Origin of the sequence: Pseudomonas sp. R43(2017) (assembly GCF_002112345.1) — a bacterium.
Taxonomy (GTDB): domain Bacteria; phylum Pseudomonadota; class Gammaproteobacteria; order Pseudomonadales; family Pseudomonadaceae; genus Aquipseudomonas; species Aquipseudomonas kribbensis.
In genome coordinates this window covers 224,623-280,802 of record NZ_NEHJ01000009.1, presented here as the reverse complement: position 1 = coordinate 280,802, position 56,180 = coordinate 224,623, and the positions used below count along the sequence as shown (strand labels likewise).

Annotated in this window: 52 protein-coding genes (2 of these 52 only partly in view); 21 read left to right on the top strand and 31 right to left on the bottom strand. The window is 62.1% G+C overall.

The annotated features are described in order from the left end of the window. Both CAG02_RS24700 and CAG02_RS24695 read left to right on the top strand, forming a co-directional pair. On the top strand, window positions 1-659 hold the 3' end of the coding sequence (locus CAG02_RS24700) for an MFS transporter (protein ID WP_085711522.1). Its footprint begins 997 nt before the window's first position; only the last 659 of its 1,656 coding nucleotides appear in the window; the start codon falls outside the window, past its left edge; its stop codon occupies window positions 657-659. Beyond that, window positions 656-1,798 (top strand): HlyD family secretion protein, encoded by a 1,143-nt coding sequence (locus CAG02_RS24695; RefSeq protein WP_085711521.1) that lies wholly within the window; start codon window positions 656-658, stop codon window positions 1,796-1,798. The genes CAG02_RS24700 and CAG02_RS24695 overlap by 4 nt, the downstream gene beginning before the upstream one ends. Before the next feature lie 2 nt (window positions 1,799-1,800). Here CAG02_RS24695 and copD read toward each other — a convergent pair whose 3' ends face one another. The 3 genes from copD to CAG02_RS24680 are packed head-to-tail and all read right to left on the bottom strand — an operon-like array spanning window position 1,801 to window position 3,506. Beyond that, window positions 1,801-2,658, bottom strand: coding sequence for a copper homeostasis membrane protein CopD (copD, locus tag CAG02_RS24690; RefSeq protein ID WP_085711520.1), 858 nt, complete (start codon window positions 2,656-2,658; stop codon window positions 1,801-1,803). 3 nt (window positions 2,659-2,661) lie between these two features. After that, a complete protein-coding gene (gene copC, locus CAG02_RS24685; protein WP_085711519.1) occupies window positions 2,662-3,024 on the bottom strand; it encodes a copper homeostasis periplasmic binding protein CopC in 363 nt (120 codons plus the stop codon). Between the two features lie 47 nt (window positions 3,025-3,071). Next, the gene (locus CAG02_RS24680; protein WP_085711518.1) at window positions 3,072-3,506 is read right to left on the bottom strand and encodes a GNAT family N-acetyltransferase; all 435 of its coding nucleotides are present in this window, start codon (window positions 3,504-3,506) and stop codon (window positions 3,072-3,074) included. 147 nt (window positions 3,507-3,653) lie between these two features. Between CAG02_RS24680 and CAG02_RS24675 the strand changes: the two genes are divergently transcribed. Then, window positions 3,654-4,274 (top strand): TetR/AcrR family transcriptional regulator, encoded by a 621-nt coding sequence (locus tag CAG02_RS24675; protein ID WP_007952885.1) that lies wholly within the window; start codon window positions 3,654-3,656, stop codon window positions 4,272-4,274. Between the two features lie 155 nt (window positions 4,275-4,429). On the opposite strand, the gene preA is transcribed toward CAG02_RS24675, so the two are convergent. The 4 genes from preA to CAG02_RS29680 all read right to left on the bottom strand — a co-directional run bounded on the left by preA (window position 4,430) and on the right by CAG02_RS29680 (window position 9,292). After that, a complete protein-coding gene (preA, locus tag CAG02_RS24670; RefSeq protein ID WP_085711517.1) occupies window positions 4,430-5,704 on the bottom strand; it encodes an NAD-dependent dihydropyrimidine dehydrogenase subunit PreA in 1,275 nt (424 codons plus the stop codon). Next, window positions 5,705-7,072, bottom strand: coding sequence for an NAD(P)-dependent oxidoreductase (locus CAG02_RS24665; RefSeq protein ID WP_085711516.1), 1,368 nt, complete (start codon window positions 7,070-7,072; stop codon window positions 5,705-5,707). It lies immediately after the preceding gene. A 159-nt stretch (window positions 7,073-7,231) separates the two neighbouring features. After that, entirely contained in the window at window positions 7,232-8,671 is a 1,440-nt protein-coding gene (gene hydA / locus CAG02_RS24660) for a dihydropyrimidinase (RefSeq protein ID WP_085711515.1), read from the bottom strand. A gap of 381 nt (window positions 8,672-9,052) precedes the next feature. Further along, the gene (locus CAG02_RS29680; protein WP_139831895.1) at window positions 9,053-9,292 is read right to left on the bottom strand and encodes a hypothetical protein; all 240 of its coding nucleotides are present in this window, start codon (window positions 9,290-9,292) and stop codon (window positions 9,053-9,055) included. Between CAG02_RS29680 and CAG02_RS24655 the strand changes: the two genes are divergently transcribed. From CAG02_RS24655 to CAG02_RS24645, 3 genes are all read left to right on the top strand, one after another. Continuing rightward, window positions 9,291-10,775: an NCS1 family nucleobase:cation symporter-1 gene (locus tag CAG02_RS24655; RefSeq protein WP_085711514.1), complete on the top strand. Its 1,485-nt coding sequence runs from the start codon at window positions 9,291-9,293 to the stop codon at window positions 10,773-10,775. The genes CAG02_RS29680 and CAG02_RS24655 overlap by 2 nt on opposite strands. A gap of 131 nt (window positions 10,776-10,906) precedes the next feature. Next, window positions 10,907-12,190: a Zn-dependent hydrolase gene (locus CAG02_RS24650; RefSeq protein WP_085711513.1), complete on the top strand. Its 1,284-nt coding sequence runs from the start codon at window positions 10,907-10,909 to the stop codon at window positions 12,188-12,190. 71 nt (window positions 12,191-12,261) lie between these two features. Then, a complete protein-coding gene (locus CAG02_RS24645; RefSeq protein WP_170931644.1) occupies window positions 12,262-13,182 on the top strand; it encodes a bifunctional oligoribonuclease/PAP phosphatase NrnA in 921 nt (306 codons plus the stop codon). 5 nt (window positions 13,183-13,187) lie between these two features. Here the strand turns inward: CAG02_RS24645 and CAG02_RS24640 are convergent, their stop codons facing one another. The 9 genes from CAG02_RS24640 to CAG02_RS24600 all read right to left on the bottom strand — a co-directional run bounded on the left by CAG02_RS24640 (window position 13,188) and on the right by CAG02_RS24600 (window position 22,807). Continuing rightward, the gene (locus tag CAG02_RS24640; RefSeq protein ID WP_085711511.1) at window positions 13,188-13,397 is read right to left on the bottom strand and encodes a hypothetical protein; all 210 of its coding nucleotides are present in this window, start codon (window positions 13,395-13,397) and stop codon (window positions 13,188-13,190) included. Between the two features lie 150 nt (window positions 13,398-13,547). Further along, a complete protein-coding gene (locus tag CAG02_RS24635; protein WP_085711510.1) occupies window positions 13,548-14,936 on the bottom strand; it encodes an amidohydrolase family protein in 1,389 nt (462 codons plus the stop codon). Between the two features lie 12 nt (window positions 14,937-14,948). Further along, entirely contained in the window at window positions 14,949-16,304 is a 1,356-nt protein-coding gene (locus CAG02_RS24630; RefSeq protein WP_085711509.1) for a nucleobase:cation symporter-2 family protein, read from the bottom strand. A 91-nt stretch (window positions 16,305-16,395) separates the two neighbouring features. Then, a complete protein-coding gene (locus CAG02_RS24625) occupies window positions 16,396-17,442 on the bottom strand; it encodes a GTP-binding protein (protein WP_085711508.1) in 1,047 nt (348 codons plus the stop codon). A gap of 87 nt (window positions 17,443-17,529) precedes the next feature. Next, window positions 17,530-18,144 carry a UbiX family flavin prenyltransferase gene (locus tag CAG02_RS24620; protein ID WP_170931643.1) on the bottom strand — a complete coding sequence of 205 codons (615 nt, stop codon included), beginning with the start codon at window positions 18,142-18,144 and terminating at the stop codon, window positions 17,530-17,532. An 11-nt stretch (window positions 18,145-18,155) separates the two neighbouring features. Beyond that, window positions 18,156-19,541: a UbiD family decarboxylase gene (locus CAG02_RS24615; RefSeq protein WP_085711506.1), complete on the bottom strand. Its 1,386-nt coding sequence runs from the start codon at window positions 19,539-19,541 to the stop codon at window positions 18,156-18,158. Window positions 19,542-19,664: 123 nt separating this feature from the next. Next, on the bottom strand, window positions 19,665-20,570 hold the full coding sequence (locus CAG02_RS24610; RefSeq protein ID WP_007952854.1) for an amidohydrolase family protein: 906 nt from the start codon (window positions 20,568-20,570) through the stop codon (window positions 19,665-19,667). A gap of 4 nt (window positions 20,571-20,574) precedes the next feature. After that, complete coding sequence (locus CAG02_RS24605) at window positions 20,575-21,504, bottom strand: amidohydrolase family protein (protein ID WP_007952852.1); 930 nt, start codon at window positions 21,502-21,504, stop codon at window positions 20,575-20,577. Window positions 21,505-21,883: 379 nt separating this feature from the next. Further along, entirely contained in the window at window positions 21,884-22,807 is a 924-nt protein-coding gene (locus CAG02_RS24600) for a LysR substrate-binding domain-containing protein (protein WP_085711505.1), read from the bottom strand. Window positions 22,808-22,925: 118 nt separating this feature from the next. On the opposite strand from CAG02_RS24600, the gene CAG02_RS24595 reads away from it, so the two are divergent. The 6 genes from CAG02_RS24595 (at window position 22,926) to CAG02_RS24570 (ending at window position 30,043) form a co-directional block, all read left to right on the top strand. Beyond that, on the top strand, window positions 22,926-23,390 hold the full coding sequence (locus CAG02_RS24595) for a (2Fe-2S)-binding protein (RefSeq protein WP_085711504.1): 465 nt from the start codon (window positions 22,926-22,928) through the stop codon (window positions 23,388-23,390). Next, the gene (locus CAG02_RS24590) at window positions 23,390-25,594 is read left to right on the top strand and encodes a xanthine dehydrogenase family protein molybdopterin-binding subunit (RefSeq protein ID WP_085711503.1); all 2,205 of its coding nucleotides are present in this window, start codon (window positions 23,390-23,392) and stop codon (window positions 25,592-25,594) included. The genes CAG02_RS24595 and CAG02_RS24590 overlap by 1 nt, the downstream gene beginning before the upstream one ends. A gap of 6 nt (window positions 25,595-25,600) precedes the next feature. Beyond that, entirely contained in the window at window positions 25,601-26,491 is an 891-nt protein-coding gene (locus CAG02_RS24585; protein WP_085711502.1) for a LysR family transcriptional regulator, read from the top strand. Between the two features lie 77 nt (window positions 26,492-26,568). Beyond that, entirely contained in the window at window positions 26,569-28,059 is a 1,491-nt protein-coding gene (locus CAG02_RS24580; RefSeq protein WP_085711501.1) for a helix-turn-helix transcriptional regulator, read from the top strand. Between the two features lie 180 nt (window positions 28,060-28,239). Beyond that, window positions 28,240-28,482, top strand: a complete 243-nt coding sequence (locus tag CAG02_RS24575) for a DUF1652 domain-containing protein (protein ID WP_085711500.1) — start codon at window positions 28,240-28,242, stop codon at window positions 28,480-28,482. A 964-nt stretch (window positions 28,483-29,446) separates the two neighbouring features. Next, window positions 29,447-30,043, top strand: a complete 597-nt coding sequence (locus CAG02_RS24570; RefSeq protein ID WP_256576917.1) for a trimeric intracellular cation channel family protein — start codon at window positions 29,447-29,449, stop codon at window positions 30,041-30,043. Window positions 30,044-30,088: 45 nt separating this feature from the next. Here CAG02_RS24570 and CAG02_RS24565 read toward each other — a convergent pair whose 3' ends face one another. Together CAG02_RS24565 and CAG02_RS24560 are read right to left on the bottom strand one after the other, a co-directional pair. Beyond that, a complete protein-coding gene (locus CAG02_RS24565; protein ID WP_085687598.1) occupies window positions 30,089-30,856 on the bottom strand; it encodes an SDR family oxidoreductase in 768 nt (255 codons plus the stop codon). A 38-nt stretch (window positions 30,857-30,894) separates the two neighbouring features. Beyond that, window positions 30,895-31,962, bottom strand: a complete 1,068-nt coding sequence (locus CAG02_RS24560; RefSeq protein ID WP_085711498.1) for a phosphotransferase family protein — start codon at window positions 31,960-31,962, stop codon at window positions 30,895-30,897. A 190-nt stretch (window positions 31,963-32,152) separates the two neighbouring features. Here CAG02_RS24560 and CAG02_RS24555 point away from each other — a divergent pair, with 190 nt between their 5' ends. Beyond that, window positions 32,153-32,548 (top strand): DUF4280 domain-containing protein, encoded by a 396-nt coding sequence (locus CAG02_RS24555; protein ID WP_085711497.1) that lies wholly within the window; start codon window positions 32,153-32,155, stop codon window positions 32,546-32,548. Between the two features lies 1 nt (window position 32,549). On the opposite strand, the gene CAG02_RS24550 is transcribed toward CAG02_RS24555, so the two are convergent. From CAG02_RS24550 to tssB, 11 genes are all read right to left on the bottom strand, one after another. Further along, a complete protein-coding gene (locus tag CAG02_RS24550) occupies window positions 32,550-33,092 on the bottom strand; it encodes a toxin-antitoxin system YwqK family antitoxin (protein ID WP_085711496.1) in 543 nt (180 codons plus the stop codon). 12 nt (window positions 33,093-33,104) lie between these two features. Beyond that, complete coding sequence (tssI, locus tag CAG02_RS24545; protein WP_085711495.1) at window positions 33,105-35,114, bottom strand: type VI secretion system tip protein VgrG; 2,010 nt, start codon at window positions 35,112-35,114, stop codon at window positions 33,105-33,107. Between the two features lie 32 nt (window positions 35,115-35,146). Then, window positions 35,147-35,728 carry a hypothetical protein gene (locus CAG02_RS24540; RefSeq protein ID WP_085711494.1) on the bottom strand — a complete coding sequence of 194 codons (582 nt, stop codon included), beginning with the start codon at window positions 35,726-35,728 and terminating at the stop codon, window positions 35,147-35,149. Window positions 35,729-35,825: 97 nt separating this feature from the next. After that, window positions 35,826-36,464: a YopT-type cysteine protease domain-containing protein gene (locus tag CAG02_RS24535; protein WP_085711493.1), complete on the bottom strand. Its 639-nt coding sequence runs from the start codon at window positions 36,462-36,464 to the stop codon at window positions 35,826-35,828. Between the two features lie 54 nt (window positions 36,465-36,518). Further along, window positions 36,519-39,059 carry a type VI secretion system ATPase TssH gene (tssH, locus tag CAG02_RS24530; RefSeq protein WP_085711492.1) on the bottom strand — a complete coding sequence of 847 codons (2,541 nt, stop codon included), beginning with the start codon at window positions 39,057-39,059 and terminating at the stop codon, window positions 36,519-36,521. A 1-nt stretch (window position 39,060) separates the two neighbouring features. Next, window positions 39,061-40,086 carry a type VI secretion system baseplate subunit TssG gene (tssG, locus tag CAG02_RS24525; RefSeq protein ID WP_085711491.1) on the bottom strand — a complete coding sequence of 342 codons (1,026 nt, stop codon included), beginning with the start codon at window positions 40,084-40,086 and terminating at the stop codon, window positions 39,061-39,063. Beyond that, entirely contained in the window at window positions 40,050-41,843 is a 1,794-nt protein-coding gene (tssF, locus tag CAG02_RS24520; RefSeq protein ID WP_085711490.1) for a type VI secretion system baseplate subunit TssF, read from the bottom strand. The genes tssG and tssF overlap by 37 nt, the downstream gene beginning before the upstream one ends. Continuing rightward, window positions 41,827-42,270 (bottom strand): type VI secretion system baseplate subunit TssE, encoded by a 444-nt coding sequence (gene tssE / locus CAG02_RS24515; protein ID WP_085711489.1) that lies wholly within the window; start codon window positions 42,268-42,270, stop codon window positions 41,827-41,829. The genes tssF and tssE overlap by 17 nt, the downstream gene beginning before the upstream one ends. A 15-nt stretch (window positions 42,271-42,285) precedes the next feature. Continuing rightward, window positions 42,286-42,783 (bottom strand): Hcp family type VI secretion system effector, encoded by a 498-nt coding sequence (locus tag CAG02_RS24510; RefSeq protein ID WP_085711488.1) that lies wholly within the window; start codon window positions 42,781-42,783, stop codon window positions 42,286-42,288. 77 nt (window positions 42,784-42,860) lie between these two features. Beyond that, window positions 42,861-44,345: a type VI secretion system contractile sheath large subunit gene (gene tssC, locus CAG02_RS24505; RefSeq protein WP_085711487.1), complete on the bottom strand. Its 1,485-nt coding sequence runs from the start codon at window positions 44,343-44,345 to the stop codon at window positions 42,861-42,863. A 29-nt stretch (window positions 44,346-44,374) separates the two neighbouring features. Continuing rightward, entirely contained in the window at window positions 44,375-44,917 is a 543-nt protein-coding gene (tssB, locus tag CAG02_RS24500; RefSeq protein ID WP_085711486.1) for a type VI secretion system contractile sheath small subunit, read from the bottom strand. 228 nt (window positions 44,918-45,145) lie between these two features. Here tssB and CAG02_RS24495 point away from each other — a divergent pair, with 228 nt between their 5' ends. Genes CAG02_RS24495 through tssA form a run of 5 tightly spaced genes read left to right on the top strand, consistent with a single transcriptional unit; the run spans window position 45,146 to window position 52,650 of the window. Continuing rightward, on the top strand, window positions 45,146-45,592 hold the full coding sequence (locus CAG02_RS24495; protein ID WP_085711614.1) for a type VI secretion protein: 447 nt from the start codon (window positions 45,146-45,148) through the stop codon (window positions 45,590-45,592). A 46-nt stretch (window positions 45,593-45,638) separates the two neighbouring features. Then, window positions 45,639-46,970, top strand: coding sequence for a type VI secretion system baseplate subunit TssK (gene tssK / locus CAG02_RS24490; RefSeq protein ID WP_085711485.1), 1,332 nt, complete (start codon window positions 45,639-45,641; stop codon window positions 46,968-46,970). 18 nt (window positions 46,971-46,988) lie between these two features. Then, window positions 46,989-47,753: a DotU/TssL family secretion system protein gene (locus tag CAG02_RS24485; protein WP_085711484.1), complete on the top strand. Its 765-nt coding sequence runs from the start codon at window positions 46,989-46,991 to the stop codon at window positions 47,751-47,753. After that, window positions 47,750-51,571, top strand: a complete 3,822-nt coding sequence (locus CAG02_RS24480) for a type VI secretion protein IcmF/TssM N-terminal domain-containing protein (protein WP_085711483.1) — start codon at window positions 47,750-47,752, stop codon at window positions 51,569-51,571. The genes CAG02_RS24485 and CAG02_RS24480 overlap by 4 nt, the downstream gene beginning before the upstream one ends. After that, a complete protein-coding gene (tssA, locus tag CAG02_RS24475) occupies window positions 51,568-52,650 on the top strand; it encodes a type VI secretion system protein TssA (RefSeq protein ID WP_085711482.1) in 1,083 nt (360 codons plus the stop codon). The genes CAG02_RS24480 and tssA overlap by 4 nt, the downstream gene beginning before the upstream one ends. Here the strand turns inward: tssA and CAG02_RS24470 are convergent. Beyond that, window positions 52,647-53,615 (bottom strand): 2-hydroxyacid dehydrogenase, encoded by a 969-nt coding sequence (locus tag CAG02_RS24470; protein ID WP_085711481.1) that lies wholly within the window; start codon window positions 53,613-53,615, stop codon window positions 52,647-52,649. The genes tssA and CAG02_RS24470 overlap by 4 nt on opposite strands. 207 nt (window positions 53,616-53,822) lie before the next feature. Next, entirely contained in the window at window positions 53,823-54,206 is a 384-nt protein-coding gene (locus CAG02_RS24465) for a tautomerase family protein (RefSeq protein ID WP_085711480.1), read from the bottom strand. Window positions 54,207-54,477: 271 nt separating this feature from the next. On the opposite strand from CAG02_RS24465, the gene CAG02_RS24460 reads away from it, so the two are divergent. From CAG02_RS24460 to CAG02_RS24455, 3 genes are all read left to right on the top strand, one after another. Then, on the top strand, window positions 54,478-54,738 hold the full coding sequence (locus CAG02_RS24460) for a hypothetical protein (RefSeq protein ID WP_371856515.1): 261 nt from the start codon (window positions 54,478-54,480) through the stop codon (window positions 54,736-54,738). After that, window positions 54,725-54,895 carry a hypothetical protein gene (locus CAG02_RS29870; protein ID WP_167748742.1) on the top strand — a complete coding sequence of 57 codons (171 nt, stop codon included), beginning with the start codon at window positions 54,725-54,727 and terminating at the stop codon, window positions 54,893-54,895. Before CAG02_RS24460 ends, CAG02_RS29870 begins: the two co-directional genes overlap by 14 nt. Before the next feature lie 254 nt (window positions 54,896-55,149). Continuing rightward, window positions 55,150-56,180: the 5' portion of an HAAAP family serine/threonine permease gene (locus CAG02_RS24455; protein WP_085711479.1), read on the top strand. The gene runs 250 nt beyond the window's last position; 1,031 of the gene's 1,281 nt are visible here — the first part of the coding sequence; the start codon lies at window positions 55,150-55,152; its stop codon lies off the right edge, out of view.

The following is a 56,180-nucleotide window of genomic DNA, read 5'->3' as shown; positions in this document are numbered from 1 at the left end:
TGATCGGCAGCGTCGCCGGGCTGCTGACCAGTGCGCTGACCATCGACCCGAAACACCTGCTGATGCCGCTGATCGTTTCGCTGGCGTTGATGGCCACCGGTTCGATCATCGACAGTTCCTCGAACAACCTGACCCGCCCCGAGAATCTGTATTTCAGCCAGTTCCTGCTGGCGTTCGGCAGCACCTTTTTCCTCGGTCCGACCATGGTCCTCGGCACGCGCAATGTGCTGACCAACCCGCGCAATCTGGTGAGCTTTTCCGTGCTGTTCGGGATCTGCAACAACCTCGGCGGCCTGATCGGCGCGGCGTTGCTGGGGACGTTTCAGATCGTGCGCGAGAAGTTTCATTCCAGCCATATCGTCGAGCAACTGGTGCTGTCCGACCCGTTGGTGGCCGCCCGGGTGCAGAGCGGCGGTTCGGCGGTCGGCTCCCTGATCGCTGACCCGAGCCTGCGCAACCTGCAAGGCATTCGTAGCCTGGCCAACGCCGCCACCCGTGAAGCCAACGTACTGGCCTATAACGATGTGTTCATGCTGATCGCGGTGATCGCGATCCTCACCATGATCTGGATTTCCATCCGTGCGCTATGGCTGATCAGCACCACCAAAGCCGTCGCCCCGACACCTTCCGTACCTTCCAGCGGTGCCACTTCTTCATGACCGAACCGACCACCACGACCACCAATGCCATTGCCGCCACGCCGGAGGGCGAGGCGCCGCCGTCATCGCCGAACACCGAGCCGCGCTCGTTGCGGGTGCGGATCATCTCGTCGCTGGGCTTTGCCGCGATTGCCATCGTCGGTGTGCTGATCGTGCTGTATGCCTGGCAGTTGCCGCCGTTCAGCAGTGCGGTCGAGACTACCGAAAACGCTTTGGTGCGCGGGCAGGTGACGATCATCGGTCCGCAGCTCAGCGGTTATGTCTATGAAGTGCCGGTGCAGGATTTTCAGTTCGTGAAGGCCGGGGATCTGCTGGTGCGTCTCGATGACCGGATTTATCAGCAGCGTCTGGATCAGTCGCTGGCGCAACTGGCGGTGCAGAAAGCCTCGTTGGCCAACGTCGTCCAGCAACGCAACAGCGCCGAAGCAACGATCAAGTTGCGGCAGGCGGTGGTGGCCGACAGCGAGGCGCAGTTGCGCAAAAGCGAGGCGGACCTGCGCCGCAACACCGCGCTGGTCAATGACGGCTCGGTGTCCAAACGCGAGATGGACGTGGCGCTGGCCGCCAACGCGCAAAGCATTGCATCGGTGGCCCAGGCCAAGGCCAATCTGGAAATCGCCCGGCAGGACCTGCAAACGGTGATCGTCAATCGCGGCTCGTTGGAAGCGGCGGTGGCCAGCGCCGAGGCGGCGGTGCAACTGGCGCGGATCGATCTGTCCAACACCCGCATCATCGCCCCACGTGACGGCCAGCTCGGGCAGATCGGCGTGCGCCTCGGTGCCTACGTCAATTCCGGGGCGCAGTTGATGGCGCTGGTGCCGGACCAGAAATGGGTGATCGCCAACATGAAAGAAACCCAGATGGACAACGTGCGGGTCGGGCAACCGGTGAGCTTCACCGTCGATGCGCTGAACCACCGCAAGTTCACCGGTCACGTTCAGCACATCTCGCCCGGCACTGGCTCGGAGTTCGCGTTATTGCAGGCCGACAACGCTACCGGCAACTTCGTGAAGATTGCTCAGCGGGTGCCGGTGCGGGTGACCATCGATCCGGACCAACAGGAAATCGAACGCTTGCGCCCGGGGATGTCGGTGGTGGTCAGTATCGATACGGCGAAGGGTGATACCCAGAAACACTGAGGTCAGGCCGCAATCATCGGCGGCAGGGTGCCGAGCACGGAAACCGCCGCCACGGCACCGATCCCCAGCAGCCACTCCAGCATCACACTGCGCTTGAGGGTATCGACGCGCTGTTCGCAATCACGGATGCGCAAGCGATTGAACAGCGCCAGCCCCAGCATCCCGAGCACCAGCAAGGCCTTGATCAGCAGGATCAGGGCGAACCCCGAGAACAGCGGCGTCGGCCACCATTGGCCGGTGAGGACGCGCACGTTGATCAGCCCGGTGATCAGCAGACCGGCAACCAGCACGTAGCCGACCCCGCTGAAGCGCTGCAACACGTAGCGCACCGTTTCGCCGGACTGGCGCAGGATCATCACCAGCATAAGCAAACCGCCGAGCCAGGCGCCGACGCAGGTCAGGTGAATGACCTGATTGAGGATCAGCATCTGGCCGCTGAATCCGTCGAGCATCGCCCCGTGGCCGACCGGCGCGAGGGTCATCAGCAGCAATGCGCTCAGGCCCAGCCGCAATGGCTGGCTCGAACGCCAGGGCGTAAACAGCAACACCAGCAACAGGGCATTGATCAGCAGATGCCAGCGCCATACCTGACCGAAAAACGTATGGCCCAGCACCAACTCGACGGTGTCCGGGTCGAAGGCCGCAGCGGTCGAACCGGCCATGCTCGCGGTGATCAGCAACGCCCAGGCGATGCCGCTGGCCAGCGCAATCGCCGTCAACCAGCGGGCCAGCCGCGCCAGCTGCCGATCCAGCGCCGGCGCTTCACCCTTGAGCAGCAGCGGCCGGAACAGCCAGGCCCCGAACAGCATCAACACCACGATGAAATGCAGGAACCGGCACAGCACCAGCGCGTCACTCATGAATTACTGGCCAACCTTGAACTGATAGGCGCCTTCGCTCTTGTGCGTATCGACCGATACCGCGTGCCATTCGACCTTGTATTGGCCAGCGGTCAACGGTGCTTCAGGGGTGACGATCAGGGTTTTCTTGTCGCCTTCGGTGGTCAGCGGCTTGATCTTCACCGGCGCGCCGTCATGGGTCACGGTGACTTTGGTGAAGCTGGCTTCGACGCCTTCGGAAAATACCAGGCGCAGATCCGCAGGGGCGGCGACGGTGCTGTCGGCGGCCGGGGTTTCGCTTTTCAGGTGCGCATGGGCGAACGCCTGGGAGGTGACGACCAGCGAAGCCAGCAGGGCGCCGGCGGTGAACAGTTTTTTCATCGACATGGGCAGTGTCCTTTCAGTGAAATGGCGGGCTGAGTATAGAGCGAGGATCACAGGCTTTTCAGGCGCATGTGCACAACCGGAAAGGGCCGGCCTTCACCGTCGAGTTCCGAGCGGCCGATGTCCTCGAAGCCGTAGTGCAGATAGAAGCCGTGGGCCTGGGGATTCTGTTCGTTGACGTCGACTTTCAGCAACGGGCGGCGGACATGGTCGAGCAAGCGTCGGCCGATGCCCTGGCCACGCCGGGCCGGGTCGATGAACAGCATCTGCACGGTGTCGTCGTCGGTGGCGATGAAGCCCGCCGGAGAGTTGTCGGGGTGCTCGAAGACCCAGACCTCCAGCGCGGGCAGGTAGGCGTCACGGACCAGCGGGAACAGCCGGTGAATGTCGTCTTCCGGAAGAAAGTCGTGGGTGGCGCGGACGGAACGTTCCCACAGGTCGGCAAGTTGCTGATCGTCCGCGGCAATACGTTTGCGAATGGTCATGGACAAGATCCTTCAGTGTCTGACAGGGAGAAGGGGGGCGATCCTAAACCAGAAAAAAGCCCAAGTGTGTGAAGAATCGTTCTCGCCTGTCGCCCCTTGCCCAGAGCGGATGCTAGTCTTCAACAACGTTGTCTTCAGGGAGCCCTCATGGGCAATCACAAGATCGAAATCCGCCGCACCAACGTCGACAAGATCCTGCTGGCGGCGGAAAAAGTCTTCGCCGAAAAAGGCTTCGGCGGTACCGCCATGGCCGACATCGCCGCCGAAGTGCAGCTGCCGCGCTCCAATCTGCATTACTACTTTTCAACCAAGAGCGAGCTGTACAGCGCCGTGCTGTTCGACCTGCTGGAAGTGTGGAAACAGGACGCGCTGTGCTTCGAGATGTTCGACGATCCGCGGGTGGTGCTCAGCAGCTACATCCGCGCCAAGATGAATCACTCGCGCAGCCGACCGTATGGTTCGAAAGTCTGGGCCAACGAAATCATCCACGGCGCGCCGACCCTGGGCGAGGCGCTGGATGTCAGCCTGTACGACTGGGCGAAGATGAAAGAGGCGAAGATCCGTCAGTGGGTGGAGGACAAACGGATTCTGCCGGTGGAACCGTCGAGCCTGCTGTACATGATCTGGGCGTCGACCCAGCACTATGCCGACTTTGATCATCAGGTGAATATTTTGAATGAGCACCAGCCGTTGTCGGACATGCAGTTCGAGCGGGCGGTGCAGACGGTGACCAGTGTGATCTTGCGGGGGATCGGGTTGGAGCCTTGAGCCATATGATGTGACTGCCGGCCCCTTCGTCGGATCGCCGCCCGGGGCAAGCCCGCTCCCACAGGACTTTGGGTTGTCCTCAAGTGTTACATACGCCAGAGAACCCTGTGGGAGCGGGCTTGCCCGCGAAGGCGTCAGCTCAGACGCCGCATGCCTCAAGGTGAGACATGGTAGGGATTGCGCGGATCATGATTCCAGTCCAGAAACGGCTTGCCCGTTTCCATCGGCACCATCTCGATACAGTCCGCCACCGGACAGGTGATCTGGCACAGATTGCACCCCACGCACTCATCATCGATCACTTCATATTTATGCGTGCCATCGGCCAGTTTCAGGCTGCTGATCGCCTGGTGTGAAGTGTCCTCGCAAGCAATGTGGCAACGCCCGCAACCGATGCACGCTTCCTGGTCGATCTTCGCAATCACCTGATAATTGATGTCCAGGTACTTCCAGTCCGTGGTGTTGCCCACCGCGCGCCCGGAAAACTCGGCGATGTTGGCGTAACCCTGACTGTCCATCCACCGCGACAAGCCGTCCTTCATCTCATCGACAATCCGGAAGCCATGCAGCATCGCCGCCGTGCACACCTGCACCGCGCCGCTGCCCAGGGCGATGAACTCCGCCGCGTCGCGCCAGCTGCCGATGCCGCCAATGCCGCAGATCGGCAGGTGCTGGGTCTGCGGGTCACGGGCGATCTCCGCGACCATGTTCAGCGCGATCGGCTTGACCGCCGAGCCGCAATAACCGCCGTGGGTGCTTTTGCTGCCGACGGTGGGCAGGGCGACCATGTGTTCGAGGTCGACGCTGGTGATCGAGTTGATGGTGTTGATCAGCGACACCGCATCGGCGCCACCCCGGTGCGCAGCGCGGGCGGCGACGCGGATGTCGGTGATGTTCGGCGTCAGCTTGACGATCACCGGTAGCGAGCAATAGGTCTTGCACCAGCGCGTCACCTGCTCGACGTACTCCGGCACCTGACCGACCGCCGCGCCCATGCCGCGTTCGGGCATGCCGTGGGGGCAGCCGAAATTCAACTCGATGCCGTCGGCGCCGGTGGCTTCCACCAGCGGCAGGATGTGTTTCCACGACTCCTCGACGCACGGCACCATCAGCGACACGATCAGCGCGCGGTCCGGCCAGTCCTTTTTCACCTGGGTGATTTCCCGCAGGTTGATCTCCAGCGAGCGGTCGGTGATCAGTTCGATGTTGTTGATGCCCAGCACTTCGCGGTTGTTGCCGTAATGCGCCGAGTAGCGTGAGGACACGTTGACCGCTGCCGGGTCTTCACCCAGGGTTTTCCAGACCACACCGCCCCAGCCGGCCTCGAAGGCGCGCACCACGTTGTAGGCCTTGTCGGTCGGTGGCGCGGAGGCCAGCCAGAACGGGTTTGGGGCTTTGATGCCGGCGAAGACAATCGAGAGATCGGCCATTTACGCAGCCTCCACGTTGAGCATCAGTTGAGCGTTGATCGCCTCGGCGGCGCGCTTGCCGTGTTGCACCGCTTGCACGGTCAGGTCCTGATCGAGGCTGGTGCAGTCGCCACCGGCATACACGCCGGGGATGCTGGTGCGCAGGTTTTCATCGACCTGAATCCGTTCGCCCTGACGCTTGAGTTCGCGGGCCAGCGGATCGGCGAGGGCGCTGCCATCGAAGGCCTGGCCGATGGCTTTGAAGATCGCATCGGCCGCCAGCTCGAAGGTCTCGCCCGTGGTTTGCAGGCGACCTTCCACCAGATGGGTGCGGGCGAAGCGCATCCCGCGCACCTTGCCTTGAGCGTCGAGCAGCACTTCGTCCGGTTGTGCCCAAGTCAGCAACCTCACTTGATTGGCCTTGGCGATGTCCTGCTCATGGCTGGTGGCGCCCATGTCCGCCGCGCCACGGCGATAGACCAGATTGACGTCGCGGGCGCCGAGGCGGGCCATTTGCACGGCCATGTCGATGGCGGTGTTGCCGGCGCCGAGGACGATGCAGTGCTCGGCCAGCGGCAGTTGCGACAGGTCATCGGCCTGGCGCAGTTCGCGGATGTAGTCGGTGGCGGCGAGCAGGCCGGGCGCGTTTTCGTGGGCCAGACCGAGTTGCTTGCTGGCGTTCAGTCCGAGGCCGAGGAACACCGCGTCGAACTGCTGATGCAGTTCGCTGAGGGTCAGATTCTCACCGAGTTTCTGGCCATGGCGAATTTCAATGCCGCCGATCTGCAGGAGGAAATCCAGCTCTTTCTGCGCGTAGTCATCCACCAGTTTGTACTTGGCGATCCCGTATTCGTTGAGCCCGCCAGCCTTCTCCCGCGCTTCGAAAATCACCACGTCATGCCCGTGCATGGCGCTGCGGTGGGCGCAGGACAGACCCGCCGGACCGGCACCGACCACGGCGATGCGTTTGCCGGTGGCGGCGGCGCGCTGGAACGGGTGCTCGGTGAAATGCGCGTTGTCCACGGCGTAGCGTTGCAGCAGGCCGATCAGCACTGGTGCGCATTCGTGGGCGTTGTTGCGCACGCAGGCTTGCTGGCAAAGGATTTCGGTCGGGCAGACCCGGGCGCAACTGCCGCCGAGGATGTTCGCCGAAAGGATTTTCTGCGCCGCACCGGGCACGTTGTCCTGATGGATATTGCGGATGAACGACGGGATGTCGATCTCGCTCGGGCACGCGTTCACGCACGGCGCGTCGTAGCAATACAGGCAGCGCGAGGCTTCCAGATGCGCCTGACGGTCGTTGAGTGGCGGCGCCAGATCGGTGAAATGGCCGGCGAGGGCGGCCGCACTTTCGTGCGGGTGCGGGAGATGGTTCAGGGTCTCGATCACGGTTTTTTGCCTCACGGTTATTTGAGGTTTTCTGCCTCTGTCGGGCAGTGGTTTTTTGTGTTGTCTGTTCGGCCCCTTCGCGAGCAAGCCCGCTCCCACACTTGGAATGCATTTCCCCTGTGGGAGCGGGCTTGCTCGCGAAGGCCGAAGGCCTGGATTTCAGCGTTTAACCGCAACCGGCCTGTGCAGCTCAGCCCGCTTGCTCAGCAAATCAAACACCGCCGGATACGCCGGCCGTTCGATATACCGGCCCGCCCCACGCTCGGCGCGCAGGTCGCCGTCGGCCCAGACCACTTTCCCCTGGCTGACGGTATGGCTCGGCACACCGCGCACGGTCTTGCCTTCGAAGATGTTGAAGTCCACCTGCTGATGGTGGGTCTTGGCGGAGATGGTGCGGGTGCCTTGCGGGTCCCACAGCACCAGATCGGCATCGGCACCGACGCGGATCGCGCCTTTGCGCGGATAGAGATTGAAGATCTTGGCGGTGTGGGTGGAGGTGAGGGCGACGAAGTCCTGCATCGACAACCGCCCGGTGTTGACCCCTTCATCCCACAGCACTGCCATGCGGTCTTCAATGCCGGCGGTGCCGTTGGGGATCTTGCTGAAGTCATCGCGCCCGGCGGCTTTCTGCTCGGCGCAGAAGCAGCAATGGTCAGTGGCGGTGGTGTGCAGATTGCCGCTCTGCAGACCATGCCACAGCGCCTCCTGATGCCCGCGCGGACGGAACGGCGGGCTCATCACGTAGCCGGCGGCGGTCTGCCAGTCAGGGTGCTGGTAGACGCTGTCGTCCAGCAGCAGATGCCCGGCCAGCACTTCGCCGTAGACCGGTTGGCCCTTGCTGCGGGCGTAGGTGATTTCGTCGAGGGCTTCCTTGGTCGAGACGTGCACCAGGTACAGCGGCGTGCCGATGGTTTCAGCGATACGGATCGCCCGGCTCGCGGCTTCGCCTTCGACCTGCGAGGGCCGCGACAGCGGATGCGCTTCCGGCCCGGTGATGCCCTGGGCCATCAACTTGCGTTGCAGGTGATAGACCAGTTCGCCGTTTTCTGCGTGCACGGTCGGTACCGCGCCGAGCTCCAGGCAGCGTTCGAAGCTCGCCACCAGCGTGTCGTCGGCGGCCATGATCGCGTTCTTGTAGGCCATGAAATGCTTGAAGCTGTTGATCCCGTGATGACTGACCAGTTCGGCCATTTCCTCGCGCACCTGCTCGCTCCACCAGGTGATCGCGACGTGGAAGCCATAGTCCGACGCCGACTTCTCCGCCCAGCCGCGCCACTGGTGAAACGCTTCGAGCAGCGACTGCTGCGGATTGGGAATCACGAAATCGATGATCGACGTGGTGCCGCCGGCCAGGCCTGCGGCGGTGCCGCTGTAGAAGTCTTCGCTGGCCACGGTGCCCATGAACGGGAGTTGCATGTGGGTGTGCGGATCGATGCCGCCGGGCATCAGGTATTGGCCGCTGCCGTCGAGCACTTCGGAGCCGGCGGGAACATCCAGGTTTTCACCAATGGCTTTGATCACGCCGTCAGCGCAATAGACATCGGCGCGGTAACTTTCATCATGGGTAACAACGGTGGCGCCACGGATCAACAGAGACATTCCGAGTTCCTCGCAGGCATGACCGACTTGTGCCGGTTCTAGTGTTTTATTGTTTGCAGCGCCAAATGCGTAATCTTGTCAGCACTGTCAGGAATAGACGCTAGTCGCAGTTCTGTAATTGATCAAGATTATTTTTTATAAGTATATGACTGTTTTAAATAACTGATAAATAACGATAAAAATCATAAATCACCAAAATGGTGAGGCACTTCACCATTTTGACGCACTTGACAGGTTGGAAATATGAGCAAGATTTCCTATGTGAAATCAGCCGCTTGAAGTTGAGCTGCGGCTGAGCGCCCACGATGAAAAAAGTGCAGTGCACCAGATTGAGTCCTGACAGTTCGGACAACTTGCCTGGCATTTAGCCTGAGTGTTCAGTCAAGTTTTCGCGGCCTCATAAGGTGAATAATTAAAACTGATAAACATCAGTTGGTTACGCAAAGTTGAAAGCACGGCCCGATGCGTAAGCGGGGCACCCGGCACGTTTATTGATGCCGCCGCTGACACCATGGCCGGTGCATGAAGGTTGTCAGTTCCTCCGGCCATCGTCCGGCTCGCACCTGCGTGTGCAGCCGCCTGATGAGCAAAAATAATCAGAAGAAACAGTGGAGCGGCCATGCAACAGAACAGATCGCAAGTGACCGAGCGCGACGGCTTGTTCGAACTCGAAGCCGGCAGCGACGTCCTCGACAGTCCCCGTTACAACCACGACATGGCACCGACCAAGGTGCGCGAACGAACCTGGAACAAATGGCACATCACCGCGCTGTGGGTCGGCATGTCGATCTGCGTGCCGACCTACACCCTGGGCGGCGTGCTCACTGCGTATTTCGGTTTGACTGTCGGCGAGGCGCTGCTGGCGATTCTGTTCGCCAACATCATCGTCCTCATCCCTCTGACGCTGAATGCGTTTCCCGGCACCAAATACGGCATTCCGTTTCCGGTGCTGCTGCGCTCGTCCTTCGGAATTCTCGGCTCCAACGTGCCGTGCCTGATCCGGGCGCTGGTGGCCTGCGGCTGGTTCGGCATCCAGACCATGTTCGGCGGGCTGGCGATTCACCTGTTTCTCGGCTCGATTTTCGAGGGCTGGAAATCCCTCGGCGGCACGGGGGAGGTGATCGGTTTCATGATTTTCTGGACGCTGAACCTGTGGGTGGTGATCCGTGGCGCCGAGTCGATCAAATGGCTGGAAACGCTCTCGGCGCCGCTGCTTGTGGCGGTCGGCATCGGGTTGTTGGTGTGGGCCATGCCGAATGTGTCGATGACCGAACTGCTGGCGATTCCGCCGAAGCGTCCCGAAGGCGCGAGCGTGGTCAGTTACTTCGCCGCCGGGCTGACGGCGATGGTCGGTTTCTGGGCCACGTTGTCGCTGAACATTCCCGACTTCAGCCGTTATGCCCGCAGCCAGAAGGATCAGATCCTCGGGCAGATTTTCGGCCTGCCGCTGACCATGTTCCTGTTCGCCGCGCTGGGCGTGGTGATGACCGCCGCGTCAGTGAAACTGGTGGGTGTCAGCGTTTCCGATCCGGTGACTTTGATCGGCCACATCCAGAGCCCGGTGTGGGTCGCAGTAGCCATGGCGCTGATCATCATTGCCACGCTGTCGACCAACACCGCCGCCAACATCGTTTCGCCGACCAACGACTTCCAGAACATCGCGCCCAAGGTCATCAACCGCACCAAGGCTGTGATCCTCACCGGGATCGTCGGCCTGGCATTGATGGGCCATGAGTTGCTGAAAAAGCTCGGATGGATCGTCTCCGACCTCAGCCTGGAAACCGTGTATTCGAACTGGCTGCTGGGTTATTCCAGCCTGCTCGGGCCGATTGCCGGGATCATGGTGGTGGACTATTTCCTGATCAAGAAACAGCAACTGGACCTGGCCGGCCTCTACCGCGATGACGTGTACCCGGCGTGGAACTGGTACGGATTCATCGCGTTCGGCGTGCCGGTGGTGCTGACTTTGCTGTCACTGGGCAGCAGCGCGTTCAGCTGGTTCTACAGCTACGGCTGGTTCACCGGCTCGGCGCTGGGCGGGTTGATCTATTACGGGTTGTGCGCGATGCGGGCACAGCCTTCTGTCGTGAAATCACCGGTGTGATAACTGGCCTCTTCGCGAGCAAGCTCGCTCCCACAGGAGGGTGCATTTCAAATGTGGGAGCGAGCTTGCTCGCGATGGCGGCCGGGCAGTCACCGCAGCAATATCCATAAGAACTGCCTGAGGAGATCCCCATGAACGCAGCCGTAGACGTTCTGCAATCGACCCATCAGCACATCAACCGCGACCGCTTGTGGGCGTCGCTCATGGAACTGGCCAAGCTCGGCGCCACGGTCAAGGGCGGGGTCTGCCGTCTGGCCCTGACCGACCTCGACCGCCAGGCCCGCGATGTTTTCGTGCAGTGGTGCAAGGACGCCGGTTGCAGCGTCTCGGTCGATGAGGTCGGCAACATCTTCGCCCGCCGCCCCGGCCGCAACCCGAACCTGCCGCCGGTAATGACCGGCAGCCACATCGACACCCAGCCCACCGGCGGCAAGTTCGACGGTTGCTTCGGCGTGCTGGCCGGGGTCGAAGTGCTGCGCACCCTCAACGACCTGGGCGTGGAAACCGAGGCGCCGCTGGAAGTGGTGGTCTGGACCAACGAAGAGGGCTCGCGCTTCGCCCCGTGCATGATGGGCTCCGGCGTGTTCGCCGAAAAATTCACCCTCGAAGAAACCCTGGCCAAGGTCGATGCCGACGGTGTAACGGTCGGCGAAGCGCTGAATGCCATCGGCTACGCCGGACCACGTAAGGTCAGCGGGCACAAGGTCGGCGCCTACTTCGAAGCACACATTGAACAGGGCCCGATCCTGGAGGACGAACAGAAAACCATCGGCGTAGTGCTCGGCGCACTGGGGCAAAAGTGGTTCGACCTGAAACTGCGCGGCGTCGAAGCCCACGCCGGCCCGACCCCGATGCACCTGCGCAAGGACGCCTTGGTCGGCGCCTCGGTGATCGTCGGCGCAGTCAACCGAGCCGCCCTCGGACACCAACCCCACGCCTGCGGTACGGTCGGTTGCCTGCAGGCCTATCCGGGTTCGCGCAACGTCATTCCCGGTGAGGTGCGCATGACCCTCGACTTCCGGCATCTGGAACCGGCACGTCTGGACTCGATGATTGCCGAGGTCAAACAGGTTATCGAAACCACCTGCGAAGAACACGGCCTGACCTACGAGCTGACCCCGACCGCCGACTTCCCGCCGCTGTACTTCGAAAAAGGCTGTGTCGAAGCCGTGCGCGGCGCCGCCAAAGGTCTGGGCCTGTCGCACATGGACATCGTCAGCGGCGCCGGTCACGACGCGATTTTCCTCGCCGAACTCGGCCCGGCCGGGATGATCTTCGTGCCGTGCGAGGGCGGCATCAGCCACAACGAAATCGAAAACGCCGCGCCGGACGATCTGGCGGCGGGTTGTGCGGTGTTGTTGCGGGCGATGCTGGCGGCTTCGGCAGCGGTGGCGGGTGGGCAACGCGCTGCCTGACTTCAAACTGTCATCTGTACGTGCGACGTTGCCGCCCCGGAAAAGGAAGTCAGGGACGCGCAATGTCGCCCATCAAAGTCATCACCTCAGGCTCGGCGTATCTGGACATCGACGCCTGTGCCTGCTGCATCGCCTACGCAGAGCTGCTCAACCTGCAAGGCATTCCCACCCGCGCCGTCAGCAGTGCAAAACCCAATGCCAGCGTCTCGAACACCGTGCTGGGCTGGGGCGCCGTTCTGGACGATTACCGCCCGACCTCCAACGATGAGTTCGTGCTGGTCGATGTCTCCGATTACCACCACTTCGATCCAATGGTCGCACTCGACCGGGTGGTGGAAGTCATCGACCATCATCCGGGGTTCGAAAGTCACTGGGTGCAGAAGCTCGGATCTGCTGCCGATATCCGCCCGATCGGCGCGGCGGCGACTCAGGTTTTCCAGCGCTGGAAAGCCGCAGGTTTACTGCCGAGGATCAGCGAGCAAAGCGCCGCTCTGCTGGCCACGGCGATTCTGGACAACACGCTGAATTTCACCGGGCAGATGACCACGGCGGCGGACATCGAGGCCTATGCCGAACTCGCGCCACACGGGAAACTCACGGCGGACTGGCCCGAGCAGTACTTCCTCGAATGTCAGGCGGCCATCGAATCAGACCTGTCTGCTGCATTGGCCGCCGATCTCAAACGCATGAAACCCGAGAGCCGGTTGCCCGAGGTTTTCGCGCAAATGACCGTATGGGATGCCGATGCGTTGATCGAGAAGCATCGCAGCGAGATTTGCCGCTGGATGGGCGGGCAGGGCGATGACTGGTTGCTGAACGTCATCAGCATCAGCCAATGCAAAAGTTGTTTGCTGGCCGAACCTGAGGTCAGCCAGCAGAAGTTGAGTCGTTTGCTGCCGATGGAATGGCAGGCTGGTTTGGCGATTCTAAAGCCCTCGATCTTGCGCAAGGAGCTACTGAGTCTGGGGCTGAATGCAAACTCAGGCGGGTGAAGTGATTACCCGGGATTGTCGGTTTTACTCGCCGCGCCTTTACGCCGTTCAACGCCATTCGGGTTTCCAACGTCCAGCAATCTTCTTTCCACCATTACAGTTTCAAGCGCCTGACGCTCGGCCGGTGCCATCTGGTGCTCGCGCTTTTTCAGCTCCAGCAGGATGGGGCTGGACCAGGTGCGATAGGTCTGTTCGATGAGGCGGTTGGATGTCATCAGTCTCTCCTTGATCAAGAGCCCGGTGTAGCTGGCAGGGGTTCAATCCGATGAGGTACTAACGTTAGTCGACAAAACGGGAAGGCGCTAATGCCGCCAGTGGAAGCCGACGAGACGAATCGTCGCACCGCCGCTTCCACTGGTCATGCATCAATCGTCGACCTTCATCATCGCCTGCACTCCCTCCCAAGCCTCGGCCCGCATCCGCTCGATATCCAGCCCCGGAATCACCCCGTCATCCACAACGATCCGCCCGCCCACCAGGCTGTATTTCACGGCAATCGGTTCGCCCGCGACGACCGGTGCGACGGCGCTGTCGTGGAAACCGTAGAAGCGTGGATGGTCGATGCTGTAGATCACCAGATCCGCTGCCTGACCAATTTCCAGCGTGCCGACCGCGCCGAGGCCGAGCACTTGTGCGCCGCCCGCCGTGCCCCAGTGGATCACGTCTTCGGCGGTGGTGGCCGAGGCGCCTTGTTCGGCGCGGTGGATCAGCCACGCGGTGTTGGCTTCGCCGACCATGCTTCCGGATTCGTTGGAGGCCACACCGTCGACGCCGAGGGAGATCGGCACGCCCGCTTCGTACATCTGCGGAATCGGCGCGACGCCGCTGCCCAGCCGGGCGTTGCTGACCGGGCAGTGGGAGACGCCGGTGCCGGTCTGGGCGAGCATGCGGATTTCCCCCGGTTGCAGGTGCACGGCGTGGGCGAACCAGACGTCCGGGCCGAGCCATTCGTGTTCGGCGACGAACTCCACCGGCAGGCAGTTGTACTTGTCGCGGCAGAAATTCACGTAATTCTCGGTTTCCGACAGGTGCGTATGCAGGCGCAATCCCATGCCTCGGGCGGTGTGCGCCAGTTCACGCAGCAGCGTCGGTGGCAGCGAGAAGGTCGGTGTGGTCGGTGCCACCACCACCCGCCGCAGTGCATCCGGAGTGTCCTGGTGGTAGCGCGATTTCAGCCGTTCGAGATCACCGACCATTTGTTCCAGGGACTCCGGTTGCAGCGCGGTTTTCGAGAAGCCCGGATGTGCGCTGGCAGACTCCAGCGCGCCGCCACGGCACAGCACGAAGCGCAGACCGAATTCCTCGGCGAGGTCGAACAGCAAGTCGCCGGTCTCGGTGCTGCCGTGAGCGTGATAGAGGTAGTGATGATCGGCGCAGGTGGTGACGCCGGACAGCAGCAACTCGACCATCCCCAGCCGCGCGGCGATCCGTGCCAGTTGCGGGGTGAAGCGGTTCAGGCGCGGGTAAGGCACGCTGGCCAGCCAGCCTTGCAGATCCTGATTCAAGCCTTCGGGCACGGCTTTGAGCAGGTTCTGGAACAGGTGATGGTGGGTGTTGATCCAGCCCGGATAGACCACCAAGTTGCGCGCGTCGATCACTCGCTCACCGGGTTGCGGCTCAAGGTTGGCGGCCATTTCGGCGATGCGGCCGTTGACCACGCGGATGTCCACGGCGCCGGCCCGGGCCCGGGGGCCGCGCAGGCCGGTCATCACCGCGACGGGATTTTTGATCAGGATGTTTTGAAGTCGAGTCATGGGCAGCTCCAGTCAGAGGATGTGCGAGGCGGATTTGCCGGGTGTGGTTTCTGGCACGCTGACGCCGTTGAGCGCCGCGTTGAGCAGCACCGACACCAGGCAGGCGATGACCACGCTGCTGTGCAGGAACGGCTGTGACCACTCGGGCAGTTGTTTGAACAGGGTCGGGGCGAGCACCGGCACCAGGGCGGCGGCGATGGTGAAACCGACGATCAGCACGTTGTAGCGGTTGCGCTCGTAGTCGACCTTGGCCAGGGTCTGGATCCCGGCCGCCGCGACCACACCGAACATGGCGATGCCGGCACCACCCAGCGCGGCGGTCGGCATCGAGGCGATGATCGCCCCGGCCTTCGGCACCAAGGCAATCGAGCACATCAGCAGACCGCTGATCGCCACCACCCAGCGGCTGCGCACGCCGGTCAAAATCACCAGCCCGACGTTTTCCATGAAGGCAATGAAAGGGAACGCGGCGAACATCCCGGCGATGGTGCTGGCCAGGCCATTGGCGCGCAGGCCGTTGATCACTTGTTTGTCGTCCACCGGTTTGTCGACGATGTCGCCGATGGCCACGAACAGCCCCATGGACTCGACCATCTGCACGATCATCACGACGACCATGGTGGCGATGGGAATCAGGCTGAAGGTCGGCAGGCCAAAATAGAACGGGTAGGGCACGGTCAGCCACGGCGCGTCCTCGACGCTGTGAAAGTTGCCCATGCCCAGAGCGTAAGCCAGACCGGCGCCCACCAGCATGCCCACCAACACCGCCATGTTGCGCAGTAACGGGCTGCCATAACGGTTGACCAGCAGAATGGTCAGCAGCACCAGCACCGCCACGGCAAGAAACGCCGGGGCGCCGAAATTGCTCGCGTTGCGCCCGCCGCCGACCCATTCATAGGCGATCGGGAACAACTGCAAACCGATCACCGTGACGATGCAACCGGTCACCACCGGCGGAAAGTATCGTCGCAAGCGGCCCACAAACGGCGCCATCAGCAGGGTGAAAATCCCCGCACCGATCACCGCCCCGCAGACCCCGGCGAAACCCACCTCCGGGTTGCTGCCGATGGCGATCACCGGTCCGACGCTGCTGAACGCCACGCCTTGCAGAATCGGCAGGCGCACGCCGAACTTCCAGAAACCGACGGTCTGCAACAGGGTGGCGATCCCGGAGCAGAACAGCGTGGTGCTGATCAGCACCACCGTGTCGGCGTGGGACATCTTCAGGGCACTGGCGACTATCAACGGCACGGCGATGGCGCCGATGTACGAGACGGCCATGTGCTGCAGGCCGAGGGTGAGCATCTGTCGCACCGGCAGGACGCGGTCGACGGGGTGGACGGTGGAGGAGGAACTGGCTGACGACATGGGGAATCACCTCTAGCTGTTGTTATTCGGTACAGAGGGGTATTCGTTCTGTGTGCCCGGAACCGCCATCCACCGGCTCCGATGCCGGGTTTCAGCCGGCCAGGCAGGCGGCGAAGCCCTGGTTCAGCGCCGCCCGATCCAGGTCGCGGCCGATGAACACGATCTTGCTCGAGCGCGGCTCACTGCCCCACGCGGTCGAGGCGCGGAACTCCACCAGACTGTGCACGCCTTGCAGCACGTAGCGCTGGTCTTCGTTGGCCACCGCCAGCACGCCTTTCATGCGGTACAGGTTGTCGGCCTGAGCACTGCGCAACTCGCTGATCCAGCGGTGGAACGCCATCAGGTTGACGGCGCCATCCACGGCGATGCCCACCGAGGACACGCTCGGGTCGTGTTTGTGATCCGGCTCGTCATGGTCGTGGTGATGCTCGTCAGCGTGATGGTCGTGTTCGGCACCGATTTCCATCAGCTTCTGCGTGCATTCGAAGGCGCCAATGCCGAGGATTTTCGACAGGTCGATTTGCGCATGGGTCGAGGTCACCAGATCCGCCGTGGCGTTCAATCCACGGATCTTGCCGCGCAGGGTTTCCACTTCTTCAGCACTGACCAGGTCGACCTTGTTGATGACGATGCGGTCGGCGCAGACGATCTGATCCACCGCCTGATTGTCGACGCCGTCCAGTTGCAGGTCTTCCAGGTGCTGGGCGATGTGCTTGGCATCGACCATGGTCACGATGGCGTCGAGTTCGACTTCCTCGGCAATCGGGTCGTTGATGAAGAAGCTCTGGGCCACCGGGTACGGGTCGGCCAGGCCGCTGGTCTCGATCAGGATGTGGTCGAGCCGCACCGGACGCGCCACCAGTTCGCGGACGATGCGCACCAGATCCTCGCGGACTTCGGCGGTGCAGCAGACGCAGCCGTTGACCATTTCGTAGATTTCTTCGGTCTCGGAACTGAGCACCAGATCGCCGTCGATGCCGACCTCGCCGAACTCGTTTTCGATCACCGCGATCTTGCGGCCATGGTTCTCCTTGAGGATGTAGTTGAGCAGGGTGGTTTTGCCGGCACCGAGGAACCCGGTGAGGATGGTGACCGGAATTTTGGTGTTCGGGGTCGGGGCGTTGAAGGGGGTGTTCATGTGAGGCTCCTTGGTGTTTACCGGTGCACGATGAATTGAGTGATGACGCTTTACTGTGGGAGCTAGCTTGCTAGCGATAGCGGTGTGTCATTTAGCGGTGATGGCGACTGATCGACCGCCATCGCGAGCAAGCTCGCTCCCACAGGGTTCTGTGTGTTCTCGCCATCGCAGGGCGACGCCGGCATCGAGGCCGAACAGGTCGAGGACGCGGCCGAGGCTGTGGTCGACCATTTGCGCCAGGCTGTCGGGGCGGGCGTAGAAGGCCGGCACCGGCGGCGCGATGATCCCGCCCATCTCGGTGACGGCGGTCATGTTGCGCAGGTGGGCGAGGGTCAGCGGCGTTTCGCGGGCCATCAGCACCAGGGTGCGACGTTCCTTGAGGGTGACGTCGGCGGCGCGGCCGATCAGCCCAGATGACGTGCCGGTGGCGATCTCCGCCAGGGTGCGCATCGAGCAGGGCGCAACCACCATGCCCAGGCAACGGAACGAACCGCTGGCGATCCCGGCGGCGACGTCATCGGCGCGGTGGTAATGGCTGGCGAGGGCGGTGATGTCCGCCAGTTTGTAGTCGGTTTCGTGGGCCATGGTCAGCAGCGCGGCGCGGCTGATGACCAGGTGGCTTTCGATGTTCAGCTCGGCCAGCAACTCCAGCAGGCGCACGCCGTAGATGAACCCGGACGCGCCGCTGATGCCGACCACCATCCGCTGGCGGTTCACGATGACAGACCTTCAAGCAGTTGCCGGGCGCGCTCGAGCACATCCTGATCGAGCTGCGCCTTGATCCCGTCGAACCCCGAACCGCGCGTGGCGTCCAGCCCCATGCGCGATGTGGTGCCATTGACCGAGGACGACGGGTCCAGCGGGCTGCCGGGCAAGCCGTCGATGGTGAAGATGTCGAGATGCGGCTGGAAGTGCGTGGCCAGTGCCCACAGCACCTGGCTGTCGTCGGTGAGGTCGATATCGCTGTCCACCGCGATCACGGTTTTGAGGTACGGGTCCCAGCCGAGCAGGGCCAGCATGATCTGCCGGGCCTCGCCGTCGCGGCTCTGGTCCAGCGCCACGTAACAGTGAAAATGCGTGCCGGAATTCGGGTAATGCACGGCGGTGACGGCGGGAAAGCGTGCCTTGAGCTTCTCGCTCATTTCCGCTTCACGGGGCAGCCGCGCCAGGGTGAGGTGTTCGGCATAGCGCCCGCCCATCACGTCCACCAGCCAGGCGTCCTTGCGCCGCAACAGGGTGTCGACGCGCAGCACGTTGTTGGTCGAACGGTCCGAGGAATAACCGCTGAACTCGCCGAACGGGCCTTCTTCGGCATAGGCCGCCGGGTCTATCGCGCCTTCGAGCACGAACTCGGCGTAAGCCGGCACGCCGATGCCATAGCGCGGGGTCTTGACCAGTTCCAGCGGCGCACCGAACAGCCCGCCGGCCACCGCGCGTTCGTCGCTGCCGTAAGGCAAGCGAGCCGCAGCGGCGAGCATGAACAGCGGGTGCGCGCCGACCACCATGGCCACGCGCAATTCTTCGCCGCGCTCGCGGGCGGTCTGCAACATCCGCCACAGGTGTCCGCGCGAGTGCAGGCTGGTTGCCAGGGCCTGACGGGCATGGCGCATCGAGCGGTGGTAGCTCATGTTGGCGATGCCGGTGAGCGGGTCTTCGGCGATGATGATCGCGTTGGTGATGTACGGGCCGCGATCACTGTCGAAATGCTTGAGCATCGGCAGCAATGCCAGGTCCAGCGCTTCGCCTTCAAAGACTTCATCGAGTATCGGGCCGGTTTCGACATAGCGTGGCGGGATCGGCTGGTTGGCGCGGGTCTGGAAGGTTTCGTGCAATTGCGCGGCGCTGACGCCGAACAGTCGGGCAATCCTCCGGCGCGAGGCAAACAGATTGGTCGCCACCGGCACGCCAAGGTTGCCGACGTGTTCGCAGATCAGCAGCGGATCGCGGCCCTGGGCGGCGAGGGCATCGACCAGGGCGGTGACGTCCTGATCGGCAGAAAGGGGTTGGGTGATGGTCAGCACATCGTCCGGGTACTGGCGGCGATAGGCGTCGATGAATACGTGAAAATCCTGAGAGTCGCCGAGCGTCGAACGGGTCATGGTTTCACCTCGTAAAAAGCAGACGCGCAGGGGTGAGGGTGGCGTTCGATCGACAAGCCGTTGGCCTGCCGGTCGAGCGAACGCCGGGTCATCTTCGCGCCTGTAAAGTCGCTGTGTACGGGTTTAGAGGTAGGTCGTGGTCAGACGAATGTCCGCCTCGGCCAGATCCTTCGGCGGCGGGGTCGGCTCGATCCCGCACAACCGGGCGATGTTGTTGCCCAGGTAATCCTCAAGGTGATCCTCGTCGATCCCCAGGCCCTGGGGTGCCGGCGAGCACAACACTTCCAGCTCGCGCAGCCACATGCCCGGTTCGTTCGGCGGCGAGTCGGTGCCGAACACGATCTTGTTGCGCGGCAGCTCTTTGGCGAACTCGACGATCCGCGACTGGAAGCACCAGCCGGATTCGCAGTACACGTTCGGCGTGTCCATCGCCATCCAGAACGCCTCGAACGAGTAGTTGCCACCGGTCTGGATGCCGAAGTGGCCGATGATGAAATTGACCATCGGGAACTCGCGGATGATCGGGTAGAACATCGTCGGAATCGTGTACGGACCGTCACCGGTGTGGATCAGCACCACGATGTTGTACTTGGCGCAGACCTTCATCGCCGGGCGCAGCCAGTCGAGTGCGCGATCCGGGCGATAGCCGTGCATGTTGGCGTGCAGCTTGAGCATCTTGAAGCCGTATTCCTTGATGTGAAATTCCAGCTCCGCCGCGCCGTTTTCCGGTCCCCAGCGCGGGTTGAAATTGAAGTTGCCGATGAAGCGGTCCGGGTACTTCACGCACAGTTCGGCCACATAGGACATGTAGTCACGCACGCCCTCGCGGCCACGGCGGTTGCCGTCGCGGTAACCGGTGTTGCCCGGTGGCGGCTGGATGAAACCCATGTCGATCCGGCGCGGCTTGCCGTTGATCATGTACGGGCCGTCCATCAACTTGAGCATGCGCTCACCGGTGAACGGTTCGCCGGTGTGGCGCCAGGCCTCGTCGACCAGGTTGGTGGGGTGCAGATGGGTGTCGATGATCATCGGTTCAGCTCCTGGCCAGTTGAGTGGTGACGGGGCGCTTGAGTTGCGCCTCTGCTTCGGAAACGGAACGCGGCGGCGGGGACGGCTCGAGGCCGATCATCCGTGCGGTGTTGTTGCCCAGGTAGTCTTCGAGGGTGTCCTCGTCGAGGTTCAGGCCCTGGGGCGGCTCGTGGCAGAGCACTTCGAGCAGGCGCAGCCACATGCCCGGTTCGTTCGGCGGGGTGTCGGTGCCGAACAGGATCTTGTGGGTTGGCAGGACCTTGGCGAACTCGACGATCCGCGATTGCAGGCACCAGCCGGACTCGCAATAGACGTTGGGCAGCTCCATCGCCCACTGCATCGGCTCGAACACGTAGACGCCGCCGGTCTGCACGCCGAAGTGGGCCATGATGAAATCGACGTTGGGGAATTCCTTGATCATCGGCACCCATTCCGACGGGATGCTGTAGGGCCCGTCGCCGGTGTGCAGCTTGACCGGAATGCCCAGTTCAGCGCATTTCTCGAAGGCCGGGCGCACCCAGTCCAGCGCACGGTCAGGCCGGTAGGCGTGCATGTTGGCCTGCATCTGCACCATCTTGAAACCGTGTTCCTTGACGTAGCGCTCGATCGCCTCGACGCCGTTTTCCACGCCGCAGCGCGGGTTGTAGACGAAGCAGCCGATGAAACGGTCCGGGTAGGTCTGGACCATTTTCAGGGTGTAGGCCATATAGGCGTCGATGGATTCGCGGCCCGACAGTTCGCCGTCGGTCCAGGTGTAAATGGTGTTGCCCTGGGGTGGCTGGATGAAGGCTTTGTCGATGCGGCGAGGCTTGCCGTTGACCATGTACGGGCCATCCATCATCTCCAGCAGACGCTCGCCGGTGAACGGGTCACCGTCATGCCTCCAGGCGAGGTCCACCAGATCGGTGGGATAGCAGCTGATATCGATGATCATTGAAGTCGATCTCCTGATAGCGGGGAAGGGAGCCTTGCGGCTCACAGCATCCACGTCCCGGGCAATCGGCCGTTTCTATGCGCAGCACTCGCGCATTCCCTCGCCTGTTCGCATCCGGCCCGGGTGGGTGGTTGCTTGAGGCGAGTATTGGAAGGCGGGGGAGGGTTCGTACAATATTAATTGGGTGGGGTGGTGATACTTCTGGGATATGGGTCTTGGATCAAGAGCCGTGCCCTCACCCCAGCCCTCTCCCGGAGGGAGAGGGGGCCTACGGGGGGGGCTTGCGGTTTACATCGACCTGAAAGATCCAGTCGTTTATGGATTCACAGCAAGACTTTCATGTCGGCGTAATTCGTCAATATTCCCCATTCGGTCCCCTCTACCTCTGGGAGAGGGCTGGGGTGAGGGCCGCGTTCTCAAGCGTACCCAATACCAACTCCCGAACCGCATCAACAACAGGCCCCACCCGCTCAGCCTGCCCCTGCGGCCACACCGCATACAGGTTGTAATGCGCCGCAATCTGCGCCTCGTTCAACGCCACCAGCCGCCCGCTGCGCAACGCATCGGCAGCCAATAATCCGCGCACCAGCCCGGCGCCAACGCCAGCCTCCGCAGCCGCAATCAGATTCGCCGCATTATCGAAAACCACCCGCGCCGGCGGCTCCGTCGGCGTCATCCCGGCTGCATCCAGCCACGGAATCCACGACCGTCGCGTGTACCCCAACAGCGGTAATTCAAGAATCTGCGCCGGGCTCAACGGCAGCTGCAAACCATGCCGCTCCAGCAGCGCCGGAGACGCCACCGCCAACACCCGATCCCCACAAATCTGGGTCATCTCGCAATCATCCCAATCGCCGTAGCCATAGCGCAGCGACAGGTCCACCCGCTCGAACGTGCTGCGATCGCTGCGCGGCATCGACAGGATCGTCACTTCGTAATCCGGCAAACCGTCGAGCAATTGCGGCAGGCGCGGATTGAGCCAGCTCTGGGCCAGTTCGCTGTCGACGTCGAGAGTCAGACGCTGGGCCACGCTGCGGTTTTTCACCGAAGACAACGCCCGGTCTATCTGCGCCAGCCCATCCGACAGCACGCTGGCAAACAACTGCCCGGCATCGGTCAGGTTGCTGCCGCCGCCCTCGCGCACGAACAGCGGCTGGCCGATGAATTCTTCAAGGGCGCGGATCTGCTGGCTGATTGCGCTGTGGGTCAGGTCGAGCTTGCGCGCGGCGCTGGAAAAACTGCCGCTGCGCGCCGCGTGGATGAACGCGCTCATGGACTGCACCGACGGGTATCGCTTGTACATGTTGTTAGTCCTGCTTACACCGGTTGGCAGAAATCGTCGCTGGCCGCGTGTTGCCCGGGCTTCCAATAATCGATGACCAGGCCCGCACAAAGACGGGCCGCTCTTTTGGAGCCTGACAATGATTGCATTCACGGTTAACGGCGAACGACGCGAGCTGGATGAAGCGTCCCCCTCCATGCCCTTGTTATGGGTGTTGCGTGATCAGTTGAAACTCACCGGCACCAAATTCGGCTGCGGCATGGGCCTTTGCGGTGCCTGCACCGTGCACCTGAACGGCGTCGCGGTGCGTTCCTGCCAGTTGCCGCTGGCCGCCGTCGCGGGCCACAGCATCACCACCATCGAGGGCCTGTCGCCCAACGAAAGCCATCCGCTGCAACTGGCCTGGGTCGCCGAAGATGTGCCGCAATGCGGCTACTGTCAATCCGGGCAGATCATGTCCGCCGCCGCGCTGCTCAACACCGGGGCGCCGGTCAACGACGACTCGATCCGCAACGCCATGTCCGGAAATATCTGCCGTTGCGGCACTTACGGGCGGATCAACAAGGCGATCAAACGTGCGGCGAATGCGCCGAAGGAGGCGTGATGAGCCTCGTCGAAAATGCCGGTTTCGAACGGTCGCGCCGGGTGTTTCTAAAGCAGACGGTGACGGTGGCGTCCGGTCTGGCGATTGCGCTGTATCTGCCAACCGGTGCGACGGCTGACCCGAAAACCACGGCTACCGAATTCGAACCCAACGCCTGGGTGCGAGTGCTGCCCGACGGCACGGTAAAACTGGTGGTGCACAAGCACGATTCCGGCACCGGAACCCAGACCGCACTGGCCGCGTGCGTGGCCGAGGAGCTGGATGTGAACCCGATGACCGTGCAGGTCATCACCCCGGAAGATCCGTTCTTCGAAACCTATATTCATCCGGTCTGGAAAGTCTTCTCCACCGGCGGCAGCACCAGTGTGTCGCTGGAGTACGATCGCCTGCGCATGGCCGGCGCCACGGCGCGGGCGCTGCTGATCAGTGCGGCGGCGCAGCAGTGGAAAGTCAGCCCCGAGAGCTGCTCCACCGAAGAAGGCCGGGTCGTGCATGCCTCGAGCAAACGCAGCCTCGGCTATGGCGAACTGGCCGGCGCGGCGGCGCATCTGCCGGCACCGGCCAATGTCGCGCTGAAAGATCCGGCGCAGTTCAAATACATCGGCAAGTTGCGCCACAAACGCGATGCGGCGGCCAAGGTGTGCGGGCGCTTCAAATACAGCATCGACGTGCAGTTGCCGGGGATGCTGGTGGCGGTGATCCAGCGTGCGCCGGTAGTGGGCGCCAAGGTTGTCGCGGTGGATTCGGCAGCCGCGTTGCAGGTGCCGGGTGTGCGCAAGGTGATCGCGGTTCCGGGGCGGCCGGACGTGCTCGGCGGCAACCTCGAAGGCGTCGCGGTGCTGGCCGAAACGTTCTGGGCCGCTCAGCAGGGACGCAAGTTGCTGGAGATCAAATGGAGCGACTCGCCGCTGGCCAGTTTCGACAGCGCCGAGCTGCCCAAGGCACAGCTCGCAGCGATCAGCGACCCGGCAACGCAAACCGTCAAAGCCATGGCCCAGGGCGATGTCGCCGGACAATGGCCGGGCGCGGCGAAGCTGCTCGAAGCCGATTACACCATGCCCTACAAGGTGCAAAACCCGCTGGAACCGATCTGCATCACCGCGCAGGTCAAGGACAAGGCGATCAGCTATTGGGGCGGCGTGCAGGTGCCGTCGTCGGCGCTGGAAGCGGCGCAGACCGTGTGCGGCATCGGCAAGGACAAGGTCACCATCCATGAGTTGGTATCTGGCGGCAGCTTCGGTGCGCGGGAAGCCAAATACTGGTTGTTTGAAGTCGCGTATCTGGCGCAGCAGACCGGCGTGCCGGTGAAACTGCTCAACAGCCGCGAAGACGAAATGCACGCGCTGTTCAATCACCCGGCGACCTTGCACCGGGCAAAAGGCGCGCTGGATGCCCAGGGCAAACTCACCGCGCTGCAACTGCATGCAGTGTCGCCGGCCTCGCCGGAACAGTGGGAGCCGGGCTATTTCGAGCGCCCGGATCACATGGATTACAGCACCACCGAAGCGATCACCACGTGGGACTTCGCCTATCGTCCGCCGCACCTGGAGCTGAACTGGGTCAAACACGAAAGCAACGTGCCCAGCGGCTGGTATCGCTCGGTGAGCTTCATTCCCAACGTGTTCGCCGTGGAAAGTTTTATGGATGAACTGGCCCATGCGGCCGGTGAAGATCCGCTGGCGTTCCGGCTGGCCAATATGCAGGAACGGCCACGGCATGTCGCGGTGTTGAAACAGGCAGCCGAACGCGCCGGTTGGGGCCAGAAACTGCCGCCGGACACGGCGCTGGGGATTGCCACCAATCAGGGCTACACCAGTTTTATCGCCGTGGTGGCGCGGGTCGCGAAGGTAGACGGCAAGGCCCGGGTCGAGAAGCTGACCTGTGTGGTCGACTGCGGTCTGGCGGTGTCGCCGGGCGGGGTCGAAGAGCAGATTTACGGCGGGCTGATGTGGGGCCTAGGCCATGCGCTGTTCGACCGTCTCGACATTCAGCAGGGCAGGGTGGTGCAGAGCAATTTCCACGACTATCGCGTCACGCGCATGTCCGACATGCCGCCCGTGGACATCCTCGTTCTCGATGGCCAGCCGGACAAACCGGGCGGGGTCGGAGAGCTGGGCAGTCCGTCGGTGGTTCCGGCGATTGCCAATGCGCTGTTCAGCCTGACCGGGGTGCGTCAGCGTTCCACGCCACTGAACCTGGGGTAAGCCGCCATGGACCTGCGTTTGCTGCGGTACTTCATGGCCCTGGCCGATGAGTTGCACTTCGGCCGTGCCGCCGAACGGCTGCACATCTGCCAGCCGCCGCTGAGCCAGCAGATCCGCTTGCTGGAGGAAGAACTCGGCACGCCGCTGTTCGAGCGCAGTCACCATCGGGTCGAACTGACAGCGGCGGGGCAGATGCTCAAGGAGCAGGCGCCGCTGGTGTTCGAACAACTCGAACGGGCGCTGGACCTGACCCGGCAGACCGGACGCGGGCAGCTCGGCGAGCTGGAAATCGGCATGATCAGCTCGGTAATGGTCGGCGTGCTGCCCAAGGCGCTGCATCTGTTTCGCGAGCGCTACCCGCAGGTGACCTGGCGTCTGCATGAGATGACCCCGGCGGCCCAGGTCAAGGCGTTGAAGGAAAAACGCATCGACGCCTGCGTGTTCCGCGTTGGCTATGACGATCCGCAGTTGCGCAATGAATTGCTGATCCATGAGCCGATCCACGTGGTGATGCCAGCGGACCACCCGCTGGCCCGGCGTGAAGTGTTGGCGCCTGCTGATCTGGCGCAGGAACCGTTCGTGGCGCTGGAACTGAAGCAGTCGCGCTTCGCCAATTTTCTCTATCAGTGCTGCATTCAGGCCGGATTCACCCCGCAGATCCGCCAGCAGGTGATCGAGGTGCAGACCTTGCTCAGTCTGGTTCGCGCCGGGTTTGGCGTGGCGCTGTTGCCGGCCTCCATCGAGCAACTGGCTCCCGCCGGACTGGTATTCCGGCGCCTGACCCCGGCGCTGCCGCAAGTGCCGCTGTACGCGACGTATCGGGCGGACGATGCCTCGCCAGTGCTCAAGCTGTTTCTCGATACGCTGCGGGAACTGGTGGATCACTCATCGCGATAACCAAGGGCAAAATTGCCCGGCACGATCGCGACGGCCAGCGGTCGTAAACTTCACATGCGCGTACTTGTGGAGAGCCAATGAGCCGGGACGTCCTGACCACCGAAACCAATCGCCGTCAGTTGCAACAGATCATCGCCGGTCTGTCCGACGGAGTGATTCTGCTGGAACTCGACCAGACCATCCTCTGGGCCAACGAAGCCGCGCTGGCGATGCATGGCGTCAGTCGTATCGGCGAGTTGGGCAACAATGCCGCAGAGTATGCCGAGCGCTTCAACCTGCGTTATCGCAACAACCACACGCTGACGCCGGAGCAGTACCCGATCAGTCGCGTGGCGGCGGGGGAAACCTTCAGTGACGTGCTGGTGGAAGTCACCCCGCACAGCGATGAAGAACGCACCTGGGTGCACAGCGTGCGCAGCATGGTGCTGACTGATCGTGACGGCGAGACCGAATCGCTGGTGCTGATCATGAGCGACGTCACCGATTGGGCCAACGCCGAGCAGCGTTTCGAAAAAACCTTCAATGCCAACCCGGCACCGGCGGTGATCTGCCGTCTCAGCGATCTGCGTTACATCAAGGTCAATCCGGGCTTCCTGGAAATGACTGGCTACACCCGCGATCAAGTAATCGGCGCTTCCACTTATGAGCTGGACATTCTCGAACAGGCCGAGCGCAAGGAACTGGCGATCCAGCGCCTGCGGGATGTCGCGACGATTCCGCAGATGCAGGCTGAATTGCGTCTGCCGGACGGTGGCAGCAAGCAGGTGATCGTCGCCGGCCAGCCGCTGGTGCTCAATGACGAGGACTGCATGTTGTTTTCGTTTGTCGACATGGAATTGCGGCACAAGGCCGAAGTCGCCCTTCGCCAAAGCGAGGAGCGCTTCGCCAAGGCCTTTCGCCTGACGCCGGTGCCGATCCTGATCTGCAGCGCCGACGAGCAGCGGCTGATCGACATCAATCAGGCCTTTCTCGATACCCTGGCTTACGAGAGCGACGACGTGCTCGGCAAGACCGTCGCGCAACTGGACTTCATCGATGAACCGGCGGAGCGCGCTCGGTTGCTGGCGGCGCTGGAGAAGACCGGCCGGGTTGACCGCGTCGATATGCGGATCCGCAAGAAAGACGCCGAGCTGCTGGAGTGCGCGGTGTCCGCTGACACCGTCAACATCCAGGACACGGTGTGCTATCTGCTGGTGCTGATGGACATCACAGAGCGCAAGCGCACCGAGCTTGAACTGGTGGCGGCGATTGAAGAAGTGATGAAGGATGCCTCGTGGTTCAGCCGTACGCTGATCGAGAAACTGGCCAATGTGAAGAAGGTCAACTCGCCGCAACTGCCCAGCGTTTCGTTTACCGATCTCACGGCTCGCGAACGCGATGTGCTGGGACTGATCTGTGAGGGGTTGGCGGACAAGGAGATTGCTGCGCGATTGAAGCTGGCGCCGAACACGGTGCGCAATCATGTGGCGACGGTGTATTCGAAGCTCGATGTGCACAGTCGCAGCGAGGCGATTGTCTGGGCTCGAGAGCGCGGGTTGTTCTCGGGCAGCAGCCGAGGGCAGCGGTAAGGTGCAAATGCACTAGCTCATGGGGTGCAAATTCGGGTGTTTGATCGGGCGGGCTGTTCTTAGTCTGGTGAGGTGCGGTGCGGTTTTTTTCCGTGATCGCGTCCCTTTTGAACCTGCTAATGGATCAGCCCCTATGAATGTGTTGTTTGTTGTCGAGTCTCGTTGTGTGGAGCTTGCGCGATGATTTATCTGGCGCAGTTGCGGGCACAGCTTGAGCGCAGTTTTTCGCCGTTGGCTTGTGAGTGTGTGGTGGATGGGGATCACTCGCTTACTGTGAAGTTGTATGAGCCGGTTTCGGGGCGGGTGGATCTGGTGATCAGTGGGTTGAGTCTTGGTGCCTTGCGTACGCCGGAAGCGGTGGATGCCTTGATTGATGAATTGCGGTATGAGCTTGAGAGTAATTCTTTGCGCTCTCCGGGGTGAACTTGGCGGCCTCTGGGCCGACCATGCTGTTTTGGGTTTGGGTGTATATCCGTTGCTTCGGGTGTTGCCGCTGGCGGTTTCGCCCTTACGGCGAGTCCCTTTTGGCAAACGCCCCAAAAGGAACCAAAAGGTCTGTGCCCTGACGTTCGGCACCTCGCTTTGGCTCGGTGTTCCTTCGCTCCGGGATTGATCCGGGGGCATCGCCTACGGTTTGCTTCGCTGCACCTCCTCTCGATGTGTTTGGCTTCGCCAAACGGTCGCTGCGCTCCCCCCCCCCAGATCAATCCCTCCACTCAGCCTGCCGACGGGCCCTGCGATCAAAAGCGGTACTCGAGCTAACGCTCATCGTTTTGAGTGGTTAGGAGCAAAAGCAGACACGGAAGCGAAATCAGCGTTGTGCGCTTTTTAACAATCCGAGTTCAACTCGATATTGCACGTCGGCGTATCTCCCACAAACACCTCGGTCAGTTCCCTCTCCCTCCGGGAGAGGGCTGGCTCTTGAGATTGTTCAAAGTTCGATCGAAACACACGGTCCATTTCACAACTCACCCCAAAATCGACAGCCATTTCCCCCCAATCCCACCATTCCACTGGCACTCACCCCCCACTGGTCTATAAGGAATGAGTGGTTCGGTTTCCATAACCGGGCATTTGCACGCTCGGCGACGGGAGTTTTTCTTCCATTTATCGCGGGTCATCCTATGAACAATCCTGGGAAACGCGTGTGTTTTTCGTTGTTGTCGGCTTTCGGTCTGGTGCTGCTCAGTGGCTGTGCCAGTCCTCCACCCCCTCCGCCGGCAGCGCCGCCTCCGCCACCTGAGCGCACCTGTCAGGTGATGGAAAATACCGAGGTCGCCGGTGACATGTATGCCGACGGGCAGGTAACCCGACACATCACCAAGACGCGTTGCGTCACTCAATAACGCACGCGCCGTCAAAGGCGCGGGTCGAGTGGATTGTGCTGGTGGCCGATCTGGTCGGCACCGCTGTGTTTGCCGTTGAAGGCGCCATTGCGGCGATGCATGCTCAACTCGATCTGCTGGGCGTGATGGTGATTGCGTTCATCGTTGCGCTCGGCGGCGGGGTGACGCGTGATCTGTTGATCGGCGCTACGCCGCCCAAGGCTGTGGCCGACTGGTGTTATCCCGCGCTGGCGTTTGCCATGGGCGGGGTGGCGTTTGTTTTTCATGAGCAGGTGCTGGGCTGGTCCGGTTCGACCTTGATCGTGCTGGACGCGGCGGGGTTGGCGCTGTTTGCCGTGGCCGGGGCGCAGAAGGCGTTGAATTTCGGCATTTCGCCGTTTGTGTCCATGCTGATGGGGACGATTACCGGCGTCGGTGGCGGGGTGCTGCGGGACATTGTGCTGGCGCGGGTGCCGGTGGTGTTGCAGGCGGATTTGTATGCCAGTTCGGCGTTTGTCGGCGCGGCGGTGTTGATCGTCGGGCGCAGGCTGGGCGTTTCGCCGGTGGCGGCTGCGTTGCTGGCGGGGGCGGCGTGTCTGTTGTTGCGGTTGTTATCGGTGCATTTCGGCTGGCAATTGCCGAAGGCTCTGGAAGCATGAAAAAGACAGCCCTTGGGCTGCCTTTTCGTTTGCATCAGAAGCGGATCAGGACAGGAAACCGCCGTCCACGTTCAGCGATACGCCGGTGGTGTAGCTCGAAGCATCGCTCGCCAGGTACAGCACGGCGCCGGCCATTTCGCTCGGGTCGGCTACGCGCTTGAGCGGGATCTGCGTCAGCGCCTGTTTCAGGATCGCGTCGTTCTTCACCAGGGCCGAGGCGAACTTGGTGTCGGTCAGGCCCGGCAGCAGGGCGTTGCAGCGGATGCCGAACTGCGCGCATTCCTTGGCGAAGACTTTGGTCATGTTGATCACGGCGGCTTTGGTCACCGAGTAGATGCCCTGGAAGATCCCCGGCGAGATGCCGTTGATCGACGCCACGTTGATGATGCTGCCGCCGCCGTTTTCGCGCATCAGCTTGCCGGCTTCCACCGACATGAAGAAGTAGCCGCGAATGTTCACGTCGACGGTTTTCTGGAAGGCGCCGAGGTCGGTGTCCAGCACGTTGCAGAACTGCGGGTTGGTCGCGGCGTTGTTGACCAGGATGTCGAGGCGCCCGAACTGCTCCTTGATCCCGGCGAAGACCTGGCTGATCTGTTCCATTTCGCCGATGTGGCAGGCGACCGCTGTGGCCTTGCCGCCGGCGGCGATGATGGCGTCGGCCACGTGCTGGCAGCCTTCGAGTTTGCGGCTCGAAACGATGACGTGGGCGCCTTGCTGGGCCAGCAGTTTGGCGATGGCTTCACCGATGCCACGGCTGGCGCCGGAGACGAAAGCGATCTTGCCGTCGAGGTCGAACAACTGAGTCTTGGACATGGGATTCCCTTGTAGTGAGCCTTGTTATAACGCCGTCATCAGAGGCTGGATTTGGCAATGACCTGCAGGCTCATCTGCTCCAGCAGTTTGTTCATGTGAATGAACTGCGCAAAGCGTTTGTCCTGGGTCTGGCCATGGAAGAAGCGGTAGTAGATCTGCTGCACGATGCCGGCCAGGCGGAACAGGCCGTAGGTGTAGTAGAAGTCGAAATTGTCGATCTGGATGCCCGAGCGCTCGGCGTAGTAGTCGACGAATTCACGGCGGGTCAGCATGCCCGGGGCGTGGCTTGGCTGGCGGCGCATTAGTTGCACCGGGGCCGGGTCGTCGGCCTGGATCCAGTAGGCGAGGGTGTTGCCCAGGTCCATCAATGGATCGCCGAGGGTGGTCAGTTCCCAGTCGAGCACGCCGATGATCTGCATTGGGTTGTTCGGGTCGAGGATGACGTTGTCGAAGCGGTAGTCGTTGTGCACGATGCTCGAGGTCGGGTGGTCGGCCGGCATCTTGTCGTTGAGCCAGGCTTTGACCTGTTCCCAGTGCGGTGCGTCCGGGGTCAGGGCTTTTTCGTAGCGTTCGCTCCAGCCCTTGATCTGGCGGGCGACGTAGCCTTCAGGTTTGCCCAGATCGCCGAGGCCGCAGGCGTTGTAATCGACCCGGTGCAGTTCGACGAAACGGTCGATGAAGCTCTTGCACAGGGCTTCGGTTTTCGCTGCGTCCAGGCCCAGTTCCGGCGGCAGGTCCGAGCGCAGGATGATCCCCTTGACCCGTTCCATCACATAGAACTCGGCGCCGATCACCGAATCGTCGGTGCAGTGCACGTAGGCTTTCGGGCAATACGGGAAGCCGTCGCGCAACTGGTTGAGGATGCGGAATTCGCGGCCCATGTCGTGGGCGGACTTGGCTTTGTGGCCGAACGGCGGGCGGCGCAGGACGAATTCCTGGTCCGGGTATTCCAGCAGGTAGGTCAGGTTCGACGCGCCGCCGGGAAACTGGCTGATCTGCGGCGTGCCGGCGAGGCCCGGAATGTGCGCCTTGAGGTACGGATCGATCAGGCTGGCATCGAGTTCTTCGCCAGAGCGGATACGGGTGGACTGGTCAGTAAGCGCCATGCTTATCCCTTCTGCTTATTTTGGAGGCCAGACATCATTGGCTAATCTAATGGCGCGCTCGGGTCGTCACAAGCGCGGTTCGGTCTTATAGGTTAGCGTGTTGGACGATAATCACCCTTGGGAATGTGCGCGGCGGGCCGCTGGCGACTAAGGTTTAGCGCGAATGCCTTGTTCACAAAGGAGCTTTGAAATGGGCTGCCCGCAAGTCTGTGCCAGCGCTACCCTGCAATGCAGTTTCGGTGCTGCGCCGGCGGTGCTCAACGTGCTGCCGGTCAATCGCACGCTGACCGGCGGGATGCCGGCGGCGAACATCATGGATCATATTCCGCTGGTCAACGTCACCACGTTCGGCATGTGCATGAGCATGGCCAACCCGATGGTCGCCGCTGCCACGGCTTCGGCACTGGGCGTACTGACACCGATGCCGTGCATTCCCGCCACCGCCTCGCCGTGGATCCCCGGCGGCGCACCGACCCTGCTGCTGGGCGGGATGCCGGCGATCGATGCCAACAGCACCTTGATGTGCAACTGGGCGGGGGTGATCAAGATCGTGATGCCGGGGCAGATGCAGATGTTGATTCCCTGATTCAGGCCTGCTGCGGATCCGTCCACTTGCGAAACCACCAGCGCACCCGGGAAATCGGCTTGCCATCGGCATCCAGTGGCCGCCCGTCCTCGGCGAACCCTTGCTCCGGCTCCATCAACTGCCCATTCAGATAACGCGCATCCACCGCCGGTTTGCCGTTGGGATGAAAGCGCTGATAACGCCCCTCACGCACGCCGTCACGATAGAACTCGGCCTCCGCCACTTGCCCGTCGGGAAAGTAATTGAATGCCTCACCATGCAATAACCCACGCCGATAAGTGGCCTTGCGCTGCAACCAGCCCTCGGGCGCATAAAAACTGGCCACGCCTTGCAGCTTGTCGCGCACGAACGGCATCTGCGCCGAGACCTTGCCGTTGGGGTGGTAGAGCAGGGACATGCCCTGCAGTTGGCCCTGGCGGTAATTCAGGTCTGCCTGCTGGCGACCGTCATCCTTGATATTCAACGGACCGTCGAGTTGCCCGTCCTGCAGGCGCCCCTTGAGGTGTTTGTCATCCTGCTGCAAGTCCAGCGGAGTGATCGCCATGGCGACTCCTTGTCAGTTGACCTGTACCAGCCCGCCCTTGATGGTCAGCATGCCGCCGCCGTCCACGGTCTGCGAGGCCGCGCCCTTGTTGGTCAGGCTGACGCCTGCATCGTTGGTCAGCGTCGTTCCGGCCTTGTTGTCCAGCGAAGTACCGGCCTGATTGGTCATGGCGGTGCCAGCCTTCTGGGTGATCGAGGTGCTGGCGGAGGTCGCCAGATCCGCGCCGCTCTTGATCGTGAAACTGCCGCCGCTTTGCAGCGTGAGGGTGCCGCTGACCTTGATCGTCAGGTTGCCGTCCACCGTCAGGCTGTAATCGCCGGTGACCTTGTCGGTGTAGTTGCCGCCGGTGCTGTGGTTCTGGTCGGCGCCGACCTTTACGGTACGACTGTCCTTAACATCGAGGCTGTCGCTACCGGTCTGGATGGTCACGCTGCGTTTACCTTTTTCCAGCGTGACGGTTTCATCGCCGTCCTTGACCGTGCGGGTGCGGGCGTTCTGCACCGTCAGGGTTTCGTCGTGGCCGACGGTGGCGGTGGTGTCGTTGAGCACGTTGATCTTCAGGTCTTTCTGCGCCTGCAGGAACACCTCTTCGGCATCCTTCTTGTCCTCGAAACGCAGCTCGTTGAATCCGCCGCCGCCCTTGGACGATTGAGTCTTGATCCCTGACTGGGTCTGGTTCGCCGGCAAGGCGTAGGGCAGGGCGTTGTCGCCGTTGTACACGCATCCGGTGACCAGTGGCCGGTCCGGGTCGCCGTCTATAAAGGTCACGATGACTTCCTGGCCGATGCGTGGCACGAACTGCATGCCGAAGCCCTTGCCACTCCACGGCAATACCACACGCACCCAACAGGAACTGGTTTCATCGTTCTTGCCGTCGCGATCCCAGGGGAACTGCAACTTGATCCGGCCGTACTCGTCGGTCCAGATTTCTTCGCCGGACTTGCCTACGACGATGGCGGTCTGTGGATGCATGCGCGGTTTGGGTGTGGTGCGGGGCGGGCGGAACGGCGTGGCTTTGGGGAAGGCTTCGAAGCGGTTGCGATAGCTTTCGTGGCTGGCGTCGTGGGTGACCCGCGTGACGACCCAGTCGATGTTCAGGCTCTCGTCTTCGTGGCCGTCGAGGGTGAACCAGTGGCCCGGTATCAACCAGCGACAGTCGCTTTCGCCGACGAAGCGTTTCTCCTCGCTGCGAAGCCCATCTACCCGCTGCTTGGTCAACGCATCGCCGCGCGCCTTGGCGTTGTAGCCGCCGGGATGCTCATAGATCGACAGCGGCCCGGCCACGGCTTCGGCCTGGCCGAAGAGTGAAGTGGTCGGCGTGGTGAACTCGTAATCCGTTGCCTTGTACACCCCGGCTACCGCTTGCAGACACACTTGGCCCGAGCGGATGCCATGCAACTCGCGTTCACCCATTTGCTGGCCCAGATACTTGACCTTCGGGCCGTTGGGGATCTGCACGAAGGCGTCATTGCTGTCGCCCAGCACCAGCGTGTGCTTGCCCTCGTCGTGGGTGAAAAACCAGAAGATGCCTTCCTCTTCCAGTAGCCGTGAGACGAAGGCGAAGTCGGTCTCGCCGTACTGCACACAATACTCTCGGGGCGTGTAGCTGCCGGTCAGCGAGAGTTTGAAATCGCTGAAACCGTGGGCCTTGAAGATCGCGGTCACGATGTCCGAGGTGGCGAGGTTCTGGAATACGCGGTTGTTGCTGGCCAGGGTCAGCCACCAGAGCCATGGCCTTAGAACCAGCTGATAGCGTTCGGCGGTGGCGTCGGCGGGGAGCTGGCGGATCTCGGCGACCAAGGCATCGAACGGGCGCAATTGAGCGTCGTTGTGCAGGGTGGTGGTGACGTGGCTGGCGATGGCAGAGGTCAGGGTGAGGGTGGTGCCGTCGTTGAGGCCGTTGAGAATTTGCGAGCCCAACAGGTTGAGCGCCTCGTCGCCGGACAGCGAATCAGGGTAAATCGCCGACAACGAGGGTGCGGTGAGGGACAGGGTGGTGTTGCTGTCGGTAGATCGGGGCATGAGCTGACCTCAGCTGTTGGGAGAGAAAAAGCTCACCACCTGAACGTACCGCCTTTCTCATGGATTGCAGCCTGGTTGTCACTGACCCACCCATCCATCTCTCTCTCGTTTCCATAAACGTAGCTGTACATCACCACCGAGTTTCTAACGTAAGGCTCGAGTTGCGGCCCACAAAGAGGGCAGGGGCTGAGTTCGATATAGATACGTGTAACGAAGTTGCTGTAATCACCGTCAGGGAGCGCAACACTGTTGATCGCCTGAACCAACGCACTGATTTCAGCATGCCCGCGAAGGGTTGTGACGACTTTTTTGGTTGTTGTTGTGTAGTTTCCGAGAAGGTCCAGTTTCAGCGCACTGTCGCCAAATTTGTACATCAGTACGCCGCGTGAGGCATCAAAGTGTTCGACGACGGCAAAACAGGTTCCATGGGAGGCGCCCGAGCCGGCCAAGGCTCGGCGAGTTGAAGAGGATTCATGGCAGATGGCGGCCAAGTCAGGAATCGTCCCACCGTTGGTGGCGTGATTGGCCGCCAGCCAGCTGGCGTATAGCGGGTTTGCTCCTGTCATTGCGACATTGCCACCTGAGTAACGACCCACTTTATGTATTTCCGCCATGGCAATCTCCGCCGGGATTCTTTCAGTTCGCTTCGCCAACAGGCGTCAACAAAAATAAATCTGTCCCCTTATAAAGTGGTGCAATCCCGATTCGATGTCAGCCGAACCCCCATATCCGGTAACCCGTCGACAAGCCCTGGCTATAAGCAGCAGCAACAGCATCCAGGCAGAGGGTTATGCCTTTGGTTCCCTCCAGTTTGAATTCGCCGAAGTTTGGATCGAAAAAAACACAGCTGCTGCCTTTTCCAAAGAATACCCAGGGCCGGTGAAAGGCTACAGAATGCCCACCCAGTGTGCCTTTGATAGACAAGATGAAATATCGGCAGGAGGAGGTCAGCACGAACGAAGCGATGGCCTCTCCGGCGGTGGCGAATCCCTGATAGGCTTCCGCTTTTTTTTCCCCCAGCTTCCCCACCCCGCCAGTCACCAATGCGTCAAGGGTGGCCTGAGAGGGGGATTCGGGTGTGTCGCCACTGATGTCGACGTATGCCGACTGGAAGTCTGAAGCCTCGTTCGCCGTCTTTTTCTCATGCAGCAGACCGGTTGTCTCCGTCGGTTCTACGATTTCCTTGAGGTAGTCTTTGCCTTTTTTTCTGGCGATCAACCACGCGGTACTGAGACCGCGACATATGCCGGCTCTGTTTTCGGCGACGAGTAAAAGAAAGCTGGACTGGCCGAAGTTGTGGACGCCCTCACCATGTCCTTCGATCTTTTTGCAGATAGCTTCATAGCTCATGATGCCTCCTGGTTTCTGCCATGCGCATTCGGAAGGTGTCACGCTTGCATGCGACTACTCCAACACCCACTCCGCCAATTTCCCTGTCACCTGCGTCATCAATACATTCTCGACATCCCGCGCACCGGCAGCGCTGCATTTGGCGAGTACCGCTTTGACGATTCCCGAATCAAACTCGAACTGTTTGCCGGTCGCCGCTTTGTAGCGACCACGCAATTTCTCAAGCTTCGCCAACACAATCCCTTCTAGCGTCTGCTCATCCAGCGGCCGATACGCGACCACCGTCATGCGCGCCAGAAACGCCGGGCGGAAGGCTTGCAGGAGGACTTTGTGCAGCGCTTCGTTGAACGCTTCCGAGCCGAGTTGTGCAGTTGGTGTATCGAGCAGCAACTCGGCACCGACGTTGCTGGTGGCGAGCATCACGGTGTTCTTGAAATCGACCACCAGCCCGGTGCCGTCCTCCATCAAGCCTTTGTCGAAGACGTTGTAAAACGCTTCCAGCACATCCGGGTGCGCCTTCTCGATTTCATCCAGCAACACCACCGAATAGGGTTTGCGTCGTACCGCTTCCGTCAGCACGCCGCCACTGCCATAACCGACGTAACCCGGCGGGGCTCCCTTGAGCTGGCTGACGGTATGGGCTTCCTGATATTCGGAAAGGTTGATGCTGATCAGGTTGCGTTCGCCGCCGTATAGCGCGTCGGCCAGTGCATAGGCGGTTTCGGTTTTGCCTACGCCCGTGGGGCCGACCAGCAGGAACACGCCGACCGGTTTTTGCGGATCGGTCAGCCCGGCGCGGTAGGCCTGGAGGCGCTGGGCGATGGTTGCGAGTGCCGTTTTCTGGCCCATCACACGCAAGCCCATGCGTTGGCCAAGGGTACGCACGGCATGGGCTTCGTCGGCGAGCATCTTGCCGACGGGGATGCCGGTCCAGCCGGCGATCACGGCAGCGACGGTTTTGCTGTCGACCTGTTCCGGCACCAGCGGGTCGTCCTGGCGGATCGCATCGAGTCCCGCTTCCAGGCGCAGCAGTTCGGCGGCCAGATGATCGATGCGGCTGTCGGTGGCTTCGTCGGGCTTGTCGCTGTCGGCGCTTTCGCTCAATGCCAGCAATTCGCGGCGTGTTTCGAGCAGTTCACGCACCGCCACGCGCTCTTCGCTCCATCGGGTTTCCAGTTCGCGGATCGCTTGCACATTGGTTTTCGATTCATTTTCCAGCAGCGTGATGCGCTCACGATGATCCAGCCCCGTGGCCTGCTCCCGGCGCAGGCGTTCGACTTCATCCTTGAGGCTGTTCTGCCGGTGACGCAGGCTTTCCAGCGGTGGCGGCACGTCGTGCTGGCCGAGGGCGACCCGGGCGCACGCGGTGTCGAGCACGCTGATGGCCTTGTCCGGTAGCTGGCGTCCGGAGATGTAGCGGTGCGAGAGTTTCACTGCTTCATGAATGGCCGCGTCGAGTACCTGCACGCCGTGGTGCTGTTCGAGTTTGGCAGCTACGCCACGGAGCATTTCCACCGCAGTGATTTCGTCCGGCTCTTCCACCTGTACGAGTTGAAAGCGGCGGGCGAGGGCCGGGTCTTTTTCGAAATATTTTTTGTATTCCATCCAGGTCGTGGCAGCCAACGTGCGCAGCTCACCTCGGGCCAGCGCGGGTTTGAGCAGGTTGGCCGCATCGCTGCCGCCCTCGGCTCCGCCCGCGCCGATCAAGGTATGAGCCTCGTCGATGAACAGGATGATCGGCTTGTCGGCGCTGCGAACGGCATCGATCACGCCTTTGAGCCGTTGTTCGAATTCACCTTTGACCCCGGCACCGGCCTGCAACAGGCCAAGGTCGAGCACCCGCAGGCTGACTTCCTGCAAAGACGGCGGCACGTCCCCGGCAGCAATGCGCAGCGCCAGGCCCTCGACCACGGCGGTTTTACCGACGCCCGGTGCGCCGACCAGAATCGGGTTGTTTTGCCGGCGCCTCAGCAGAATGTCGATGCACTGACGAATTTCGCCATCGCGGCCGACGATCGGGTCGATGCGCCCGGCGTGAGCGTCAGCGGTCAGGTCCTGGGTGTATTGGTCCAGTACCGAATCCTGCCGTGGCGCCGCATTTCCTGAAGACACAGAGTGCGGTCCAGCGTGCTCGCGGGAGTTCTCCGTCCACTCCAGCAGATTCGCGCGCAGGGCTTCTTTCGGAATCCGCAGCAATGACGACGCACTGTTGAGCAGCAGGCTTCGGCGCTCGTCGCGATCAATCAACGCGAGTAGCAAGAGCCCGGAGCGAATGCTGTCGATCCCCAGCACACTGGCCTGCACCACCGCGTCTTCCAGCAATCCCAGCGTGTGCGAGGACAGCGCCGGGGTGCGCGTGCTGCCAGTCTTGAACAGGTCCAGCGCCTTGTTGATTTCAGCCGTCAGTGCATCCCGTTCCAGCCCGAAACGTGGCAGCAGGAAAGCAAAATCGCCGCCGTCGATGTCGAGCAATTCCAGCAACAGATGCTCGATCTCGACAAAGTGATGCCCGCGCTGCAAACAGCGCTGGGCGGCGCGTTCGAGAGCGCGGCGGTTGTCCGGGTTGAGGCGTCCGATCAGGCTGGCCAGTTCCATTTCAGGTGATCTCCAGCTGACGAAGACGGGTTTCGATGCGTTGCACGGTGAGACTGGCCTGACGTTGCAGTCCGCCGTTCCAACTGAGCAGGGCCGGGGCCTGACGGCTCAGTTTTATCGGCCCGGCGCCGCGTACCAGCATCACCAGTTTCACGTCCAGATCCGGGCCGAAATACAGCGCTGCCAGGCTGGCCAGTGCCGGGTGCGCTTCGCCATCCGGCAAAAAGCGTCCGGCCTGCGCCGAGGTCAATGGCCCGAGCGTCAGGCGAATTCCGGCATGTTCATCCCAGACCCGAGTACCGGCCACGGCGCTGCGCCCGAGTTGCAGATTTCGTCCGCCGGCCTTCATGACGCTGCGACTGGCGGCCGGGATCTCACGCCATGCACCCTCATAAGCGCTCAGCTCCACCGGTACGGAAAATTGCTCGCGGACAATCGCCGCAAACCCGGCCAGGGAACGGCGGCCATCGGCGTACAACGCGGTGCAGGCCAGAACGGCACAGTCGGGAATCGCCTGGCGCTCCTGCAACGATTTGGGCAACAACCCGGTCAGCGCCCGCAATTGCGCCTGCACCGGCGAAGCGCCTGGCGTGGTGAAGCCGAGGGCGATCCGGTGTTTGCGCATCACCTTGTACAGCAGGCTGAGCAGCCGATGCTGGAACAGGTCGAGAAACTCGGCTGGCGCGTGATCCTTGGCCCGGGCCCGTTGTTGCAGCCATTCCTGATAGGCGTAGGGCAGCGGGCCATCGGGGCCGCCGAGGCCGAACATTGGCGAGTTGAGCGTCAGTGGTTCACCCGGTTTTTCTTCCAGGCTTTCGATCTGGCTGGCGGCGAACACGGGCGTCAACGGCCCGCGCAATTTCAGCGCTTCGGCCTGCGGTGACGTGCCTGAACCGAGGGAATCGGCCTGCGGCTGTTCGCGCTCCAGCAACAGCAACGCCTGCAACCATTCGAACGCCTGCGGATCGCGGCGCAGACGCTGGCCCAGGGTCAGAGCGACAGGGGCATGCCGGCTTGGGGTTGCCATGCCTTGACCTCCTTGTCAGCCTGCATGAGCACCGTGCGCACAAAGCGATTGGCCGTGGCGTACACCGAAAAGAACTGCGCGAGCACCGCCGAGAACAGCACCGCGCTGCTGCCGACGAAATGCTGCGGATCGAGCTGCAACTGCACTTCAAGTCCGTTGCGCCAGCCACGCCAGGCGTCGGCACCGACGTGGCCGATTACCCGTTCGCAAGCGAGGCTCAGCAAACCATCGATCTGGCGCAGGGCGCTGGACTCATCACGCAGGTTATGCAGATGCAGAATCTCCTTCAGCGCATCCAGCGCCTGCGGTCCTTCGACCAGCGACAAATGATTGAGGGTCAGTTGCGACACCAGCCGCCAGCGCGAATCGCCGTCCAGTCGCGGCAGACTCTGCGGGCTCGGCGGATTGCGCAGGCGTGCCCACGCCACCGGCCCAGGCCGCTCGAATCCCAACGGCGTACCGGCCGGCAGACTCTGGGCGAGGTGCCGGTTGGTGCACAGCAGTTCGGCCGTGAGGCTGTAGTCGGGCAGATCGGTTTGCGGTTCAAAACGGGTGTCGACGACGCTGACCAGAAGATCGCTGCCGAGCCGGTTCGGCGACTGGCCACTGACTCGACGCGCATGCCAGTAACGCTGTTGATCGCCGCCGCTGTGCTGGCTGCCGTAATAGGCGGGCAGACGTTGCACGCCGGCGCTGGAGCTGGAGCGCATCGCGCGGATGCTGTGGATCTCGACGCTGTTTTCCCGATGGCTGTCGGCGACCAGTCGGTATTCGCTGCGGGTGCCGTCGGGGCGCAGCGGCTCGGAGGTGCGTGGGAACAGATTGATCACCGGCGCACAGCCAAGCGCGATGTCGCTGGCCTGCAAGTGCAATCGACCCGCCGGCGCACGGTCGAAAACGATATAGAGGTAGAGCGTCTGGCTGTCGCTGGAAACGCCGGAGAGCGGCAGGTCGAAGAAATGGAATTTCTCCGGGAAGGCAAAGTACTCCGCCAGCAGGCGCATGCCCGGGTGCACGCCGTCTTCGTCCGGCAGCAGCACCTCGTCGTCGGCGAACCCGACGATCTGCGGCAGTCCCTTCAATTTCGCCGGAATACTCCCCGGCGAGCCTGCGAGCACCTGCACGGCATGGGCGCCGAGCAGGTCATAGAGCCCGGCATTGATCACCGGTGAGGCGGCCAAGTGAATGCGTAAACTGTCGATCTCCAGCTCGGACCATTGGCTTTCGCCCAGGCAACGCAGGCTCAGGCGCAAGGCCGAACGGGATTGCGCCACACCGGTCAACGCCTGGGCTTCATCACTGCCGAGCAACAGCGCTTCAGTCACTTCGATGGGCCACAGACGCACGGCGGCACTGGTGCGAAAGTGAATGCTTTCACCCTTGCTGGTGGTGACGAACAGCGGCGTGTCCCGGGGCAGGGGATAACCACCGTCGAGTTTGCCTTTGCTCGGGTCCGGCTCGAACTGCACGATGGCGCAGGACGGCAACGGGCGCACGGCCAAGGGATAGAGTTGTTCCAGCAAGGCATCGCTGAACTCGGCGTAGTCGTCATCCAGCCGTCGTTGCAGACGCGCCGCGAGCAGGGCGAAACCTTCGAGCAAACGCTCGACGTGCGGGTCGGGGCACTCACCGGGAGACAGCTCCAGACGCCGAGCGACTTTCGGATAACGCTCGGCAAACTGGCTGCCGGCATGGCGCAACCAGGTCAGTTCACGCTGGTAATAGTCGAGCAGTTGCGGGTCAATCGAGTCGCTCATGGCGCACCTCCAGCCCTTCGTTGCCGGGCTCGATGACAAAGGCCACCGGCCAGTGCAGCGAGCCGCTGCGCAACTCGCCGAGCAGGCGGATGCTCAATCGCTGGGGCTGTTCGGGGAGGGGATTGACCTGAACCTCGCCCAGCAGCAGGCGTGGTTCGAAATGGCTGATGGCCTCGCGGATGTCCCGCGCCAGGCGACGGCGGTCATCGCTGCGCTGTTGTTGCAGGGCGCTCCAGTCGGCGATGCCGTAGTCGATCACGCTCGGGGGTGTCGTCAGTGCGCGCGGGCCACGGCGGGTGTTGAACAGGCGCCCGAGCTCGGCGTGCACCGAGTCGAGCAAGTCCTGCCGATCGAACACCGGCGGCTCGTCGGCCTCGCTCCAGGCGAGGCGTTCGAAAAGCGGTGCGCGTATGCCGGTGCCAGCCATGGCGAGGGCGTCCGGTTACTTGCTGGCCTTGTTGGCCGCCAGGTCCCAGACCGTGCCGGCGGTGCCTTCCTTGGTGCCGTCGTCTTTCTGCGCGGTGAGTTCCCATTTGATCTTGGTGAAGTTCAGGGACAGGGTTTCCACCGGTTTGCCCCCCGTGCCGCCGCTGACGCTGACGTTGGAGATCACCACGTTGGTCAGGGTGTAGATGATGAACGGCATGATCTGCCCGCTGCCTTCGGCGGCGTTGCGACCGATGGTGATCTTGGCTTCCGGGAGCGGCTTGCCGGCGCAGCAATACTCGTTGAGCGAAGGGGTCGAGCTGTCGATGAATTTGGTCAGGGTAAATTCACCGATGTGCGGCCGGCCGGAGGTACGTTCCGAGTTGCTGACGTCGTTGGTCACCTGCATCGCCACGTTGTGGCTGTAGGACATGACTTCGATCTTGTCCTTGTAGCCCTCGAGCAGGCTGTCGCCTTTGATGTCGCCGCCGAGGTCGAGAATGATTGCATCCATCGCTTGAAACTCCTGAAGGTTGTCGCGCTAGACAAACGGGGGAGCGCCCGCAGGGAAATCCTGCGGGCGCAGGCAGGTCAGGCTGCTACCGGAGGCGGCAGGGTCGCGACCAGGCGGATCGACGCGGTCAGCTCTTCCAGCTGGAAGTGCGGCCGCAGGAACACGGTCGCGCGGTAGGCACCAGGCTTGCCGGCGACTTCGGTGACGTCCACCCGCGCTTCACGCAACGGGTACTGCGCCTTGATTTCCTGCGGCGCGTTGTCGTTGATCAGCACGTAGTCGGCGATCCAGTTGTTGAGGTAGGTCTGCACGTTGTCGCGGGTCATGAAGCTGCCGACCTTGTCGCGCATGATTACCTTCAGGTAATGGGCGAAACGCGAAGCCGCGAGCACGTACGGCAACATCGCCGAGATCCGTGCGTTGGCGTTGGCCTCGTTGGTGTTGTAGACCTTGGACTTGTTGGTGGTCTGGCCGCCGAAGAACACCGCGATGTCGCTGTTCTTCTTGTGGCACAGGGCGATGAAACCGAGGTCGTTGAGCTCCTTCTCGCGGCGGTCGGTGATCGCCACTTCGGTCGGGCATTTCAGCGACAGATCGCCGGAGCTGGTACGGAAGGTGTGCGCCGGCAGGCCTTCGACCGCGCCACCGCCTTCAGCGCCACGGATCGCCGCGCACCAGCCGTACTTGGCGAAGGCTTCGGTGATGCGTTGCGACAGCGCCCACGCGGCATTGCCCCACAGGTATTTGCTGTGGTCGGTGCCGTTGGTGTCTTCGACGTAATTGATGCCTTCCACCGGCGAGGTGTCCGGGCCGTAAGGCAGGCGCAGCAGGAAGTGTGGCAGCACCAGCGAGACGTAGCGCGAGTCTTCGCTCTCACGGAACGAGCGCCACTTGATCAGTTCCTGGCTCTCGAAGACTTTCGACAGGTCACGGGGCACGGCCAGTTCGGTGAAGCTGTTCATGTCGAACAGGCGCGGGCTGGCGGCAGCGATGAAGGGCGCGTGCGCAGCGGCGGCGACGTTCGACAGTTTTTCCAGCAGGCCGATGTCCTGTGGGTGACGGCCGAAGGTGTAGTCACCGACCAAAAGGCTGAACGGGTGGCCACCGAAGGTGCCGTATTCCTCTTCGTAGATCTTCTTGAACAGGGCGCTCTGGTCGAACTCGACGGCTTTTTCCAGGTCGTTCTGCAGCTCTTTCTGCGTCACGTTGAGCAGGCGCAGTTTCAGCCGGGTGCTGGTTTCGGTGTTCTGCACCAGCATGTGCAGGCCGCGCCAGGATGCTTCGAGTTTTTGCAGGTCCGGGTGATGCAGCACCTCGTTGAGCTGGGCGCTGATCAGTTCATCGATCTTGCTGATGCGGTCGTTGATCATCGCCACGGTGTCCTTGTCGATGGCCATGCCTTCGTCGAGTACCTGGGTGGCGAATTCCGCGAGCATGTCGCGGGCGTAGTCCTGCTGGCTGTCGTCATGGGCCATGCGGCCCTCGGCGATGATCCGGTCAAGCAGGGATAAAGTTTCGGCGGCAGCATTTTCGCTGGCTTGATTCTGGGCGGCGGCGGGCATGGCGAATTCTTCCTCGGTCAGGTGGACGATCAGGCTTGCGGTTCGGCCGGGGTCTCGGCATCAGCGGCCGGGACAGCGGTGTCCGGGCGAGCCGATTTGATCTCTTGCAAGCCTTCGGTGTTGGCGATGACATCGCGCAACAGCTTGTCGAGATCGTCGTTGCCGTCGAGTTTGGTCAGCAGGTCGCGCAGGCGCTGGCGGGCTTCGAACAGGCGCCGCAGCGGGGTGACTTGCTCCACCACCCTGACCGGGTCGAAATCGTCGATGTGTTTGAAGTTGAGTTCGATGTTCAGCTTGCTGTCGTCGCCGCTGAGGGTGTTGTTGACTTGCAGCGTGGCGCGAGGGGCGATGGAGGCGAGGACGTCGTTGAAGTTGTCGCGGTCGATTTCGGTGAAACGGCGTTCGGTCAGTTTTGCCAGTGGTTCGAGCGGCTTGCCCGAGAGGTCGGCAAGAATCCCGACCACCAGCGGCAATTCCTTTTTCTCGATGGCGTTGCCGATTTCGACGTCATAGGTGATTTGCACTCGGGGCGGGCGAACCCGGTCGAGCTTGTGCTGGGTACTTTCTGCCATGTCGGCGGACTCCGATGCGATGAGCGGGCGCAATGCATCGGGGAGGCCCGTTCATCGCTTTCCCTTGCTGGACCACAGGTTAGAAAGGGAGGCAGATGACCTGTCGTTCCTTTGACAAACCTTCCACATTCGGCTGTAGGAACCGAACTACCCAAGACGCTAGAACAGGTCTATAAAAATGCAAGCGAAAAACTTTTTTGGACTGTCTCGCGAAAAGGAAAATTCATTTTGTCTTCACGACTTTTTCTAACAATCGGCTTTGCGCTGCTCGCGGGCTGTTCGTTCTTCGGGCCGAAAGTCGACCTCGACAGCCTGACCCTCGACGTCGCACCCAAGGCCAATGACGACACCCCGATCGCCGTGGATTTCATCGCGGTCAACGACCCTGACCTGCTCAAGCAACTGTCGGGCATCAGCGCCCAGCAGTGGTTCGCCGGGCGCGAGCAGTATCAGCGTGACTATCGTCAGCTGATGAGCGTGTGGGGACTGGAGCTGGTGCCGGGGCAATTCATCGACCGCCAACCCTTCCCGCTGGGGGGCAAGCGGGCGGCTGGACTTTTAGTCTTCGCCAGCTATAACACACCCGGAGCGCACCGCTTGCGGCTGGACGATCAGACCGATGCGTGGCTCAAGTTCGACAGCCGCGAGATGACCCTGGTCAGCAAGGAAAACTGAAAAAAACCGTCCGCCGCCGGTTCGCGGTGCAGTCGAAGGGAGTCGTATGAGTCTGCTACCTGACGCGGTCTGCTGGCATGAAGGCATGCAATTGCTGCCACAGCATTTTCAGTTGCAGGGCCTGCGGGCCGAAGCGCTCGGCGCGCATCTGGCCCAGGCGTGCAACCCGTGGTTCTTCGGGGTCAGTCACATGGAGTTCGACCCTTCGGCGATGAGTGCCGGGGTGGTGCGGGTGATGTCCTTGCAGGGGACGATGCCCGATGGTTTGCCGGTCAATCTGCAGGCGGGTGTCGGGCCATTGGTGGAGCTGGATGTCGGCCCGTCGATCAACGAAACCGACGATGCGACTGTCACCGTGTACCTGGCAATCAGCCCTTTGTGGCGCGCCGGTCAATTGCTGCCGCTCAAGGGCCGTTTGCAGTCGGTGGTCGGCGAGGCGCTGCCCGATCTCACCAGCGGCGAATTCCCCGAATCGATTACCGTGTGGCGACCCAACCCGCGTCTGTGCACGCAACTCAACAAGGCGGACTCGATCTGCCTGCCGCTGCTGAAAATCCGCAGGGAGGGCGGCGGTTTCCTGCCGTTGCCGTATACACCGCCGACGCCGGTCCTGTTGCCGGAATCGCCGCTGGGCAGGCGGATTGCCGGGCTCTGTGCGCGGGCCCGGGAGAAATGCCTGTTTCTCGGCGGGCGTCTGCGTCAGGCACAACAGTCGGGCAATCAGGACGATGCGCTGGAGATTCGCCGCCAACTGACCGCGTTATGGACGCGATTGCCGGAAGTCGAAGGCTCGCTGAACAGCCGCATCGCTCATCCGCAGGCTTTGTATGTGCAACTGCTGGGGCTGGCCGGCGCGTGGTCGGCGCTGGATCCGCTGGCGGGTGTGCCGTCGTTTGCGCCGCTGGATTTTTTCGAGTTGCAGCGTGGATACGAACCGCTGCTCGATTGGCTGGAAACCACGCTGGAACTGATCCGCGCAGGTTACCGCAGCATCGCTTTCGAACGCAGTGAGCACAGTTTCTCCATTCAGTTGCCGGACGAACAGCCGAGCCAGCGGCTGGTCATCGGCCTGCGCATGCCCAACGGCGCCAGCGAACAGGCGGCCGGCGAGTGGCTGCGCGGCGCGATCATCGCCTCGGCGCCACACATCGCCTTGCTCAGCCGCCAGCGCATGAGCGGCCTGACGCACCAGGCCATGAATCGCAGCGAACAAGTGGCCTACAGCGTCGGCGACGACACCCGACTGTTTGTGGTGACGGCCGAAGGCAACTGGTTCGACGCGCAATTGCCGCTGGTGATCGCCGCACCGGCCACCCGGCTGACCAGCAGCCCGTGGCAAGTGGTGCTGTTTGTCGCCCAGAACAGTGAAAGTGCCTGATCACACAAGGAACGCCGTATGTCGCAAGGAAGTGCCGCAAGCCTTGGGTTGCAGGACGCACCGTTGAGCAGCGCGTTCCGTCAGACGTGGCAGCAATGGCAACTGGACTGGACGCAGTTGCCCAAGGACATCGAGGACGATGCGGCGCTGGTCGAAACCGTGGTCGAGCTGTCCACCCAGGCTTCACAACGGCTATGGCGCACGGCGTTTTCGCGGGTCGGCGACTCGGCGACCGAACAGGTCAAGGCGCTGGTGTACGCCTTCGTTGCGCTGGTCGATGAAACGCTGCTGTTCAGCCCATGGCCGGGCCAGAGCGCCTGGCAGGAAAAACCCCTGGAATCGCGCCTCTACTCCAGCCGGCAGGCGGGGGAGCAGTTGCCGGCTGCGATCCAGACTCTTCTCGATGAGCAGCAACCCACCACCCGCGATCTCGCCAACGTTTACCTGCAATGCCTGATTCTCGGTTTCCACGGGCGCCTGCGCGGCGAGCATAGCCAGGCGCAACTGGAGAAGTGGCGGCTGGCGCTGTTTACCTTTGCCTGGCAGGACGAAGCCAGTTACGACGATGTCAGCCAGCGCCTGGTGCAACCGTCGCTGGCCGCGCCACTGCAACTGCCAGTGCGCACGGCGTTGCCGGACGGCTTTCGTCTGGCGCTGGGGATTCTGGCGATGGCGCTGTTGCTGACCGGGGTCGGCCAGTTCTTGTGGAGTGACATTCGTTCCGAACTGGAGCCGGTGCTGCAAACCACCGACTCGATGGCGGCGCCGGAGCAAGACTCATGAGTACCTTGACGATCGTCGCGTGGGTGGTGGCGGTGCTGTTGCTGCTGGTGATCGTCGGGGTGGCGGTGTGGTGGCTGCGTACTCGAAGCGGTGCGGCGATCCGCAGTTTTTATCTTGCGGTGCGGCACATGGAGCAAGAACAGGGCACTCACGATCGCTATCAGTTGCCATGGCTGCTGATGCTCGGTGATGAGGTCCAGGGCACGCAACTGGTGACCGAATGGCGCCTGCAACCCACCGACAAACCGGCCTGGTTCGGCCGTTGGTGGTCGGACCCCGAGGGTGCGGTGCTGGTTGTACCCCAAGGCCTGTTTCTGCCGGAAGACGGCATGCATTTGCAACGGGGTGGCTGGTGGCGATTGCTCGGGCTGATCCTGCGCCTGCGCAGCAAGCGTCCGCTCGACGGGGTGATCTGGACCGTGCCGGTCAGTCGCCTGGGCAATCTGGAGCAGGCGACGCAGCTGGGGCTTGCGGCGCGCCGACGCTTCATCGACCTGCTGCAGCGCTTTGGCCTGAGTGTGCCGGTGTACGTGATCGTCACCGGTCTTGAGGAACTGCCGGGATTTCAGGACCTCATCAGTGCGCTGCCGGATGAGGCGCGCGAACGCACCCTGGGCTGGTCATCGCCGTTTGCGCGGGATGCGGTGTGGCAGGGTCAATGGAGTGATCAGGCGCTGGATCGCCTGCACCGCGCCGTCGCCGAAGCGGTGATTGAACTCGGTACGTTGTCCGGGCAGTTGACCTCGGATCTGTATGCCTTGCCCGAGCGTCTCGAAACGCTGCGACGGGGTCTGCAGAACGTGCTGGAACCGGTGTTCCAGGGCAACGCGCAGGGCGAGGCACCGTGTTTTCGCGGTGTGTATTTCAGCGCCAATCAACCGGCCGACGACGCACTGGACGGCTTCAGCGCCGATGACAGTGGCCTGCAGCGCAGCGTGTTCATGCGGCAATTGTGGCGCCAGCGTCTGGTGGGCGAGCGGGGGCTGGCACAGGGGGTGCCGCGTCTGTTGCGCTTGCGTCAGCGTTGGCAACGGTTGACGGCCGGCGTGGCGCTGGTGGTCGGGGTCGTCTGGGCGCTGGCGATGTTCTGGGTGTGGAACCAGTCGGTCAAGGATGCCCATGAACTGGCGCGGCTGATGCAGGGCGCGCAGAAGAGTTACGTCGCAGTCACCGATGACGCCCACCGCGTCGAGCCGACCCGGCGCAACGTGCAGAGCTTCTGGCGGGTGCTGGAAAAGGCCCCGCACTGGCACTACGTGTCGCTGGCGTTTCCTTCATCGTGGGTTTCTTCTGTCGATGTGAAGATCGAACGGGCGGTGTTCCAGGCCGCCCAGCGTCATATGATCCAGCCGCTGCATGAATTGCTGGTGGCGGAGCTGGCGAAGCTCAAGGCGATCCGCGCGACGGATCGGCGCAACAGCGTCGAAAGCGAAGACCCGGCCCAGTGGCAGAACTACCAGAAAGCCACGGACCTGGTGGACCGGGCGCTGCGCCTGGAGCAACAGAACCAGTTGTTCGCCGAGGTGCAGAACAATCAGCGAGTACCGCTGGACGATCTGGTGCAACTGAGCAACAACGCGCTGTCGCTCAATCTCAACGCGGCGACGGTGCCTCACGCTGCTTACTACAACCGGCTGCTGGCGGCGGGGGACAGCGGTGATTTACAGGCGCTGGACTTGAGTGTCGAGCGGCCGTTGATCGTCAGCAATTTCAATGGACTGATGGAGCGCTGGCTCGATCAGTATTTCCTGGCCGACAACTTTGTCAGCAAGGCCGGCTACCTCAAGTTGCATCTGGAGCAGCTCGAGGCCGGGAGTGGCAACAGCCTCAGCGAACTGGAAGACCTGCGCGCGCTGATCGACGACCTGCAAGTCGCGGTTGCCCTGACCAACTCGACCTGGAGCCGCGGCAAGGGTCAGGAGCTGGTGCCGGGCTACCGTGAATTTCTCGACAAGGTGCGCAAGAGCACGCTACTCGGGCCTGCGGTCGAGCAGCAACTCGACGCCCAGGCGGGCAAGTTGCAGCAGAGTTTCCGTGACCAGTGGATCGCCCAGATCGGTTCGCGCGGCAACTTGCTGGTGCAACAGGGCAGCGGGCAACTGGCGTTGCAGGATCAGGTGGTGAAACTCAATAACGCGGTGCAGGCGCTGTTCAAGCGCGACTTCGTGTCCATCGCCATGCGCGCCACTGAAGACAACGTCAACCTGCAAGGCCAGACCGTCGATGGCGACGACCTCAATACCTCACTCAACTACTTCACCAGCTACAAGAGCTACGTCGCCGAAGAACTGCCGCGCATTCCGCCGGTTTATCGCGAGGCGCTGCTGCAAGCGGCAGAAGGCGCGGCGGCGCAGGCCATGTGGCTGAGCCTGAAGGATCACAACGACCAGACGCATCCCTACGCGGTGTTCAATGTGCAGGCCGAGCAGGCGATGGCTTTGCAGAAGGCGTTTGTCGAAGTCCATCGCAGTGATCTGGCGGCGCGTCTGCAAGGTGCGTTGAACCGCAGGGCCATGGCGCAGATCGTCAACGGTCTGGATGAAATCACCGCGCAACCGCTGTTCGGTGGCCGGGCTGAAATCAGTCAGTGGGACGGCTCGAAAAACCTCGGCCTGCAACTGTACGGCGCCAGCGATGTGCAGGATTTGAAACTGAGCCTCAAGCAGCAATTCAACACCATGCTTGGCATCACCGAGCGGCGCACCTCGGCATTGCAGTGGTTGATGACCCAGCAGGGCAATCTGTCGGCGCTGGATTACGAACGGGTGACCCAGTTCAGCGCACTCAACGATGAACTGCTCAAATACAAGGACTCGAACCCGGCCAGTTCGCCGGCGCAGATCGAGCAACTGGTCAGCCGTGATTTCATCGAGATGGACACCGGCTCCTGCGTGCAGGTGTTGCAGACCGCCAATCTGGCGGGTGGTCGCGGCACTCTGGCGATGCGTGCGGTGGAGTTGCAACAGTCGGCCATGCAGCGTTGCCAGTACCTGCAACAACAGCAGGCTGCGGCGGCATGGAATGAACTGGCCAACTATTTCAATCAGTACCTGGCCGATCGTTTTCCGTTTGCCAACGGATTGCAGGCACAGGATGCGGACCCGGCGCGGGTACAGCATTTTCTGGAAATCATCGACAAGCGTCTGCCGGTGGCCCAGGCCGGACTGGTGCTGAGCCAGACTCCGGAGCGGCTGGCGGCAGAGGATTTTCTCAACCGTTTGAAGCAGGCAAGCCTGTGGCTGACCCCGCTGTTCGTGCGCGACAAGAGCGGCATTCTCGGTGTCGAGATGGACGTTCGCTGGCGCACTGATCGTGATGATGAACGCGGCGCCGATCAGGTGATCGCCGGGGGCTTGCTGGCCGGCAGTCAGCAAATCAACTATCCCGCCGCCGAGCAGCCGAACCTGCGCTGGATGGTCGGCCAGCCGATCCGCCTGACCCTGCGCTGGGCGCGCAACGGGCGCGAACGCCCGGTCAACGATCCGCTGCAACCGAACCTGGTGGTGCGGGACCTGGAGGCCGGTTGGGAGTATGGCGGGCCATGGTCGTTGCTGCGGCTGATGCGCGCGCATTTCTCGGTGCAGCGGCAGCCGAGCATGGATTACACGGATTTTCCCCTGACGTTGCGCCTGCCGGTCACTGCGCTCAATGACAGTGTCACCAGCGAATTCACCCGGATGTTCGTGCGGCTGTCGTTGATGAGCCAGGGTTCGAAACTGCCGCTGTCGATTCCACCGTTGCCGACCCGGGCGCCGCGTTCGCCGTTCCAGGTAACCGGCACCACCGCCGCCATTGAATCCCGCGAGGAGGGCCTGTGAGCCTGCCATCTGCAACCTTGCCCGACCTGATCGATCAGTTGCTCGCACCGATCAGTACCGATGCGCCTTGTGGTGCGGATCTGCGTTACGAACGCGAGTTCGATCAATTGCGCGACCTGCGCCGTGAAGACGATGCGAGCCTGCCGACCGGGGTCTGGCAATCGACGTTGAAACAGGCGAACTGGCCGGCGGTGGAAACACTCACCACCACGCTGCTGATCGAGCGCAGCAAGGACCTGATGCTCAGCGCCTGGCTCGGCGAGGCCTGGCTGCATCTTCAAGGGCTGGACGGATTGCCCGGCAGCCTGGCGCTGATCGCCGGATTATGTGAGCGCTATCCCGAACAACTGCATCCGCAGGCCGAGGAGGGTGATCAGTCATGGCGGGTGATTCCGCTGGAGTGGCTGGTGCGTCGGTACAGTGAAGTACTGCTGACCCGAGTGCCGCTGTTCGGCTCGCATAACAGCGATTTCGAGGCCTGCAACCTGGAAACCTGGCGCCGTTTGCAGGTGCAGCAGGTGCAGGTCAATGACAGCAAGAATGCCAAGGCTTCAGCGGAGACCGCACGCAATGAACAGAAGAAACTCAGCGAACAGGTACGCGCCACGCCGCTGGCGTTCTGGCTGCGCCAACAGGGCAATCTGCTGCTGAGCCAGCAGCACCTGCAACGTCTGAACGCCTGGAGCGATACGTACCTCGGTGATCAGGGGCCGGGTCTGCAGCCCTTGCAGGACATCATTCAAGCGCTGCTGAAACTGGTTCAGGAGTTCATCGCCATGCACCCACAAAAACCGGCGCCGGTCGCACCCGTCGAAGCCCCCGTGGTGGAGGCGCAACCGGTCGAGGAAGCCGCCGTGGCGGCGCAGGTCTTTCGTGAGCCGGCGAGCCGTGAAGAGGCCTATCGACAATTGCTGCTGATCGCCGAATACCTGGCCCGCACCGAACCCCACAGCCCCGTGCCGTACTTGATCCGGCGCGGGGTGGAATGGGGCAACAAGCCGTTAAGCGAACTGCTCGGCGAGCTGATCTCGGCCGACGCCGAATCGCGACGGCTGTGGACGTTGCTCGGCGTACTTTAGTGCACGCGCTGGTTGTTCTGCTTCGGCGGCAGTGTCAGCGGTGTCAGCACTGGCTCCCCGGAAAAGAACGCCACCAGGTTTTTCCCCACCAGTTCCACGGTGCCTTGAGTGGCTTCCGGTGACAGCCCGGCGACGTGCGGGGTGAGGATCACATTGCTCAGGGTTTTCAGTGCGTCCGGAACCCGTGGTTCGTGGTCGAACACGTCGAGTGCGGCGCCGGCAATTCGCCGTTGCTCAAGTGCCGTGATCAGGTCCGCCGTGGCGATGACACTGGCGCGGGCGATATTGACGATGAAGCCTTTGGGCCCCAGCGCGTCCAGCACGGGGCGGGTCACCAGATGCTGGCTGCCGATGCCGCCGGGCGTCGACACCACCAGAAAATCCGAGGCCCGCGCCAGTTCGGTCGGGGTCGAGCAGAAGGTGTGGGGCACGTCGTTGCGGACCTGGCGGTTGTGGTAGCTGATCTCCATGTCGAAACCCAGATTCGCGCGTTTGGCGATGGCCATGCCCACTGCGCCGAGGCCGAGAATCCCCAGCCGCTTGCCCGCCAGGGACGGGCGCATGATCTTCGGCCATTCGCCACGGCGCACCGCGGCATCGCAGCGTGGAATGTCGCGTACCAGCGCCAGCAGCAATGCCATGGCATGGTCGGCCACCGACGACGCGTTGACGCCGGCACCGTTGGTGACGGTCAGGCCCCGGTTGCTGGCGGCTTGCAGGTCCACTTGTTCGTAGCCGGCGCCGATCACGCAGATGATTTTCAGCGCGGGCAACGCGGCGATTTCTTCGGCGTACAACCCCAGTGGGCCACGGGTCAGCACCGCGTCGATACGAGCACCGTGAGTGGCAATGGCCTGGGCGCGTTCGGCGGGCGTCGGGGCAAGAATCAGGTGAAAGCCCTGTCGTTCAAGAATGGGCAGATAGTCATTGATGGTTTCAACCAGTACCAGAACGGTGGCGGGCATTGCTCGGCTCCTGTGATCGTCGGCGGGTCGGTCGCGAAAGTCGTGTCAGAGTGCTGATTGCAGAGCGGTTTGGCAATGGCCGACATTGCCCCGCACCAGCCAGTGTAGGAGCTGATGCGGGGAGTGCGCTGGCGCTTCGTCAGAAGGCGATGTCGGCGGTGCCGAACAACTCGCGGACGCTGCGCCGGCGGATCGCGAGCAGGTGCTTCAACTGGCGTACTGGGCGATGCCGTTGCCGAACGACCAGTTTTCTTTTTTCACCTCGACCAGATTGATGAACACATCCTCCAGGCGGATCGACAGGTGCATGTTCAGGTTCTGGGCGATGGTCTGGTAGAGCGCCTTTTTCTGCTCCAGCGTTCGGCCCTCATTGAGGGTGATCTGGATGATCACCAACTGGTCGCTGCGCTGGATCCCCAGGTATTGCGGATCGAAGACGAAATGCTCGCCGTCGTGCTCGGCCAGGATCTGGAAGTTGTCGTGCTCCGGCACATTGATCGTGCTGCGCATGGCGGCGTAGATCTGCTCGCCGACGCGTTTGGCGAAGGTCGGGTCGGGGCGTTTCTTGAGTTCGACGCGGACGAGGGGCATGAGCGGGCTCCATGGGGCAGGGGACTGGAAGGGGCTGTCAGTCGGTTCGCCATTGGGTATAGCTGAAAAATTCCATTGGTTGAGGCTGTTTAAAATCGTTCGGCGATGTAGGTGCCGTACTGCAAAAGTTACGGAAGCAGCCTACGGGTGCTGATGGATTTATCCGCTATCCGGCAGGTGAGAAACGCGAAATCATGCAGGCAAGACGGGATGCGCTCTTCAGGATGGGGCAGCAACCTGAATGGGGATTGCCATTAGCCAGGGAAGGCGAATGCTCAAGAACGATCGGGAAAATCTGGAACTCGAAAGGCTGGAGAATGAATCACGAAAACTTGTGGCTGAAAGACAAAAGCTGCTGGCGGAGGAAAAAAAGCTGAGGTGGGAGGCGAACTTGTATCCAGTCGCGATATTGGGTGGGGTGGTGACCGCATTCACTGCATTAGCAGGATTTTTTTTTCAAATTTTAAGTGTTCGCATTTCAAAACAGTCAGGCTCAAGAGACCCAAAGGAGGATCAACATGAGTACCTATGACCGCAAGGCCAGAATGGAACGCTCAGAGCGAGAGCACGATGAGTGGGTCGAAAGAATGCGCATCAAACATAAAGGTGAAATGCTTCCGATGTTGGGGTTATTTGGCTTCGGCATCTTCTGCATGTCACTTGGCTTCATATTGGCCCGATCGATCTGACCAGATGTAACAGGCGGCATTCTGTGTCGGAACATGCCATAAAACGACATTTTACGTATCTGTCTACGACAGGGTTTTTCCCGAAAACGACAATCCTCCAATCTGCTCCGCACAACCATTCCTCAGCTAAGTCTTTGCTTCCGCTCATTTATCGCGGAGAATCGCGCCCCTGTTTCGGCCGGAGCATGTCTGTCGGTTTTTTCCGACGCGTCCTGACCGAGTGGCAAGTGACCGGAATGCGGAGATCCGACCGGATGAATGATCAGGCCAATAGCGTCGAACAACGCTTTGAAACGGCAGCACCAGCCCAATTGTCGAGCTGGAATCGCCATGACACTACCTGGATGTTGGGACTGTTCGGGACGGCCATCGGCGCCGGTACCCTGTTTTTGCCGATCAACGCAGGTCTGGGTGGCTTCTGGCCGCTGGTGATCCTCGCGCTGCTGGCATTCCCGATGACTTTCTTCGCACACCGCGGTCTCACCCGCTTCGTGCTCTCCGGTCGCGAAGGCGCTGACATCACCGAGGTGGTGGAGCAGCATTTCGGCATCAAGGCCGGTGCGCTGATCACCTTGCTGTACTTCTTCGCAATCTTCCCGATCCTGCTGATCTACAGCGTTGGCCTGACCAACACCGTCGCCAGTTTCCTCGAACACCAACTGCACATCACGCCGCCACCGCGCGCGCTGCTGTCGTTCGTGCTGATCCTCGGCCTGCTGGCTGTTGTTCGTTGCGGTGAACAAGTGATCGTCAAGGCGATGAGCCTGATGGTGTATCCATTCATCGTCGCGCTGCTGTTCCTGGCGGTGTACCTGATTCCGCACTGGAACGGCGGCATCCTGAGCACCGCTTCGCAGGTGCCGGCGCCGTCGGCGCTGCTGCACACGCTGTGGCTGGCGATTCCGGTGATGGTGTTCTCGTTCAACCACTCGCCGATCATCTCGGCGTTCGCGGTGGACCAGAAGCGTCGTTACGGCGTTCATGCCGACGAGCGCAGCTCGCAGATCCTGTGCCGTGCCCACCTGCTGATGGTGGTGATGGTGCTGTTCTTTGTCTTCAGCTGCGTACTGACCCTGTCGCCGGAGCAACTGGCTGAAGCCAAGGCGCAAAACCTGTCGATCCTGTCGTACCTGGCCAACCACTTCAGCAACCCGACCATCGCGTTCGCCGCGCCGTTGATTGCGTTCGTGGCCATCTCCAAGTCGTTCCTCGGCCACTACATCGGCGCCAGCGAAGGTCTCAAAGGCTTGATCGTGAAGAGCGGCAAGCGCCCGGGCGCCAAGGC

What these genes read in the sequence shown, in the direction of transcription:
- CAG02_RS24595 (WP_085711504.1), top strand. Translation starts at nt 22,926, where the DNA reads ATGATTGCATTCACGGTTAACGGCGAACGACGCGAGCTGGATGAAGCG.
- tssG (WP_085711491.1), bottom strand. Translation starts at nt 40,086, where the DNA reads ATGGCAACCCCAAGCCGGCATGCCCCTGTCGCTCTGACCCTGGGCCAG.
- CAG02_RS24615 (WP_085711506.1), bottom strand. Translation starts at nt 19,541, where the DNA reads ATGACCCGTTCGACGCTCGGCGACTCTCAGGATTTTCACGTATTCATC.
- CAG02_RS24540 (WP_085711494.1), bottom strand. Translation starts at nt 35,728, where the DNA reads ATGGCGGAAATACATAAAGTGGGTCGTTACTCAGGTGGCAATGTCGCA.
- CAG02_RS24650 (WP_085711513.1), top strand. Translation starts at nt 10,907, where the DNA reads ATGAACGCAGCCGTAGACGTTCTGCAATCGACCCATCAGCACATCAAC.
- CAG02_RS24640 (WP_085711511.1), bottom strand. Translation starts at nt 13,397, where the DNA reads ATGACATCCAACCGCCTCATCGAACAGACCTATCGCACCTGGTCCAGC.
- hydA (WP_085711515.1), bottom strand. Translation starts at nt 8,671, where the DNA reads ATGTCTCTGTTGATCCGTGGCGCCACCGTTGTTACCCATGATGAAAGT.
- CAG02_RS24610 (WP_007952854.1), bottom strand. Translation starts at nt 20,570, where the DNA reads ATGATCATCGACACCCATCTGCACCCCACCAACCTGGTCGACGAGGCC.
- CAG02_RS29680 (WP_139831895.1), bottom strand. Translation starts at nt 9,292, where the DNA reads ATGGCCGCTCCACTGTTTCTTCTGATTATTTTTGCTCATCAGGCGGCT.
- CAG02_RS24590 (WP_085711503.1), top strand. Translation starts at nt 23,390, where the DNA reads ATGAGCCTCGTCGAAAATGCCGGTTTCGAACGGTCGCGCCGGGTGTTT.
- CAG02_RS24635 (WP_085711510.1), bottom strand. Translation starts at nt 14,936, where the DNA reads ATGACTCGACTTCAAAACATCCTGATCAAAAATCCCGTCGCGGTGATG.
- CAG02_RS24565 (WP_085687598.1), bottom strand. Translation starts at nt 30,856, where the DNA reads ATGTCCAAGACTCAGTTGTTCGACCTCGACGGCAAGATCGCTTTCGTC.
- CAG02_RS24620 (WP_170931643.1), bottom strand. Translation starts at nt 18,144, where the DNA reads ATGGTGGTCGGCATCAGCGGCGCGTCCGGGTTCATCTACGGCGTGCGC.
- CAG02_RS24485 (WP_085711484.1), top strand. Translation starts at nt 46,989, where the DNA reads ATGTCGCAAGGAAGTGCCGCAAGCCTTGGGTTGCAGGACGCACCGTTG.
- CAG02_RS24605 (WP_007952852.1), bottom strand. Translation starts at nt 21,504, where the DNA reads ATGATCATCGATATCAGCTGCTATCCCACCGATCTGGTGGACCTCGCC.
- tssE (WP_085711489.1), bottom strand. Translation starts at nt 42,270, where the DNA reads ATGGCTGGCACCGGCATACGCGCACCGCTTTTCGAACGCCTCGCCTGG.
- CAG02_RS29870 (WP_167748742.1), top strand. Translation starts at nt 54,725, where the DNA reads ATGAGTACCTATGACCGCAAGGCCAGAATGGAACGCTCAGAGCGAGAG.
- CAG02_RS24465 (WP_085711480.1), bottom strand. Translation starts at nt 54,206, where the DNA reads ATGCCCCTCGTCCGCGTCGAACTCAAGAAACGCCCCGACCCGACCTTC.
- tssF (WP_085711490.1), bottom strand. Translation starts at nt 41,843, where the DNA reads ATGAGCGACTCGATTGACCCGCAACTGCTCGACTATTACCAGCGTGAA.
- CAG02_RS24695 (WP_085711521.1), top strand. Translation starts at nt 656, where the DNA reads ATGACCGAACCGACCACCACGACCACCAATGCCATTGCCGCCACGCCG.
- CAG02_RS24480 (WP_085711483.1), top strand. Translation starts at nt 47,750, where the DNA reads ATGAGTACCTTGACGATCGTCGCGTGGGTGGTGGCGGTGCTGTTGCTG.
- CAG02_RS24535 (WP_085711493.1), bottom strand. Translation starts at nt 36,464, where the DNA reads ATGAGCTATGAAGCTATCTGCAAAAAGATCGAAGGACATGGTGAGGGC.
- tssB (WP_085711486.1), bottom strand. Translation starts at nt 44,917, where the DNA reads ATGGCAGAAAGTACCCAGCACAAGCTCGACCGGGTTCGCCCGCCCCGA.
- CAG02_RS24655 (WP_085711514.1), top strand. Translation starts at nt 9,291, where the DNA reads ATGCAACAGAACAGATCGCAAGTGACCGAGCGCGACGGCTTGTTCGAA.
- CAG02_RS24575 (WP_085711500.1), top strand. Translation starts at nt 28,240, where the DNA reads ATGATTTATCTGGCGCAGTTGCGGGCACAGCTTGAGCGCAGTTTTTCG.
- copC (WP_085711519.1), bottom strand. Translation starts at nt 3,024, where the DNA reads ATGTCGATGAAAAAACTGTTCACCGCCGGCGCCCTGCTGGCTTCGCTG.
- CAG02_RS24470 (WP_085711481.1), bottom strand. Translation starts at nt 53,615, where the DNA reads ATGCCCGCCACCGTTCTGGTACTGGTTGAAACCATCAATGACTATCTG.
- tssK (WP_085711485.1), top strand. Translation starts at nt 45,639, where the DNA reads ATGAGTCTGCTACCTGACGCGGTCTGCTGGCATGAAGGCATGCAATTG.
- CAG02_RS24560 (WP_085711498.1), bottom strand. Translation starts at nt 31,962, where the DNA reads ATGGCGCTTACTGACCAGTCCACCCGTATCCGCTCTGGCGAAGAACTC.
- preA (WP_085711517.1), bottom strand. Translation starts at nt 5,704, where the DNA reads ATGGCCGATCTCTCGATTGTCTTCGCCGGCATCAAAGCCCCAAACCCG.
- CAG02_RS24580 (WP_085711501.1), top strand. Translation starts at nt 26,569, where the DNA reads ATGAGCCGGGACGTCCTGACCACCGAAACCAATCGCCGTCAGTTGCAA.
- CAG02_RS24625 (WP_085711508.1), bottom strand. Translation starts at nt 17,442, where the DNA reads ATGAACACCCCCTTCAACGCCCCGACCCCGAACACCAAAATTCCGGTC.
- CAG02_RS24460 (WP_371856515.1), top strand. Translation starts at nt 54,478, where the DNA reads ATGCTCAAGAACGATCGGGAAAATCTGGAACTCGAAAGGCTGGAGAAT.
- copD (WP_085711520.1), bottom strand. Translation starts at nt 2,658, where the DNA reads ATGAGTGACGCGCTGGTGCTGTGCCGGTTCCTGCATTTCATCGTGGTG.
- tssI (WP_085711495.1), bottom strand. Translation starts at nt 35,114, where the DNA reads ATGCCCCGATCTACCGACAGCAACACCACCCTGTCCCTCACCGCACCC.
- CAG02_RS24555 (WP_085711497.1), top strand. Translation starts at nt 32,153, where the DNA reads ATGGGCTGCCCGCAAGTCTGTGCCAGCGCTACCCTGCAATGCAGTTTC.
- CAG02_RS24600 (WP_085711505.1), bottom strand. Translation starts at nt 22,807, where the DNA reads ATGTACAAGCGATACCCGTCGGTGCAGTCCATGAGCGCGTTCATCCAC.
- CAG02_RS24630 (WP_085711509.1), bottom strand. Translation starts at nt 16,304, where the DNA reads ATGTCGTCAGCCAGTTCCTCCTCCACCGTCCACCCCGTCGACCGCGTC.
- CAG02_RS24680 (WP_085711518.1), bottom strand. Translation starts at nt 3,506, where the DNA reads ATGACCATTCGCAAACGTATTGCCGCGGACGATCAGCAACTTGCCGAC.
- CAG02_RS24675 (WP_007952885.1), top strand. Translation starts at nt 3,654, where the DNA reads ATGGGCAATCACAAGATCGAAATCCGCCGCACCAACGTCGACAAGATC.
- CAG02_RS24510 (WP_085711488.1), bottom strand. Translation starts at nt 42,783, where the DNA reads ATGGATGCAATCATTCTCGACCTCGGCGGCGACATCAAAGGCGACAGC.
- CAG02_RS24585 (WP_085711502.1), top strand. Translation starts at nt 25,601, where the DNA reads ATGGACCTGCGTTTGCTGCGGTACTTCATGGCCCTGGCCGATGAGTTG.
- CAG02_RS24550 (WP_085711496.1), bottom strand. Translation starts at nt 33,092, where the DNA reads ATGGCGATCACTCCGCTGGACTTGCAGCAGGATGACAAACACCTCAAG.
- tssH (WP_085711492.1), bottom strand. Translation starts at nt 39,059, where the DNA reads ATGGAACTGGCCAGCCTGATCGGACGCCTCAACCCGGACAACCGCCGC.
- tssC (WP_085711487.1), bottom strand. Translation starts at nt 44,345, where the DNA reads ATGCCCGCCGCCGCCCAGAATCAAGCCAGCGAAAATGCTGCCGCCGAA.